Genomic DNA, 55,675 nt, shown 5'->3' on the forward strand with positions numbered 1-55,675 from the left:
TCAGTCTGCAGTGTACAGACACAGCCTGGCGCCGCATGTGCTGATCCGTTCTACCTTGCTGGGGGCTGACCAGACACCGCCGGCCTTATTTGCCAATGCAGTGTTTTATGACGATCAACTCAAATCTGATCAGGCGCTGGCGCAGTATGCCGCCGTGATTGCCCGCACCACCGATAGCCAACCCTTGCGCAAGCAGGCCTATTTCAACTCGGGCAATGTCTATTTGCGCACGGCAATCCGCTTGCTCGAACAACGTGGCCTGCCTGCCTGGGATGAGGCGGGGCCATTGGTCGCCCTGGCCAAAGAGAGTTACCAGAAAGCCTTGCGTATCGAGCCTGACTGGTCAGAGGTGAAGTACAACTACCATCTCGCCCTGAGGCTGGCGCCGACCACGCATGGCATGAATGGGCCGCAACAGTACGAAGATGAGCAGATTAAAGCGGAAGAGCAACCCAGTGGCTGGCCTGCGATGCCTGGCAATCCGAGAGGCATGCCCTGATGATGGCTTGGTTTAAACAACTCAGGGCTTTGCTCGTTGGCAGCCCTGAAAACGCGCAGGTGACGCCCGGGCTTGTCTGGCGAAAGCGATGTTTGTGGCTGATTGCGCTGTTGCTCACGCTCACGCTCTTTCATCCGCAACTGAGTTTACCCAACCGTGTGTATGACTGGTACTTTGTGGTGGATATCACACAAAGCATGAATGTGCCCGACTATCAGCTGAATGGGAAAAGCATCAGCCGCCTGGAGATGGCCAAGCAAAGCATACGCAAAACCCTGTCTGTGTTGCCCTGTGGCTCACGCGTGGCACTGGGCATGTTTACCGAGCGCAATACGGTTAATGTGGTGAAGCCGGTGGAGGTTTGCAGCCATTTTGCCGCGCTGGATCATACCGTGGCCAGCATGGATTGGCGCATGGCCTGGGCCGCAGATTCGTTTATCGCCCATGGCCTCTATCACGCGCTGGAACAAGCGCCGTTGTTGGGCAAACAGGTGCGCGTGCTGTTTTTTACCGATGGCCAGCAAGCGCCGCCGGCCAATCCGCAATACATGCCCAAATTTGCAGGCAAACCTGGTGAGGTACAAGGCTACCTGGTGGGCATGGGCAAACCCACACCGAGCAAGATCCCCAAACTGGACGAGAAAAATGCCGTAGCCGGCTATTGGGAGCAGGAAGAGGTTCAACGGTTTGGCAACTTTGGCATGGCCGAAACGCTGTCAGTGCTGGCCATGGAGCAGGGGCAGCATGACCGCAATTCCGGACATGGGCCAGGGAACGAACTGTTAAGTAATGCCCATTTATCTGCGCTGGATGAAAAAAACTTGCAGCGTCTGTCGGTAGAGACCGGTTTGCATTACGCCAGGCTGGAGCATGTGGCACAAAGTGGTGACTGGGCGACCGGCTTGGGCATGACGGCCTGGCGCTGGGCCAAGACGGATTTGCGGCCCTGGCTGGCAGTGCCTGCCTGCCTATTGTGGCTCATGTTTATGGGGCTGACGTTTGCCGATAGCCCCTGGCTGCTTGGCATGCGACAAATGTTTAAACGATTTTTCAAGAAGGAGTAGTGTTTTATGAAGTGGTCTTTATGCGGAATGATGATGTTGTTAAGTGTGCAAGCTTGGGCACACGGGCCTACGCCGCAAAAAACGGATGAATCCATTCAGGTTAACGCATCGGCTGACGCGGTATGGAAACGTGTCAGCAGCCCATGCAGTCTGGCGCAATGGCATCCGCAAGTCACGGCTTGCGAGCCAGTGAACGATACCCAGCAAAAACTGACGCTGAAAAATGGCAAGCAGTTGTTGCAGGAAATCGATGAAGTGTCTGCCGCGGATATGACAGTGTCTTATCGCTTATCTGGTGATATTGACCTGGAAGCGCTGCCTGTGAGCTCTTTGAACGGCAAAATCAAAGTCGCTGCCGATGGCAGCAATGCAAAAGTGAGCTGGACAGCGCGTTACTATCGCGCCTTTACCGGCAACGAGCCCCCTGCAGGCCAGGATGATGAATCCGCCAAAAATGCGGTGGACGCCTTTGTCAAAGCCGGTTTGCAAGGCTTGAAAGAAGGCCGCCAGAATGCTGCGGCAAACAGCCAGGGTTGGCGCCAAAAACTCTGCGCCAGTTTGCGCCCTTTGTTTAAACGCATGGGTTCCAGCCTGTGTGCTTGAGCTTAGCGCATTGATGATGCATCCCCCGGCAATCGCTTATGACTGTGAATAAACACTTATTCTTGGGTGGGGCGTCCTGTTTCACTGGATCTGTAGCGGCACAGCTTGCCTCGACCGCCTGGGCCTGGTTGGCAACTGCGGGTTTACTGGCCGCAGCCAGTCTGCCCGCAAGTGCGGAAGAGGGCACTGCCAGCAGTGAAGCGGCATGGGTGATGCTCGAAGAGACGGATGATTCTTTGTGCCTGGCGCATGGCGGCAAACTGATCACGCTGGCCCTGACTGACAGCGGCCAGCACGCTGCCCCGGCCGGACTGGAGGTGTGGGTGGACCGCTGGTTTATGCAGGTACAGACCGCAGACCATACCCGCCATCAACTCACTGCCGAACACCCCAGCCAGGAGTTGGGGTGCTCACAAAGCATCGCTGGCCCGCAACACTGGACACTCAGTACCATTAAACGCCTGCCCGAGCAGGCGCATCCTTAGGAATCACCTATGCAAACAACCAACCCTTCAGATCCGCAATCCAATCTGGCATCTACTCAAGCCGCTGCCGTGGTGCAGACACTGGCAAGCCAGGCGCAATTCAATGCGTGGGTGCAGGCGCATCCGCTCGCCGTGGTATTGTTCACGGCCGAATGGTGTGAGCCTTGCCAGCACTTTGCCCCCGTCCTGGCAGCGGTTGCCGCCCAGCATCCACAAGTCGCGTTTGCGGTAGCCGATGTTGATGTCGCCACCGATCTGGTCGCCAATTTCCAGGTGACACAAGTGCCTGCACTCATGACGGTGCGTGATCGCGTCATCATTGATATGGTCAGGGGCGCCATGCAGGCGCATGAGCTGCAGCACCACCTGCAAATGTGGCAAGCGCTGGATATGCGCGCCATCAACGCACATTTCTCGCAACAGAGCGCCTCTGCTATTGCATGAAAAATTCCTGACCCTTTGCGGGAACAGGTCTCAATCCTTACGGCTCACATCGCGCTATCGTAACGCTTGTATGAGGACGATTGATGTGAGCGCGTGCTGGCGCCTGCGCTTGAAAGCGTTGTCGGTTACGCTCAGTCTTTGTTTTACGCTGGGCGCATCCGCGGCAGAGTTCGCCTATATCACCAATCAGGGAGAGCACACGGTTTCGGTCGTAGACCTGCGCCAACTGCAGGTGATCAAAACCATCGTGGTCGGTCAATCGCCGGTCGGCGTCGCTATTCATCCTCAACAGAAAAAAGTGTACGTGAGCAATGTCGATGGCCGTTCAATCTCGGTGATAGACATCACGCGGCAGCAAGTGGTGCAGACCCTCGCGCTGCCGATTGCCCCGGTCGGACTGGCCGTGAATCAGGCCGGTAACCGTTTATATGTGGCTGACTGGTATCACCATAGTTTGCTGGTGGTTGAGCCCGTGCACGGGCAAGTGCTGGCGAGCATAGAGGTGGGGCAGGCACCAGGCGGCTTGCAGTTAAGTCGCGATGGCCAGACGCTCTACGTGGCGAATCGCGACAGTAATGATGTGAGCGTGGTGGACACGCGCGCGAACAAAGAACTGCGCAGAATTAAAGTGGGCGAGCACCCGTTTGGTTTCGGGCTGAGCCCCGATGGCAAGCAGCTGTATGTGGTGAATGTGTACTCAAACTCAGTGAGTGTGATAGACACGCATGACCAGCGCGTGGTGGCCACGCTTAGCGTGGGGCGGCACCCTTACTGTGTGACCACAGACCCGCAAGGGCAGCGCTTGTTCGTCACCAACACCGGCGAAGATAGCGTCAGCGTGATCGATCTGGCCAGCCAGCGGCCGCTAGCTAAAATTCGCGTCCCCGGCACGCCCGAAGGCATTGCTTTTGACCGCCAGCAACAGCAGCTGGTGGTCACCAGTTGGATGGACAACGTCGTGGCCATTATTGATGGGCAGCGGCTGGACTCGCCGCGACAGGTCAAGGTTGGGGCACAGCCGCGCGCCTTCGGTGGATTTGTGTTTGAGGCTGACGAATGAGTATAGCGTCGGGAGTTTATCCCGGTTAAATCGGGAAGCATGACGCTATTGCCAAGGATTTTAAGTGCTTAATATGCAATGGTCATTTAAATTTCAAATTTAATTGATTTGCATAAAGTATATCTCCATGTTCTGGCCAGTTGTTGCAGCAACTGGCCGACTTTTTTTAAGGATGCTCTATGCAATACGCTCGATTGTTGACCCTCACCGCAGGCCTGCTAGCCAGCCTCACTCTCAGCGCCCAACCGCTCGCTTATGTCCCCAACGAAAAAGACGGCACGGTCTCGGTGATTGATACCAGCACCGACGAAGTCATCAACACCCTGCCCAACAAAGGCAAGCTCGGCAAAAAGGTGCAGGCTGCCGCCATACACCCTAGTAACCAAAAACTCTACGTCGTCGTGCGTGATAAAAACGCCGTCTCGGTGGTAGACACCAAGCTCGGCAAACAAACTGCCCTGATCAAAGTCGGCGACGAACCAGAAGGCATTGATATTTCACCCGACGGCAAGTTGCTGGCCGCCTGCCTGGAAGAAGAAAACGCGGTCTCGCTGGTAGACCTGCAAACCAACAAGCTCAAACACACCATCAAAACCCAGGGCAAAAACCCCGAGCATTGCGTGTTTTCACCCGACCAGCAATGGCTGCTTGCCAGCAATGAAGAAAGCAACAATGTCGATGTGATTAACCTCAACACGCTCAAGTCAGAACACCTGATCGCATCCACCAAACACCCGCGCGGCGTCGGTTTTAGCCCCGATGGTAAATGGGCTTATGTCGCAAATGAAGCCGCCAGCCTGCTAGAGATTGTCTCCACCGCCGACTGGAAAGTGCAAGCCAATATCAAGGTCGGCCTGCGCTCCAACGGCGTTAAGGTCAATGCCGATGGCAGCCGCATTTACGTTAGCAACGGCGGCGATCACAACCTCAGCGTGATCGATACCGCCACCCGCGAAGTCATCGCCACCATCCCTGTCGGCCAACGCCCTTGGAATATGGCTCTCACGCCGGATGGTAAAAAACTCTATGTCGCCAACGGCCGTAGCAATAATGTCTCAGTGATTGATACCCAAACCAATGCCAAGCTTAAGGATATTGCAGTGGGGAATTTGCCTTGGGGCGTGGTGATTCATTAAGTTGGATAGGCGATTGTTGTAAGAGGGAAGTCTGTAGGGTGGGCAAAGAGTTGTCTACGCTATCTGACTAACGTTTGACATAAGGGGCGCGCTTTAGCGCGTTCCGCTTGATGGATGGGTTGGGCATTTTCACGGGAGCTCCACAATCGAAAGTGCATTAATGAGTGTGGTATTGGCATGAGTGAAGTTGGTCAACTGCCCCTGAATTCCATATGCCCACTTTGCGCCGTGAAAAAGGTTGTTCCGAAGCCGATAGACAACAATAAGAAGCGCGGCAACGCAATCAGCAGAGTCGGTGTTTTCGCCCTTTAGTACAGCGTGAACTAAATCTCGGCAATCGTTTGGTCGAAGATTTAGGCCGTGCAAATGGTCGGTTTCCACACCGTTTGCGTAGTACCGTTCTTTAAAGTACTGAAGGCTTTCAGAAAACGGTGCGGTAGCGAGGCGACCTTGCGCTAACCACTCATGAGTAAGTGCGAGAATTGCGTGGGAAGAACCACGTGTTGAGAGAGCACGTGCCTCAAAAAAGCTCCAAAGTAGCGCAAAGTGGGAAATAGCATCTCGCTCTTGCTGTGATAACACGTCAAAACCAGGAGCATTTTGCTCGAGCCAGAGGATTGGATTCATGACGCTCAACGTAGAGCTAACCGGCGCTGCGCGGCTCTATCGTGCAGAATCCAGCGACCGAAGGGAGCGAGGTTGAGCGGCATGTTATGCGTATTGCACGGCAATATAAAAGCCCGCCATAACTGCACCAGAAATAGTTAAGCCAGAGCCAAAATGGACAACGTATCGTGCGATTCGGAATTTTAAAATAGCTTTCCAAATATCGAACATACATTCGTAAGCCATATATTCATCAGAGGATTCAAGACCTGTCGCAGGATTTTTTTCGCCCTTGGGCCTTCTACCAAGCACAGTATGCGCAGAATTTCTGAATCGGAACAGCGGCCAATAATTTTTGAACAATGGCAAATCAAAGAAGTCTTCAAGTACTGTAGGCAAATCCACTTTTAGGACATGAGTTCCAACATCAAGAGGAACCTCTGGGTTGCTTAACGTCAAATGATGCGAGTTGCCATCAAGTAATTTTCTTCTTCCAGAACGTGGTAGGAACGGCCATCTTCTCCAAGGGGTATTTTGCTTAATTATGTCTTTATAAAGAATATCTACGTTTAGCCGTACCCGCTCTAATAAGTCATTTTGCCAAATCTGCCCTATTGCCCCCACAGCAGACCCAAAGGTGGCAAGAATTGCTCCTGATGATAGAAGTGTGACCAAATCTTTTGTTGCCACTGGAAGGGAAAGGATTTTGTACGCAATCAGGAGGCAGGCTACATATAGAAAGGAAACAATCCAATAATGAAGCCGGAGGTGGCTACAGTTGTTCATCTTCTGATCGAGGGGGGCTTCTGTCATTTATCAAGTTCGTCTGGTGAATTTTTCGGGGGCGCATAACGCTTAAGCGTCTCACACGAGCGCATTGTTAGGCGCGATAGCCAATGCTTGCCAATGCCTCAAATATTAAATTTGCCTCGTGTTCCATTCCCATACTTCGAAGCTCTTGGGCAAACTGAGGCCATGGAGGAAAGATGGCCATAAATGGATTTGAGTCTGGCCCGGTGTACATGCCACCGCCCGGACCAGAATAAAGGCCACCACCCGGGCCCGAATAGAGGCCACCCCCTGGACCCGTGTAGCAACCACCGCCCGGTCCGGTATAGGCGCCACCGCCTGGGCCAGTGTAAAGTCCGCCGCCCGGGCCAGTGTAAGCACCACCGCCGGGGCCGCTATACATGCCACCGCCGGGACCTGTATATGCTCCACCACCAGGGCCTGTATACATGCCGCCGCCCGGACCAGTGTATGCCCCACCGCCGGGACCGGTATACATATTACGAACCCACATTTTTGCACCGCTCATTGATATCTCCTTGTGAGTTTTATCGCCTAGCGTAAAGTAGGCATCCTAAATGACGCAAAACTTTGCGTCATTGATGTATTTTTTGAGTGGAAATTTGCAGGGTTTATTTAACATTTTCAAGCTGTTATTAAATGTTAGACCATCCTAAAATACAACCTTAACTGCGTCAACTTATATCAGCTCTACACAATAACTAATACCTTTTAATGGCATATGCATCAAAAGCCGAGTCTGCCGAGAACAATTCCAGTCCTTCTAGCGTTCCTTGAGTGATAGGTAATTGTTCAAATAGGCCGTTGTGGTAGCTGGCAGGTTTTGTGTGAGGCGTTACAATCGACCATGTGACCCCACGCCTTGATAATTTCTTGCTGTATGAATGAATAGGGAAAAATTCCCGAATGTTTTTGGTGAATACTCTTTAAAATCCCCCTAGCATGATGAAATCTCTCAGCCTTCAATTCAAACTCAATCTGATTATTACCCTGTTGTTGCTTGGGTTGCTGCTGACGTGGGCGGTGTCAGTGGTTAAAAACGCGCGTGAAGATGTGCTGGCGGAGGTGCAGTCGACGAGTAATCTGGTGATGCATTTGCTGGATGCTGAGATTGCCCATTACATGACGGACTTTGGCTGGTTGCAGCATACCCAGCAAGAAGGGGTGCAGATTTTCCGGCTGGATGAGTTGAAGAATATCCGCCATTTGAAGGTGGATTTTTACGATAACAATGGGCGGTTGCGCGAATCTAACCGCAGTACGCGCATGGCACATAGCGGGGAAGACCCCCCCAAATGGTTTGTGAAGTTGCTGGATATTTCGAGTGTGCTGAATGAGCCCAAGCGCAAAAATATTATTTTAAATGGCCGCTTTATTGGGGAGCTGGTGATTACGCCGGACCCTAGTTTTGAGTTGCGCGAGATTTGGGATGATACGTCTGGCTTGCTCGCGATTGTGAGTTTGTTTGGCTTGAGTGTGCTGCTGTTTGTGTATTGGACGGTGCGGGCGACGTTTAAGCCGGTTAAGCAGATTATTCATGGCTTGAACCAGATTGAGCGCGGTGAATACCAGAGCCGCTTGCCGGGCTTTGAGCAAGTGGAGTTGAGCGAGATTAGCGACAAGTTCAACAGTATGGCGAGCACGCTTGAACAAAGCATCCGCAATAACCACCGCTTGACCCAGCAGATTATTCATTTGCAGGAAGAAGAGCGAAAAAAACTTGCGCGCGATTTGCATGATGAGATCGGCCAGTATTTGACCGCGGTGCATGTGGATGCGAGTGCGCTGGTGGCGGCGAAAAAGCTGAGCTCAGCGCGGGAGAGTGCGCAGGCGATTGCGCAGATTACGCGGCAAATGATGGTGACGATACAGGATATTTTGTCGCGCTTACGTCCGCGTGTGCTGGATGAATTGGGGTTGAGCCTGGCGCTGGCGGAGTTGATCCATCACTGGCGCGATCGCAATCGCGGCATTATGGTGGTGAATCAGATATCTAACCATTTGTCGCAGCCGGATGAAGCGCTGTCGGTGACGGTGTACCGCATTTTGCAGGAGTGTTTGACTAATATCAGCAAGCACGCCGCTGCGACACGGGTGACGATTGAGGTGAAGGAGACGGACAACGGCCTTTACCTGATGGTGGAGGATGATGGACGTGGCTTTGATCCGCAGTTGCAAACGCGCGGTTACGGCTTGGCCGGGATGCAAGAGCGGGTAGAGGGCTTGATGGGGCGCATGCATATTCATACGGCGCCTGGTCAGGGGACGCGCATAGAAATCCATTTTCAGATGACAGAAGCATTTCAGGAAGCAGCGGTATGACAGTCAAGGTGGTGTTGGTAGATGATCACACAGTGGTGCGGTCAGGGTTAAGGCGTCTGCTTGAAAGCCACAAGTCGATAGAAATTATCGCCGAGGCGGATACGGGCGAACAAGCTTATCAGGTGTATGGTGAGGTCATGCCTGACGTGATGCTCATGGATATCTCCATGCCAGGCATGGGCGGGCTAGAAGCTGCCAAGCGTATTTTGCAGCGCTACCCGCAAGCCAGGATCGTCATTTTCTCTATGCATGAGGCCGTTTCGTTTGCCGCACAGGCGCTTAAAACCGGTGTGAAAGGCTATGTGACTAAAACCGGCGTGGCTGAGGACCTGGTACAAGCCGTGCTGGATGTGTCCAAAGGGCGCACGTTTTTAAGTCAGGATGTGGCGCAGAAAGTCGCGTTACAAACCCTGGTGGGCGACAGTAATCCGCTCCAACAGCTGACGTCACGAGAGTTTGAGGTGTTCCGGCTGCTGGCCGAGGGCAAACGGGCGGATGAGGTGGCAGACATGCTGAAAATCAGCCAGAAAACCGTGGCCAATTACTACACCCTGATCAAGCAGAAGCTCTCTGTGAACAGCCCGGTAGAAATGGTCAGGCTGGCCATGAAACATGGGCTGATTGATGCGAGCTAACAAGCGAGTAAGCTAAGCCTTTTATTTGTTAAGTCACTACTCTCAATCCACACACAGCAGGTCTTTCCAGTTGGTCGTATAACTCGGGCTCTTGCGCATTTGCTTCATTTGCCAGGGCTGTTGCCGGCCTTCGCTTGCCAGCCGCAAGGTAGCTCTGCCCATTTTGCGGTTAATTGCGTCCATGGCCTGCATCAGCCGCGCAGTGTTGTCGGCTTGCGGCCCTGAATGAAACAAATCCTGTTGTATTGCCTGCGCAGGCACCAATTCGCCCAAGGACACGCCGGCTTTGGCATAGTCGTGTCCGGGCTGGTAAATGCGCCTGAGCGCCCAGAGTGCCGCTTTGACCAGTTGCCGGGTATCGTGCGTGGCCACCGGTAGTGGCACGGTGAGTGCATTGCTGTAAAAGCGGCTGTCCTCGCGGAAGGGGCTGGTGCGGATATACACATAGACACTGCCAGCAAACAGCTGTTTTTTGCGTAACTTTTCGGCAGCACGGGTCGTGTACAACGTCAGCGCTTCAGACAGGCATTCGATTTCTCTGACCGGCTGGCCAAAGCTGCGTGTGCTCAAAATTTGTTGCTGAGGCCCGCGCACTTCTTCGAGTTCCAGGCACACGGTGCCATTCAGTTCACGGATGGTTTTTTCCATCACCACGCTAAAGCGCCTGCGCATGGTTTCGGCATCACTGTATTTGAGGTCATAGGCGGTGTGAATCGCTAGCGGACGTGCATGCAGCGTGGCGGCCAGGCGGCGGCCGATTCCCCAGACTTCATCCACCTGTATTTCGGCGAGACGGGCATCTACCGTGGTTGGCGGCAGGGCGTTGAAATTGCACACGCCTTGCATGGCAGGGGTATGCTTGGCGCAGTGATTGGCGAGTTTAGCCAGCGTTTTGCTGGCGCCTATGCCGACACACACCGGTAAACCGGTGCCGCGCAAGATGGTTTGTCGCAAGGTTTGTGCATACTCGGTCAAATCGCGCCGCGTAAACCCGGTCAGCTCCAGAAAGCATTCGTCGATGGAGTAAATTTCCTGTGCCGGACTGAACTGACGCAAGATGGACATGACGCGGTTGCTCATGTCTGCATACAAGGCATAGTTAGAGGAGAAGGCAATGACGCCAGCGCGTTCTGCCTGCTTGCGAATCTGGAACCAGGGTGCACCCATGGCGATGCCCAGCGCTTTGGCTTCGGCGCTGCGCGAGACCACGCAACCATCGTTATTGCTCAATACCACCACGGGCCGTTGGCGCAATGCCGGTTTAAACACGCGCTCACAGCTCACGTAAAAATTATTCACATCAATCAGTGCAATGGTGCGTGCATGCATGCTTGTGCCGTCTGTCGCGTTCATTGGCATGAGGTGTGTTTCATGAAATTCCCTAATCCTTGTTCATGATCGGCAATAGCAGGATTTTGGCTCACCGGGTCGATAATACTTTCACACGGGCAAGACATGGGGTCGGCCCGGGACAACAACAAGGAGATCAATCATGTGGACTAAACCAGCTGCAACTGAAATGCGTTTCGGTTTTGAAGTAACCATGTACGTCATGAACAAATAATTGTTCTGACTGACGGACAAGAGACCCGGTCGCCTAGTACCGGGTTTTTTGTGCGCGACGCATGACTCTCTTGCCTGTTTGCAACGCGCTGTTTTTGATGTTGCCTCAATGTCTCACCCATCAGCATGGCGGCCGTCAGCATAGAAGACGTCTGCCTGATACGACATTCAGCTGGATGCGCTGGCATACGCATGCAGACCAGACACCTAGCCGCGACTCCCCTTGTTAGCAAGCCTGACCGTGGCTTTGCACGTCGCGTTTGATTAATAGGCGTAGGCTGCGCGCATGGAGAACATGCCCGGTGTCGCCTGCAGGCGCGGTTTGGCGGCGGTTCTTGGTTTGAGGAAGGCATGAATCGCTGCCGCCAAACGGGCGGGTTCATCGTATGGCAGCCCGTGCCCTGCATCCTGAATGACCTTGTATTGCAGATCAGGATTGATGCGGTGCAAGGCGCGCGCCGTTTCCGCAGAGACCACGCCTTCGCTGCCAAGCAGCATTAAGGTGGGCACATAAATATTGCGGATCAGTTCATCAAACTCTGGATTCGGTGGAATCAGCACATCAAACGCTTGCAGGCTGGTTTGCAGTCTGGCTTCTATCAGGTGCTCGATAATGGCCGAGGCGCGAAAACGGTGTTTCGCCTTGTCTGCTTTAAATAACGCTTCCTTGCTGGAACTCAGCATCTGTTGATGTTGCTCAACCAGCTGGCGGTGATAGACCTCATGCGGCCACTCTGCACTCAGAAAGGTCGGGTCTGCCAAAATCACGCCATTGATCGCCAGGCCGAGTCTGCTGGCGACCATGGCCGCAGTCATGCCTCCCATGGAGTGGCCGAGCAGGTAAGGCGATTTGATGCCCAGTGTGCGGATCAGCTCAATCACATCATTGGCGTGGTCTTGATAGGTGTAGCCATGCAGGGGCGCGCTAGATTGGCCATGGCCGCGCGCATCCGGCATGATGATGTCATAGTGTTGCTCCAGCGCGCGGGCGATGGGTGACCAGCATACGCTGTTGCCGGCCAGGCCGTGCAAGGCAATGATGGTCGGTTTGTTGCCGCCAGTGCGCAGGTAGTGAATGTTGATACCGTTTGCTCTGCAAACGCCATCAGTCCAGTGAGAAGCAGGGGTATTTTGACGTGCCATGATTAAAACTTTCTAAAAGAACCAGTCACCACGCCCCAGATTTCAAACTGCATGTGTTGCGAGATCAGGATAGGGGCGTATCTTCCTGATGAATTAGCGGGTAATAACTTGGGCATGCCATCTTTTTGTTTGGCCAGGGTTTTGACCGTAAATTCGCCATCAATCATTGCTAGCACAATATCGCCCACAGCGGGCACCTTGTCTTTTTCAATCACGGCTTTATCGCCAGGCATGAGGCCCACCTCAATCATGGATTCGCCTTGTATCGTGACAAAGAAGGTTTTGTCGGCCTTGTTGATCAGATAGGCATTCGGGTCCATGCGTGCATCGACATGGTCGTCAGCAGGGGACGGTAATCCGGCGGGCACTTTGGACTCAAACAGCGGCAAACTGACCTGGTCAAGCTCAGCTGATAACTGTGTAAATTCTTCAATGCGATCAAGATGGTCTTTCAATTGTGCCAACCGCTGTTTTTTCGCGTAGGCCTCCAGAAAGTCGCTGATGACCGGCTTTTGGCTGTTAGGCACGCGCATGACCGAGGTTTCTTCCCGGTAGGTGCCTGTGCCTGACTTGCGCCCGGCGCCCGCTCTTTTGCCGCCGTGTGTATTGTCTTCATCGTTCATGGAAATTATTGTAACAGCAATCAAGTGTTATTGTAACAATAATCAAGATTTTTTTAAGCGTGATGAAAAAACGAGTGCACCCTGGCTAGGAGGCACAGCAAACAGCTGTCGGTGGGCGCTGTCTGCCCAGATGTTTGACTGATCAGGAATGGGTTTTTTGACGGATCTGCAGGTACTTATCTGAAGCGCCTGAATGAGCCAATGACAACGCCCCAGATTTCAAACTGCATGCCGTCTTCGATCAGAATCGGGCGGTACTTGCCTGAGGCATTGGCAGGTAACAGTTGTGGTTTGCCATTTTTTTGTCTGGACAGGGTTTTGATGGTGAATTCGCCATCAATCATGGCCAGCACAATATCGCCCATCACCGCCTGTTTGTTTTTATCCACCACGGCTTTATCGCCAGGCATGAGGCCCACCTCAATCATGGATTCGCCTTGTATGGTGACAAAAAACGTTGTATCTGCCTGATCGATCAGGTATTCGTTGGGGTCCAGCCGTTGTTCGATATGATCATCCGCAGGCGAGGGGAAGCCTGCCGCCACTTTGGACTGAAATAAAGGTAAGGCAATGCCTGACGTATCGCGCGCCGGTTGCGCAAAAGATTGCGGGTTATCCAGGCTATCCGCTGATGGTTGCCGCTGTTTGCGGCCATAGCTGGCCAGCAATTGGCGAATGGCGGCCTGTTGGCTGGCAGGCACCCGCATGCCCGCTGTCGCTTCCTGGTATAAGCCAGAGCCAGGTTTGCGCCCGGCACCTGGGCGCTTGCCCCCTGCTTTTTGATCAACCATCTCGTTCATTTGATTATTGTAACAAAAATTGGTGCGTGGGCAGTTAAACAAAACAGGAGGGATGCAAAAGAAAAAATAATCTCAGAAGGTATACTGTGCGGCCTGATCATTCAAAAAACTGCTATGGACTGGTTAACCGTTTTTTTTGAACAATATGCTGTGTTTTGCCTGATGGGCGTGATTGTCGGTGTCTTGTCTGGCTTGCTCGGGATTGGTGGCGGCATTGTGCTGGTGCCCATGCTGCATGCCATTTTGGTCGCCAAAGGCTTTGCAGCCGACACGGCGTTTCATATGGCGCTGGCGACGTCGATGGCCTGCATCGTGTTCACCTCGCTGTCCAGCATTTTGGCGCATCATAAAAACCAGAATATTGTCTGGCCCTACGTGTGGGCCATGGTGCCGATGGCGTTTGTGGGGTCGTTGCTGGCGACACTGGTGGCGATTCATCTGGATGCCAGGTATTTGACGCTGTTTTTTGCCACCTTTACTTTTTTTGCGGCGGTGCAATTATTTCTGGATCGCAAACCGACCCAGCATAAAGTGCCAGGCAAGGTTGAGATTGGCCTGGTGTCATTGCTGATAGGCGGTGTGTCTGCGCTGGTGTCGATTGGCGGCGGAACCTTGACGGTGCCTTATTTAGCCATGCGCAATGTGTCGGTGAAGCAGGCGATTGGGACCTCGGCGGTATTGGGCTGTCCGATTGCTCTGGCCAGCACGGCCAGTTATTTGCAAGATGCCTGGCGGCAAACCGCACATGCGCCAGAAACGTTTGGCCTGCTGTATTTACCCGCGGTGATACTGTTGACGCCTTTTAGCATGCTCTTTGCACCAATGGGTGTCGCCCTAACGAGACGACTTCCGGTCAAGGCCTTGAAGCGCATTTTCGCCGTTTTTCTGATCTGTGTGAGTCTTAATCTGGTGTGGTCACAACTGTTCTGAAATATCTTTTGCCTCGCGAGATCCACCATTCAGTTTGCAGCCGTCCATGGTTATCCGTACCGTTTTGGCCGCTATAATGTTAGTAAGCAGGCTAGCCAGCGCTCAATATTCAATCATCATTATCAGGGAGAATACATGCAGGTCGATGAACTGGAGTATGTTGGTTTTTGGGCGCGTGTCGGGGCTTCGCTCATTGATACGATCTTGTTTGGTGTGATTATCTGGCCAATCCTGACCGCCTTTTATGGCGAGTCCTATTGGTCCAGTCAAAAGATGCTGCAAGGCCCGATGGATTTCATCATGTCGTGGCTGTTTCCTGCCGTGGCGGTGATCATTTTCTGGCTGACAAAGCAGGCGACACCGGGAAAAATGGCTATTTCAGCAAAAGTAGTCGATGCAAGAACTGGACAGCGTTTAACCACAGGGCAATCCATCGGCCGTTATCTGTCCTATTTTCTTGCGGGTCTTCCGCTGGGACTGGGGATCCTGTGGGTGGCTTTCGACCGTCGAAAGCAAGGATGGCATGACAAACTTGCGGGAACCGTTGTGGTACGTCAGAAGAACAGGCATCCGGAACCGGTCACCTTTGAGCGCTAGCATATTGTTTTTCGTGTGAAAGACCGTGGATATCTGCGAACTTACCCGCCATAAAAAAACCGCCGGAGTCCGGCGGTTTTTTGTTCAGCTCACTTGTGATTAAGACAAGCGCTGATTATTTGTTCATGACGTACATTGTTACTTCAAAGCCAAAACGCATTTCAGTTGCAGCTGGTTTAGTCCACATAATCGTCTCCTTAAGTGTTTGTTTAAATGCATCATGATTGATGTATTTGTATGACTCTCACTATACGCGGGTGTTTCAATCCATGCCTGAAGCGAATCCGTAAAAACGGCTCATGATTTTACGTAGTTTTTATAATCAGGTCGCTCACTCGGCGTAGAATAAGGCTGTCTGGTCTATGCAGGATTCGAGGTCTATATGATGCAGCGATTGCCACGCTGGGTAGAGTGGGGCGGATTTTTAATGGCATTGAACGCCGGCTTTATTAATGCGGTGGGGGTGTTGGGCTTCAGGCATCAGGCGGTGTCGCATCTCACCGGGATTTCGACTTTTTTCTCCATTGAAATCATGCAGGGCGACGGGTTGCAGGCCTTGCACCTGCTCTGCGTGATGCTGTTTTTTTTGCTGGGCGCCATGCTCAGTGGTGTCATCATCGGGCATGAGGCACTCAAGCTCGGGCATCAGTATCATTGGGCGTTATGGCTGGAGGCCGGCTTGTTGGCCGCTGCTATCCTGCTATTGAATACGGGCTGGCACAGCGGACAGTGGCTGGCCTCGGCGGCTTGCGGCTTGCAAAATGCCATGACCAGCACCTATAGTGGCGCCGTGGTGCGCACCACGCATGTCTCGGGCCTGTTTACCGATATCGGCATTGCACTCGGCTTGCGCTTGCGCGGCCAGGCCGTGGATAAGCGCCGGCTCACACTGTATTTGTTGCTGATAGGCGGGTTTGTTTGTGGCGGGGTATTGGGCGCCTGCAGCTTTATGCGCTGGCATTTTAATGCCTTGTGGTTGCCGGTGGGCCATGTGGCCGCGTTGTCGCTGCTGTATTTTAGTCTGCGTCATCGCGCAGCCTGAATCATGCGGAGAAATCCCGCCGCACACAAAACTGCCATCAATTTGTAATACAATCAAGCTTAGATTTTTTTACATTTCACGAAGCCCATATCATGTCGATTCAAACTGTCGCTACACAAGCTTTTTCTGATCAAAAACCCGGCACCTCTGGCTTGCGCAAAAAAGTGCGTGTGTTTCAACAGCCACACTACCTGCAAAACTTTGTGCAAAGTATTTTTGATACGCTGGAGATTCCTGCCAATGCGACCTTGACGCTGGGCGGGGATGGCCGCTACTTCAATAAAGAAGCGATCCAGATCATTATCAAAATGGCGGCGGCCAACGGCTTTGGTAAAGTGCTGGTCGGCCAACACGGTATTCTGTCTACACCGGCGGCTTCTCACCTGATCCGCAAATACCAGACTTTTGGCGGCATTATTCTTTCTGCCAGTCATAATCCAGGCGGACCGGATGACGATTTTGGCATCAAATACAACACCAGCAACGGCGGTCCGGCACCGGAAAAAATCACTGATGCCATTTTTGCCAATAGCAAACAAATCAGCCAATACAAACTGGCCGACTTACCAGAGGTGGATCTCTCCAGCATCGGTGTCACCACCCTGGATGGCTTCGTGGTTGAAGTGATAGACGCAGTCAGTGACTATGCTGACCTGATGGAAAGCATGTTTGATTTTGCTGCCATCAAGCGCTGGCTGGCCGCGGGGCATCGGCTGACATTTGATGCCATGCATGCCGTGACCGGGCCGTATGCCAAGGAGATTTTGGGCAATCGCCTGGGCGCTTCTGCCGACAGTCTCATGAATTGCGAAGTCTCCGAAAACTTTGGGGGCGGCCATCCAGACCCTAACCTGACCTATGCAGAAGAGCTGGTCAAAGTGGCGTATGGCGCGCAGGCCCCGGATTTTGCAGCGGCTTCTGATGGCGATGGTGATCGCAACATGATTCTGGGCAATCACTTTTTTGTCACGCCGTCTGACAGTCTGGCCCTGATTGCCGCCAATGCCAAGTTGATTCCTGCTTATGCCAAAGGCTTGTCTGGCGTCGCCCGTTCGATGCCAACCAGTGGTGCCGTAGACCGCGTGGCCGCCAAGTTGGGCATCGCTTGTTACGAAACGCCCACCGGCTGGAAGTTTTTTGGCAACCTCATGGATGCTGGCCGTGTGACCTTGTGTGGTGAAGAAAGCTTTGGTACCGGCAGTGACCATGTCCGCGAAAAAGATGGCTTGTGGGCGGTGTTGTGCTGGTTGAATCTGCTGGCCGCCACGGGTGAGAGCGTTGAGTCACTGGTGCGCAAACATTGGCAAACCTATGGCCGCAATGTGTATTCTCGCCATGACTACGAAGGCGTGCCCACCGAGCAGGCCAATGCTGTGATGGCACATATCAAGGCACAGTTTGCCAGCTTGCCTGGTCAGGTATTTGGCAGCTACACCGTGAACACCGTGGATGACTTCAGTTATACCGACCCCGTCGATGGCTCTGTCAGCACTGGCCAGGGCTTGCGCATTCTGTTTGCCTGCGGCTCACGGGTGGTGATCCGTTTATCAGGCACCGGCACTGAAGGCGCCACCATCCGCGTTTATCTGGAGGCCTTTACGCAAGACCCGGCTCAGCAACAGCTTGATGCCCAGGAAGCATTGGCAGAACTGATTACGGTCTCGCATCAGATTTCGCAGTTGCCACAGCTGACTGGTAGACAGCAACCTACGGTGATTACTTAAGCAAAGGCTGCACAGGGAACCGTGGCGTGATCATGATCAAAAAAAGTATTCTTTGTCCTCTGGTATTGTCTGCAGGCCTGCTGGCTTGCGGGGTGAATCCGGTCACCAAAGAGCGGGAGTTTCAGTTTGTCTCGCAAGACAAGGAAATCCAGATTGGCCAGCAAAACTATAGCCCGGCGCGTCAATCGCAAGGCGGCGACTACACGCTGGACCCTGAGCTGACACGCTATGTGCAGCAAGTCGGCCAGCGGTTAGCCGCGGTCTCTGACCGCCCGGATTTGCCCTATGAGTTTGTGGTGCTCAATGACTCAGTGCCCAATGCCTGGGCCATGCCGGGTGGCAAAATTGCGTTTAACCGGGGCCTGTTATACGAATTGCACAGCGAAGCTGAACTGGCGGCTGTGTTGGGCCATGAAATTGTGCACGCGGCGGCCAGGCATGGTGCCAAAGGCATGGAGCGTGGCATCTTTATGCAAGGGGCCATGCTGGCGGTGGGCCTGGCCACGCGTGACTCCAATTATGCCAATCTGGTGGTCGGTGGCGCGCAATTGGGAGGGCAATTGATCACGAGCAAATATGGCCGTGAGGCTGAGTCCGAGGCAGATCACTATGGCATGAAGTATATGAAGCTGGCCGGTTATGACCCTGCTGCTGCGGTGACGCTGCAAGAGACCTTTGTCCGGCTCAGTCAGGGCAAACGGCAGGATTTTCTGTCCGGCTTGTTTGCCAGCCACCCGCCTTCGCAAGAGCGTGTCGATCTCAACGAAAAAACCTTGGCCGAGCTGGGCACTGGCGGTGAGATGGGTAAAGAGATTTATGCACAAAAAGTCGCCAAACTGATGGCGACGCGCGAGGCTTATAAAGCCTACGATGAAGGCAAAGAGGCCTTGCAAAAAGGCGATACCGAAAAAGCAAAAACTTTGGCGAAAAAAGCCATCAGCATCGAGCCGCGCGAAGCGCGTTTCGAGGAGCTGCTGGGGGATATTGCCCTCACCAAGAAAAATACTACCGAAGCGCTGGCGTTTTACGACAAAGCCATCCAGATGCAACCGGACTACTTCAAGCCCTATGTACAGAGTGGCATTGCTCTGTTTAATGCAGGCAAAAAAGAGCAGGCGGAATCCTTTTTGAAAAAAGCCAATGCCTTGTTACCAACGGCACCAGGCTATGCCTTGCTCGGACAGATTGCTGAAGGGCGTGGCGAAACCGCCCTGGCGTTGCAGCATTACCAACTGGCCGCAAGTTCAGATTCCGAAATCGGCAAAGAGGCTGCGGCAAGAGCCATGCGACTCGATTTGCCACGCAATCCGGGCCGTTATTTGCCAGCTGGTCCGCTGGCTGATGATACCGGCATGGTTTACGCTGCCGTGCAAAATAACAGCAATGTGCCGGTGGGGCGCGTGCAAGTGCGTATGCTGCAATACGACAGCCGTGGCCGCATGGTTAACCAGACGCGTTCGATGTTAATTACGGGCGGCATTGCACCGGGTCGGCGCGGTTCAGTGGCCACCGGTGTCCGCATCATCGACCAGGCCGATTTACAGTTTTTCCGGGTCGTGGTTGAAGGCGCCGAACTCGCCAATTAATCACGCGATTATTCAATCATTTGGTTTCATCCTATGGCCACTACCGATTCCTGTGTCTCCGTCTCTCCCTACTTTGAAATCCAGCCTGGCCAGGCTTCTGCCTTTCGGGTGATTTGCGAAAAATATGTGAGCTGGTCATCCCGTGAGCCTGGTTGCCTGTATTACGGCTTTAGCTTTCACGGTGACCTGGCCCATTGCCGCGAAGGGTTCACCAATGCAGAAGCGCTGTTGGCGCACATCGAAAACCTGCGGACGATTTTGCACGAGATGGGTGAAGTGTCTAAGCTGGTGCGGATTGAAGTGCATGGGACAGAAGCCGAATTGGCCAAGCTGAGGGAGCCGTTGGCAGGGATGCATCCGCAGTGGTTTGTGCTCGAATTCGGCTACAGAAAATAGCTTGAAATTTAATAGCAGCCTTATTCTGCGTTCTGAATGGTCATGGTGCCTTGGTATAAGCGCACATCCATTCTGCCTAAAAAGCTCATGCCGAGCAGGGCATCGCCTTCCAGTCCAGGCGAAATCGTCGCGGCGACATCATGGGCGACGACGCCACCCAGTTGCACGGTTTTAAGCCTGACCAAATAAGCGACCGCCGTGCCGTTAGCGGTGTGGGTGCTAATCGCGTCATGGCTGACCAGACCCAAACGGTCTGCCACATTTTGTGAGATGGCGACGCCGGTGGCTCCGGTATCCACCAGAACGCGTACCCGTTCGCCATTAATGAGGGCTTCGGCACTGTAATGGCCGTCGGTGCCGCGCTTGAGCGTCACCACTTTTTGCTGGCCGAGTTGTTCCAGGGTGTTGGGGTGTTGTACGCGGTCTACCAGAAACCAGATCAGTGCAGCTAGCCCCAGCCAGAGCAGGGTGTAAAGCAGGCTGCGCCCGCGGAGATGGTTTTTTTGAGTGGCATGTCGCATGCTCATTCAATGGAGGCTCAAAAAGGGATTTTCAAGTCTGGGTGAGCGCTGAGTAGCAGTTGTTTGAATGTCTGTTGAATGCGGGTTAAGGCCGCATTGTCATCGGCCTCAAAGCGCAAGGTCAACACGGGTGTGGTGTTTGAGGCGCGAATCAAACCAAAGCCATCGGCATACTCAACGCGCAAGCCATCGATGGTGATCACTTCTACTGCACCCGGAAATTGCGCGGCTTGTTGCAGTTGCGCAATCAAGGCATGCGGCTCGCCTTCTTGCATGGCGATTTGCAGTTCTGGCGTATTGAGGCTGTCTGGCAGGGCTTCTAGCACGGCGTTGGCATCAGGGCTGCGGCTCACCAGTTCGAGCAGGCGTGCCGCGCTATACAGGCCATCATCAAAGCCAAACCAGCGCGGGGTACCAGCGACACAGTCATTAAAAAACAAATGACCCGAGAGCTCACCGCCAATGGCAGCACCTGTTTCCTTGATTTTGGCTTTCATCAGCGAGTGGCCGGTTTTCCAGATCACCGGTTTGCCCCCATGTTGGCGTATCCAGGGCGCGAGATGGCGGCTGGATTTGACATCAAACACCACTTGGCTGCCTGGTTGCTGGCTGAGTATATCCTCTACAAACAACATGAGCTGGCGGTCGCTACGGATGATTTGCCCGGATCGGGTGACCACGCCCAGACGGTCGCCATCGCCATCAAAAGCAATCCCGATTTCGGCGGTGCCGCTTTGTAAAGCACGGATGACGTCTTGCAAATTTTTGGCTTCCACCGGGTCTGGGTGGTGGTTGGGGAGGTGACCATCGACCTCACAAAACAGCGGCTCGACCTCGCAGCCTAATGCCTGGAAGATGGCGGGCGCGTAGGCGCCGGCGACACCGTTGCCGCAGTCGATGACCACTCGCATGGGGCGTGCGAGCTGGATATCCGACACAATGGCTGCCTGATAGGCGGGATAAATATCGTAGCTGGTTTGATTGCCAGCTTGGTCGGGCTGGTAAAACTGCTGCTGCATGATGCTGTGCTTGAGGGCCTGGATGGCTTCGCTACTGAGCGTCTCGCCCGCAATCACCATTTTAAGCCCATTGTATTGCGGTGGGTTATGGCTGCCGGTGATCATGACGCCACTGCGCGTTTGGGCAAGGTAATGCGTTGCAAAATACAGCATGGGCGTAGTGACCATGCCCAGATTCAGCACATTGACACCCGTTTGCATCAGCCCTGCACTCAAGGCGGTGGCCAGTGCCGGGCTGGATAAACGGCCATCATAGCCCACGCAGACACTATGCTCGCCGTGCACCTGAGCCAGCGAGCCAAGTGCCAGGCCAATCTGCTGCACAATCTCTTCTGTTAATGTGTCGCCGACAATGCCACGGATGTCGTAGGCTTTGAAAATCGACGCTGGCAGCAATGGAATCATTTATTCGGCTTCTTCTATCCAGGCCAGTTGAATCGCCTCCAGGATTTTTTCGCCGCAGCGGGAGGGCTCATCATCAAAGTCCTCCAAATCCATCACCCATTGCATGAGGTCGGTAAAGCGGATGGTTTTGGGGTCAATCTCGGGGAATTGATCATACAGCTCTTCAGCAATGCGCTGGCTGTCAGTCCATTTCATGGTGGTGGGCTCCTGTCGATGTGAGTGAGATGGGCTCATTATAACTGACAGTAGGTGCCGGATTTGCCAGAATCCACCTACAGCGCTGTCAGACGTGGGGCACTGGTCAGCCTGAGCTGCACGCGGCATCATAACGGGTTATGAGTGATATTGATAAAACACCCCGCGCTCCCCTGTTTGCACGCTGGCTGGGGGGCATGCTACTTGTGCTTGTCTTTGTAGTCATGGTCTGCGAAATGCTGGGCTGGCCTTTTTTGCGCCAACCCCTGCAAACCGCGTTGCAAAATCAGTTACAACGGGCCGTGATCATAGACCGTCCTTTCCATTTGCAATTGCTGGGTGGCATCCGGTTGCAAGTAGGCGGATTGAGAATTGCCGCGCCCGCAGGCTTTGACGCGCCTTATTTTGTTGAAGCGCATGGCTTGTCGCTGGCGTTGCGCTACCGTGACCTGTGGTCACTCAAAGCACGCGATCCTTATCGCATTGCATCGATTCGCGCGGACCGTTTAAATGCTTACATGATCCGCCATGCCAACCAAGAGGCCAGTTGGGATTTTGAGCTGGATGACGGCAGTCCGCCCCGTCCGTTTCCCATCATTGAGCAACTGGCCGTTAATGAGGGGCAAGCCAAGATTGCCGATGCCGTTACGGATGCGCAACTGAACGTCAAGTTTTATACCGAAGAGGGCGCCCATCTTAAAACGCCGGAATCGCAAATCAAAGTGGATGGTCAGTTCCGTCGTTTGCCCTTGCAGGCCGCATTGGTGACGCAAGGCTTTTTACCAATTGCCACTCAGGGGCAGGACTCACCGCCAGTTAACTCACAAGGATGGTTAACGTATGGTGCCGTGCATGCCACGTTCCGTGGTGCCGTATATGATGTCTTGGGTGTCCAGCGGGTCAAGGGGCAGGTAGAGGTAAAAGGTTCATCACTGGCCGATGTCGGGGACTTGCTGAGCCTGACATTCCCTAGGACGCCGCGTTTCAAAATCAAGGCAACCGTTGAAAAAAACGCGATGCAGTGGGCTGTGAATGTCGCCTCTGCACACATTGGCAACAGTCAGCTGGCTGGCCAGTTTGTGTATGATCTTGCCCCAGAAACACCGATGTTGACTGGCAAACTGCAAGGCTCGTTATTGATGTTGGCGGATTTGGCGCCTGCCTTTGGCGCTGCAGCGACTTCATCGACAATCAACCCGCATCCAGGCAAGTTATTTCCAAATACCTCGCTGGATTTTACGACCTATGGCCGCATGAATGCGGATATCGATGTGCATATTGATGCGGTCGATTTAGGATCGGCCTTCAGGCAGCGCATTGCACCGCTTAAATTGCGCTTGCGTCTGCAAAAACACAAGTTAAGTCTGGCAGAGCTGGAGGCCAGTACGGCTCAAGGCTCGCTCTCAGGCGCGCTATCGATTGATGCGCATGATGCACAGAATGCCGACTTGTCGCCACCCGCTGCCCCGGATTGGGAGATTGCGCTGGCGGTGCATGATATCCGTTTGGAACAATGGCTAAAAGTCTCGCCACAGACGGATAAAAAATCGACCAGTGACACAGCCAAGGAAACCAGCCAACAGCCGGCGCCAGCTTATGTGAGCGGTAAATTGAATGGGCGTGCCAAGCTGCAGGGGCATGGCCGCTCAACCGCCGAATTATTGCGCTCGCTGGATGGTCAGCTCGCCCTGATGGTGCGTCAGGGGGAAATGTCTCACTTGTTGATTGAGGCGGCTGGATTAGACATTGCCCAAGCGGTTGGTGTCATGATCAAGGGCGATCAGCCCTTGCCCATGCATTGCGCCGCGATGGGCTGGCGGGCCAAAGAGGGTGTTTTGACACCAGAGGCAGCCGTGATTGATACGCCTGTGACGACCGTCACGGTCAATGGTGCCGTCGATTTGGGTCAGGAGCAGCTCAACCTTAAACTCCAGGCCAGTCCTAAAAACTTTTCGCCGTTAACCGTGCGCTCACCTATTCTGGTGACAGGGCCTTTTGTGGACCCCCAGGTTTCGATCAGCCCGGGGCCGATTGCCGCACGGGTCGCTGGCGGCATATTACTGGCATTGATCAATCCGTTTGCCGCCATCCTGCCATTTCTCGATCCGGGCGATCAAAGTGCAACTACGGATGTAGGCTGCCAGCAAACCTTGCAACAATTAAAAATGCGTCAACATTGAGTCAAGACAAGACAGCATCCCCTGAAAAAAAAGAACCCAACCGAAGTTGGGTTTAGGGAGCGATTTTGGAGATATACGCTTACGGATCTTACTAAGCATAAGCTGTGCCAGATTTAAAAAGATAATTTAAATCAATTGCTTAAGTATTTAATTCTGTTTTTTAGTGCATGTTGTTTCAATCAGGCTGGTGATGTTTGCACTGTATTGGTGCACTTTGTGTCTGGATTACACCACGACTTAAAGTGATAGGCGCTCAATGAGCGCATCGCTAAAGATGGATGCTGCGGTCGCCTCATGCTAAAATCGCGCTTTAATTTTGTGATACGGAAACTTGATCGTCATGTTTAGCTTTTCAAGAAACTTAAGCGTTGCAGACCCGGCCTTGGCCCAAATGATTTCTTCCGAAGTGGAGCGTCAGCATCAGCATATCGAGTTGATTGCTTCAGAAAACTACACCAGTCCAGCGGTGATGGAAGCCCAAGGCTCGCAATTGACGAACAAGTATGCTGAAGGGTATCCAGGCAAACGCTTTTACGGTGGCTGTGAGTTTGTTGACCAGGTTGAACAGCTGGCGATTGACCGACTGAAAGCCTTGTATGGTGCAGAATATGCTAACGTGCAGCCACATTCTGGCTCACAGGCGAATCAGGCCGTGTATTTCTCCATCCTGAAACCAGGCGATACCGTGATGGGCATGAATCTGGGTCACGGCGGGCACCTCACACATGGTTCTCCGGCTAACCTGTCCGGCAAGTTGTTTAATATCGTGCCTTACGGTTTAAACGATAAAGAAGAGATAGACTACGATGAGATGGAGCGTATTGCGGTGGAGTGCAAACCAAAGTTGTTGATTGGGGGTGCTTCTGCGTATGCCTTGCGTTTTGACTGGGCGCGTATGGCTGAAATCGCCAAAAAAGTCGGTGCTTATTTCATGGTCGATATGGCGCACTATTCTGGCCTGATCGCGGCGGGTGTATATCCTAACCCGGTACCGCATGCTGACTTTGTGACTTCAACCACGCACAAGACCTTACGTGGTCCACGTGGCGGTATCATCATGGCTAAGGCCGAGTTTGAAAAATCACTAAACTCCAACGTGTTCCCAAGCTTGCAAGGCGGCCCGTTGATGCATGTCATCGCCGGTAAGGCGACGGCTTTCCTCGAAGCGGCACAGCCAGACTTCAAAGCGTATCAGGAACAGGTATTGAAGAACGCCAGCATCATGGCCAGCACGTTGGCTGCGCGTGGTTTGCGTATTATCTCCGGCCGTACCGAGTCTCATGTGTTCCTGGTAGACCTGCGTCCTAAAGGCTTGACCGGTAAGGCAGCAGACGCTTATCTGGGCCAAGCGCACATTACGGTCAACAAGAATGCGATTCCTAACGACCCCGAGAGCCCGTTTGTGACTTCCGGTATTCGTATCGGTTCGCCTGCGATCACAACGCGTGGCTTTAAAGAAGCCGAAGCCGAGCAAGTGGCTAACCTGATTGCCGATGTGCTGGATAATCCGGAAAGCGCTGAAGTGATTGCGGCCACCAAGGCGAAGGTGCATGCCTTGACCGATCAATTCCCGGTGTACGGTAAATAATTTTTCCGGCTATCCACAGCCATGAAATGTCCGTTTTGCGGTGCTGATGATACGCAAGTGGTGGATTCCCGCCTCAATGAGGAAGGGAACTCCATCCGCAGGCGCCGTCGCTGTCAAGTGTGTGACAAGCGCTTTACCACCTACGAAACGGCAGAACTGCATCTGCCACAGGTGGTGAAGCAAAACGGGACGCGCGAAGAGTTCAAGCGCGAAAAATTGCGCCTCTCTTTTACACGCGCTCTGCACAAACGTCCGGTGCCTACTGAATATGTCGATAAAGCACTGGACCGCATTGTTCAAAAAGTGCTCGGTTTGGGCGCGCGCGAAGTGCCTGCGCGGTTGCTGGGTGAAACCGTCATGCAAGAGTTAAAACAAATGGATCAGGTGGCGTACATCCGCTTTGCTTCGGTGTATCGAAGCTTTTCAGATGTGGATGACTTTCATAACGCCATCCGCGATCTGGATAACTGACAACAACCATTGCCGGACGCACCCTCTGTGCGCTGGTGTATGTGTTCCGTGTACCTTGCTTCACTCTGTGCACGGTCTATCAATGTTGCATGTGAAGGCGGGGGCGTATGAAACTGATCAAGCTGTCTGCAGTGGTATTAGCGGTATTCACCGTGATTCTCACCATCGTGTTTTTTACCTGGTGGGCATTTAAAGATGAGGCGGTGTTTGGTCGTGACAAGTTTGACCAGACCCGCTGGATGGAATTGGCCAACACTGTGCAAAAGGAGTGTAGACGCGGTGACATGGCATATGATCTCAAAAATCACATCCTGATTCGAGGCGCCAAAAAAGAGGCAGTCATGGCCTTGCTTGGGCGGCCTAGCCTTGAGGACGCCAATGCACTTGAGTATGATCTGGGTAAGTGCATGCATGTCTATCATGCCTTACGCATATACTTTGACCAGGACGGACGTCTCACCCATAGTCAAATCTCCTCCCATTAGCTTAACTCTCATTGTGTGTACGCCCTTTATCCAGGGCGCGGTCTTGTCATTCACTGGCCGTTCAAAGGTGTCCGCCATACAAAACCACCGCAAGGCGGGCTTTTTTTGTATGATGCTAGTCTATGTTACACAGTACTCAAGATATTCAATGGATGACCCATGCCTTGCGCCTGGCGGTGCATGGACTGTATTCGACCACGCCTAATCCGCGTGTCGGGTGTGTCATCGTCAAACAAGGCCAAGTGCTTGGAGAAGGCGCTCACCTCAAGGCGGGGGAGCCCCATGCTGAAGTACACGCCTTGCGCGCCGCTGGCGAGCAGGCAAGAGGTGCAACTGCATATGTGACTCTGGAGCCCTGCAGTCATTTTGGCCGGACGCCCCCCTGCGCCGATGCACTGGTGAATGCCGGTGTGAGCCGGGTCGTGGTTGCCATGCAGGATCCGAATCCTTTGGTTGCTGGCAACGGCATTGCACGTTTGCAGGCACAGGGTATTGCTGTCACGGTTGGGGTTTGCGAAGCGCAGGCCAAGGCGCTGAATCCCGGGTTTATTCTGCGCATGACGCAACAACGCCCTTATATCCGTCTCAAGGTCGCTGCCAGTCTGGATGGCCGCACAGCGTTGGCGAATGGCGTCAGTCAATGGATCACGTCGCCGGAGGCACGGAAAGATGTCCATCACTGGCGTGCGCAAAGTTGTGCAGTGATCACGGGTATCTCTACCATTCTGCAGGATAATGCCTCGCTCACCGTACGTGAGGTGAAGACGCCACGCCAACCGCTACGCGTCATTCTCGATAGCCAGTTACGCATCCCGATAGACGCCAAGGTGTTGCAGGATGGCCATGCGCTGGTGGCGTATGCGCACGGGGAGGCCGCCAAGCTGGAGATATTGCAAGTGATGGGGGTACGTACCCTGCATGCACCGAATGTGCAGGGGCAGGTGGATATTGCTGCCGTCATGCAGGCACTAACGGCCTGGCCTTGTAATGAGGTATTGGTCGAGGCGGGGGCAACGCTGAATGGGGCCTTTTTGCAAAGCGGGTTTGTGGATGAGTTATTGCTGTATTACGCACCCAAGCTAATGGGAGACGCGGCACGCGGCATGTTTGCCCTGCCAGCATGGACGCAGATGGCAGACATACATACGCTGGACATCATGGATCTGCGACAGGTCGGGCAGGATATCCGTCTTCAGGCCAGGCTTAAGCCCTGATTCTTATGCTGATCGACACCCACTGTCATCTGGATGCCCGTGAGTTTGATGCCGACCGTGAGCCGGTCTGGCAGGCGGCCCTGGCGCAGGGCGTTCGAGCGGTGGTCATCCCGGCCGTGACGCAGGCGAGCTTTGAACCGATTATGGCCTGGTGCGCACGGCATCCGCAAGCCGGATTCGCTCTTGGCTGGCATCCCATGTATGTGTCTGAGGCACCTGAGGATGCGCTGGCGCAGCTCGAGCAAACCGTCGCCAGGGTGCTGGAGGGCCCTCAGGCGCATCAATTGCTGGCGATTGGAGAGATCGGTCTCGACTTCTACCTGACGCGCGAACATGAGGCCAGACAGCTAGAGCTATATGAAGGACAGTTGCGCATTGCCAGGCAGTTTCATTTGCCTGTGATTTTGCATGTGCGAGGTGCGATAGACACCATCCTCAAATATTTGCGCAAGCATGCGTTAACGGGGGGCATTGCACATGCTTACAACGGCAGCAAGCAACAAGCGGAGATATTTGCCAGTTTGGGATTCAAATTAGGGTTTGGTGGTGCCATGACCTGGCCGCGCGCATTGAAACTGCGTCAGCTTGCTGCAGAGTTGCCTGTGGAAACACTGGTTCTGGAGACCGATGCGCCGGATATTCCGCCGGTTTGGCTGGGGCATCAAGGAAGAAATGCGCCGGATCAATTAAAAAAGATCGCAGAAGAGATGGCCCTGATGCGTGGCTTGGAAGCTTCGCAACTCATTGAAATGACTGGTAAAAATTCTGTAGAAGTTTTGCCAAAAATAGCCCATTTATGCACATGACTTAAAGTGACACTTTAAGAATGTGTCGAAAGTGACTATATTATAGTGGTGCTTTGTAAGTAATTGATTTTATTGAATAAAAAAATAGATTAAAAAATGAACTTTTGGAAAAAGTCCTTATAAATTGGTAAGTTACGGAATTAAGACACAGCAATCCACAAAGTTATCCACAGATTTTGTGGATAGCAAAATACAGTGTTTGTCCTACAAGAAAAGCAAGTGGTTTTACAAACTTTACAATTACTAATCGGTGCTTGGCCAGGCCTCTCATATGCGCATTCAATCCCAACATTTCCGTAGCATTTGGCAACAAGCCAACGCTGTTTATATCATTGACCAGACGCAGTTGCCGTTTGATTTTGTGACGGTGGAATTAACGTCTTTGGCGCAAATATGTCATGCCATCCGCCACATGCAGGTCCGTGGTGCACCCCTCATTGGAGCTGCGGCAGCCTATGGTGTGGCGTTAGGTATTCAGCAGGATGCCAGCGATGAACACTTGCAGGCGGTGGTAAAGCAGCTGATCGCCACGCGACCGACTGCCGTCAATCTGGCCTGGGCGGCACAGCGCATGCAACAGACGTTAATGCCGCTGGCTGTGGCGCAACGCGCAGCTGCCGCTTGGCTGGCGGCACAAGCGATTGCTGATGAGGATGTGGCGCAGAATCTGGCGATTGGCCAGCACGGTAAAGCCTTGATCGCTGAAAAGGCCACGGTGGATGCCAATCAGGCTGTGAATATTTTGACCCATTGCAATGCCGGGTGGTTGGCCACGGTGGATGGCGGGACGGCCTTGGCGCCGATTTACGCCGCGCATGATGCAGGTCTGAAAGTACATGTCTGGGTAGATGAAACGCGGCCACGCAACCAGGGTGCCAGCCTGACCGCCTGGGAGCTGGCGCAACACGGGGTTCCGCATACGGTGATTGCCGATAATGCTGGCGGCCATCTGATGCAGCATGGTCAGGTAGATCTGGTCATCGTCGGTGCAGATCGTGTCACCAGTCAAGGGGATGTCTGCAACAAGATAGGCACCTATTTAAAAGCGCTGGCAGCATTGGATCAGCAAATCCCATTTTATGCTGCGGTGCCGACGCCGACCATAGACTGGCAGATCGCACGCGGCGCAGAGATCGAGATTGAAATGCGTGATGCGGATGAGGTGGCTTATATGCAAGGACAGACTGCAACGGGAGACATAGAGACGGTCCGGGTAATTCCGCATGAAAGCCCGGCATTGAATCCGGCGTTTGATGTGACACCAGCCAGGCTGGTGACAGGAGTGATTACCGAACATGGGGTGTTTGCCCCAGACCAGTTGCATGCGCTGAAAACGCATATTCTGGGCAATTAACATGAGCAAACGCTCGCCTGCGCAACAGTTGTTATACACGGCCCAGCAAATGGCCCTGACCGGCCTGAATAAAGGCACCTCTGGCAACGCCAGTGTCCGGCTAGAAACGGGTTTTCTGGTGACGCCTTCTGGCGTGCAGGCAGAACAGCTGCATGCACACAGCATGGTGCATATGGATTGGCAAGGCCGGGCTGAAGCCGGGAAAACCCCCTCCAGCGAATGGCGTTTTCATCTGGATATTTTACAGGCGCGGCCTGAAGTCAATGCGGTTGTGCATTGCCACAGCATGTTTGCGACCACGGTAGCCTGCATGGGGCACGACGTGCCGCCGTTTCATTACATGATTGCCAGCGTGGGTGGAGATAATATCCGTTGCGCGCCCTACGCCTTATTTGGCACCCAGGCGCTGTCTGAGGTTGCGCTCGCTGCATTGCATGAGCGCAAGGCCTGTTTGCTGGCACATCATGGCATGATTGCGCTGGGCAAGGATTTATCCCACGCACTGGCCGTGGCGGTAGAAGTGGAAAACCTGTGTGAGCAGTACTGGCGACTATTACAAGTCGGGCAGCTCCGCTTGCTGACGCCTGCGCAAATGCTTGAAGTCCATGCCCAATTTAAAGGCTATGGGCAATGGCGTGATCCGGTTTAATTACACCGGATGTATTTAGAGTTTTGGAAATAGCGCCAGGGTGGTGATACGCAATAGAGCGCCAGGGTCACAAATGTAGGTGTTCTGTTTCATCTCGCTAGCGGATGGAGGTACTGCGAGGATGGCTTCTGCGGGAGCAAAGCATTTGAGCAGAACGCCACCGGATTCTACGGCGTTCAGTCCTTTGGCATAGCTGGTGGCCAGCGCCTCCGAGGGCGTCCAGCAAAAGCCAATCTGGTCTTGATCAAATAAAAACCAGCTTTCGCCACGATACAGGGTCAGTCCCTGCAGCGGTTGATGCCGCGTGTCGGCCAAGCATTTTTTCAGCACGCGCAGTACCAATGCGTCATTTTTAATCAAGGCGCGCAAATCGCCGCCATATTGTCGCCACAATGCGGCAATGCTTGATTGGTCAAAGCCGGATTCATCCTGAATTCGAGCGATGTATTCGAAGGTTTGCCGCCATAAAGCAGCATCCACGGTATTCACATACTGACCATGACAAAACTGCCTGGCCAGCGACTGTACGGAGACACTTTGCATACGTATTGAATCAGGTGTCTTCATCGCTTGCCCCGCTGGGTTAACGCACCCATACGCCGTCAATCAGTTTTTCCTGCGGCTGGAATTGCTGCTTGTAAGCCATTTTCTGGCTGTCTGCAATCCAGTAGCCCAGGTACAAATAGTCCAGGCCGAGTTGCTTGGCCCACGCGATTTGCCAGAGGATGCTATAGGTGCCATAACTCGCTTTGTCATGCGTATCATAAAACGTGTACACCGCAGACAGACCATCCATGACAATATCAATCACGCTGACCATCTTGAGCTGCTGCTGTGCATCTCTGAACTCGACCATTACGCTATCTACATTGCTTTGACACAAAAACTGCTGGTATTGCGTCGCTTCGTCTTCTTGCGGCATGGCTGACTCCAGACTGCTGGGATGACGCTGTTGCTGGTAGGTCAGGTACAGGGCGAAGTGTTCTGCATCATAACTGGCTTCACGGATGATGGCCTGTAACGGTGCATGTTTCTTAAATGCCCGTTGCTGGCTACGCGTGGCTTCAAACGCATGTACCGGCAAACGGACCGAAATGCAGGCATTGCAATGTTCGCAATGCGGCCGGTAAGCAAACTTGCCACTGCGGCGAAAGCCCTGCTGTATCAGTCCGCTATAGACGCGGCCATCTACCAGTGTCTGCGGCGTGGCAATCAGGCTTTGCGCCAGCTTTTTAGGCAGATAGCCACAGGTGTAAGCGGTGGTCACATAAAACTGTAATTTTTGCAGAGGTGCGTCGTTAGGTAGGGTCATATTGCACTAAATGCGTTAATTCTTCGATAAACCGGTCTCTGGGAATTTCATAAGCACCAAAACTGGCAAGTAACGGTGTATGCATCTGACAATCAATCATACCGACTTGTTGCGTGATTAACCATTGCACCAGATGCGCAAATGCCACCTTGGACGCATTGCTGACATGGTGAAACATGCTTTCACCATAAAACATGCGGCCAATCTTGACCCCATAACAACCGCCAACCAATTGCCCATCTTGCCAGGCTTCCATACTATGCGCGTAGCCCATGGCATGCAACTCGCTGTATGCCGCAATCATTTCATTGGTGATCCATGAGCCGGATTGACCTGGGCGCGGGGTGGCAGCACACGCCTGTATCACGGCGGTAAATTGCGTATTCATGCGTAACTCAAACGGCTGTTGCTGGATGACCTTGCGCAAAGAGCGGGTGATTTTCAGCGCTGGTGGAAACAGCACCATGCGTGGGTCCGGACTCCACCAGAGGATAGGCTCGCCCGGACTAAACCATGGAAAAATCCCTTGTTTGTAGGCGCTCAACAGGCGTCGTGGCGTCAGGCTACCGCCGATGGCGATCAGGCCGTTGGGCTCTGTCAACGCCTGCTGCAAGTTCGGGAATGGGGTCTCTGCTGCGAGAATGCGCACCGGCCCGCCCGGGAGAGGATAGTAATTGTCATGCATAAACAGTCATTGCGGTGGTGTAGGGACTCAAGTTAATCGCATTACGGTTTAGTCGGCTCTCCGTGATTGCCCGATACTGATGAGTCTGGTGATCACATAGCTATCCTTTAACGCACATGAGTAAAGTCAGCCTGATATTCAATACGTCATTACGCACGCTTTATTCGGGCCTGATACAGGCCCTTACCCGCACGCGTTTGCATTCGGTACTAGAACTTAAACGGATTGTGCTTGCTCGTCCATTCTATAACCTTATGGCCGGGGATGCCACGCGAGATGCCAAACCCTTGGGCATAGTCGCAGCCCAGTTCGGCCAGAATCTGCGCCTGCTCGGCTTTTTCGACGCCTTCAGCCACCACCTTGCGGCCGAAGTCGCGGCAGAGCGTAATCACGCCACGGATCACCGCCATGTCTTCCTGGTCACTTAACATGTTATGGATAAAGGACTGATCAATTTTAATGATGTTGACTGGCAGGCGGCGCAAGTAAATCAGCGAGGAGTAGCCTGAGCCAAAATCATCAATCGAGAATGCAACGCCCAGCGCCTGGCATTGCTGGATGACGCGGTTGACGCGGGCAAAATCGCTGATGGCAGCACTTTCGGTGATCTCGATATGCAGCTGTTGCGGCTTGATCATGGCATACTTTTTAAACAAGTCAGCCAATCGTTCCGGAAACTGTTTATGCATTAAATGCTGGGCGGCGATGTTGACGGAGACTTGTGTGTCCAAGCCCTGGCTTTGCCACTCGCTCAATTGGCGCAAGCTTTCTTCTATCACCCAGTTACCAATATCCACAATCAGATTGGTATGTTCGACCGCGGTCAGGAAGTCGTTAGGGTAGAGCAGTCCGCGCACCGGATGCTGCCAGCGCAGCAAAGCCTCAAAACAGAAAATTTCACCAGACTGCATACAGACTTGCGGTTGGTAAACCAGGCGAATATGGTTGTTTTGGATGCCATGCAGCAAGTCCTTGAGCAACGCTTGCTGTTGCTGGGATTGCTGCGCAGACGCCAGGTCAAACAAATGGCATTGATGCCCACCATGCGTTTTGGCATGGTACATGGCATGGTCAGCATGCCGTAGCAAGGTGTCTGGCGGATTGCGGTCTATCGGGTATAGCGTATAGCCAATGCTGGCTGAAATGGAAAACTTGAATTTATCTACCTTGAACGGTTTTTCAATCGCCGTCAGCAACTTTTTGAGCAGTCGTGCATATTCGTTGGCCGTCCGTAGTCCGCACAACAACATGGCAAATTCATCGCCTCCGAGCCTGGCCAGGGTATCTTGCGGTTTGAGCAGGCCATTCAGTCGGGCTGCCAGTTGCATGAGCAAACGGTCACCGTATTCGTGGCCGTATTGGTCATTGACGATTTTGAAGTCATCCAGGTCAATATAACAAATGGCCACCAGCGTCGACTGGCTTTCCGCTTCGTGTAGCGCTTGTTGCAATCGGCTCGAAAACAATACGCGGTTAGGCAGTTGCGTCAGCACATCATGATAAGCCAGATGCTCAAGCATGTTTTGTTGCTCTTTGGCGCGCGTAATGTCTGAAAAGAGGCCGACATAATGCTGAAATTCGCCCGCCTGGTTGAGCACTGGCGACAATTCGAGTTCTACCAGATACTCATGACCTTGTTGATGACGGTTCCAGACCTCGCCCTGCCACTCCTGAAAGCCATGCTGGCTGTCATACAAGGACTGGAACAGATCTGGTTGCTGATAGGCGATGCCCAGTTGTTGCGGAGTTTTACCCATGACTTCAGGTTGTGCATAGCCTGTAATCACGCTGAAGGAGGGGTTGCACTGAATGATATGTCCCTGGGTGTCGGTAATGAAAATTGCATCATGGGCATGGTCAAACACGCTGGAAGAGACCTTTAGCCGGCTGGCATTGGCCTGCAGCTGGCTCACCATTTCACGCAGGCGTCTGCGCATTTTAAGCATGTTGGCGATCAGGCTGTCTGGGGCTGCCGTGGTTTGGTCTTCGGCAAAGTCGCCGCTTTCAATCCGCATCAATAAATGCTTGGCTGTCTCGGGATCACCGCCCAAGGGGTTCAACACAAATCGCTGCAAGCCGCTGACAATGGCAATCAGCACGACCAATGTCAGGATAAAGGTAATGATCATCAAAGGCGACAGCGCGCCCAGTGCAGACCAGTAAGCCTCACTAGTCGGGTACACAATATTGATCTGAAAATCCCATTCTGGCACCTGCCGCGTGACCTTGGTCCAGCGGTGCTGGCTATCTTTGAGGGCGGTTTCTGCCTCCAGGCGTGTCAGTCCATTGGTCAGAAAGCGGATATTGCCGTGTCCGTCGGTGATGGCTACAAAGCCTTTTTTCAAAAATCCCCATTGCCGGATCGCCTGGTCAATGGCGTTGAAATCAAGCTTGTAACCGACGTACCAGGCCCCAATCAGGTTGCCGTGATTATCCTGCATGGGTTCATAGCGGGAGAGATACGATTCCCCAAGGATATCTACCACGCCAAAATAAGCCTGATTTTTTTGCAGTGCGACAATCGCCTTGCCAAACGGATCCAGCTCTGTGCCAAAGGCATTGGTGCCATCCGCTTTTTTGACATTGGTAGAAATCCGCAGAAACTGCCCGCCACGTTTGACAAAAATGGTGGCGGTACCGCTACCTATGCGTGTCACTGAATCGACCAGTAGTGTGCTGCCGGTTTGAGGGGTATCCCCAAATTGCAAGTTTGGGACGTCCATTCCCAGTATCTGGGTCGTGCCGTTAATATTGGGCGGGCCTTCAAGCGAGCCATATTGTTTGAGCAAGGCCATACTTGAGAATACATGTTCGCTGACCAGGGTTTTCGCCGTGATCAACAGGTTGGACAGTTTTTGTGTTTCTTCCTGAGCCTGGGTTTCGATATTGTTTAAATGCGCGTTGAAAATAAATGCGAAAGAAACTAGACCGATCAGCAACCCCAAGCTGGTCAGTGGTAAAAGGATTTTTTTAAAAAGAGTGTAGTGCTTCATTGTAAGTTTATGTAATTATTTTATAAGTAATTTCCCCGTCCTGCATTTTTGTTTATACATGGCTTTACAACTGACTGCAATCATTTATAAGACCGGCCCCCTGTGCGAGCCCAATTTTAAATAAATGTCGTCTTATTTATTACACAAATATTTGGGAATGGTTTGTGGTGATGAATGATTGTGATTGATTTAGCCAGGTAAGGTGGCACTCACCTGAATGTTGTGAAAAAAATCTTTCAAATCAATCAATTAATGCGTAAAATGCGCAACTCTCAAGCATTAGCTGGTTACCCGCGTGGAAATCTATACTTCCCTCACTGCCAAACCCATTCAAAGTTACCGTCCTTATTGGGCGAAACGCTTTGGCACCGCCCCCGTGCTGCCCATGAGTCGCGCCGAAATGGATGCATTGGGCTGGGATAGCTGCGATATTATTCTGGTCAGCGGCGATGCCTACATTGACCATCCCAGTTTTGGCGTCGCCCTGATTGGCCGCTTGCTTGAGGCACAAGGTTTTCGCGTGGGCATTATTGCGCAACCAGACTGGCAGTCGGCAGAACCGTTCAAAGTGCTGGGTAAACCCAATCTGTATTTTGGCGTCACGGCCGGAAATATGGATAGCATGGTCAACCGCTATACCGCGGACCGCAAGATACGCTCGGATGATGCCTATACGCCGAATGCCGAGGCCAACAAGCGCCCTGATCGCGCGGTACTGGTTTACTCTCAACGCTGTAAAGAAGCCTATGCAGATGTGCCGCTGGTGATTGGCAGTATTGAAGCCAGCCTGCGCCGCATAGCGCACTATGATTACTGGTCAGATAAAGTCCGTCGTTCTATCCTGATGGATGCCAAGGCTGACTTGCTGGTGTTCGGAAACGCCGAGCGTGCCATTGTAGAACTGTCGCACCGTATTGCCCGTGGAGAAGCGATCCATGAGATTGAGGATATTCGCGGCACCGCGTTTATCCGCAAGCAAGTGCCAGATGAATTTGTGGAGGTGCCCTCTACCCGTCTCGACCGGCCAGGGGTGGTGGATAAGCACGAAGACCCCTATGCGATGAAAATGGGCAAAGCTGATGCCAGTTGCGCAACGGATGATCAGGCGAAAGACGCCAATGCCGCGGCGATCAGCTTGCCTTTACCGCTGAAAGCCGCCAAAGTGCCGCGCGAACGTCAGGTGATCCGCATGCCATCTTATGAAGCGGTGGTGAGTGATCCTGTCATGTATGCGCATGCTTCACGCGTGTTGCATCTGGAGTCTAACCCGGGCAATGCACGGGCACTGGTACAAAAGCATGGCAACCGGGAGGTCTGGCTCAATCCGCCGCCGATTCCACTCACGACCAAAGAGATGGATTATGTGTATGACTTGCCTTATGCCCGCAAGCCCCATCCGGCCTATGGCGATGCCAAAATCCCGGCCTGGGAAATGATCCGCTTCTCGGTCAACATCATGCGTGGCTGCTTTGGCGGCTGTACTTTTTGTTCGATTACCGAGCATGAAGGCCGCATTATCCAAAGCCGTTCAGAAGACTCGATTTTGCGTGAAATTGAAGAAATCCGCGACAAGGTGGATGGCTTCACGGGCGTGATCTCGGATTTGGGGGGGCCGACCGCCAACATGTATCGCCTCTCTTGCAAGTCTGAGGAAATCGAAAAGAATTGCCGCAAGTTGTCCTGTGTCTATCCGGGCGTATGTGAAAACCTCAATACCGATCACTCTGCGCTGATTCAGTTGTATCGCAAGGCGCGCAACCTGCGCGGTGTCAAAAAGATTTTAATCGGCTCTGGCTTACGCTATGACTTGGCCGTGAAGTCGCCCGAGTATGTGAAAGAGCTGGTGCAGCATCATGTGGGCGGCTATCTCAAGATTGCGCCTGAGCATTCTGAAGAGAATGTGCTGAGCAAAATGATGAAGCCGGGCATGGGTGCCTATGATGAGTTCAAGCGCATGTTTGAGCGCTTCAGTGCCGAGGCAGGCAAAAAGCAGTATTTGATCCCGTATTTTATTGCCTCGCATCCAGGCACCACCGATGAAGACATGCTTAATCTGGCCTTATGGCTCAAGCGTAATGATTTTAGATTGGATCAGGTGCAAACCTTTACGCCGACGCCGATGGCGATGGCCACAGCCATGTATCACAGCGGTAAAAATCCGCTGCGTAAAGTGACGGCGGATTCTGAAACCGTGCCCGTCCCTAAAGCAGGCAATATCCGCAAATTGCATAAAGCGTTTATCCGCTACCACGATCCACAAAACTGGCCGATGTTGCGCGAGGCATTGAAGAAAATGGGGCGGGCGGATTTGATCGGCAATGGTAAAAAGCACCTGGTGCCCGCATACCAGCCTGCCGTGTTGCCACAAATCGTGCAATCGGACGGCAGCCGCTTCCAGGCCAAGCCATTAGCTAAAGGCTTTAACCAGACCAAAAGCTTTGCCAGCCCGAAAAAGCACGCGCCGCGCAGCAAAAAACATTGATGGATTAGCGTGCCGCTTGCGTCGGCGCTATGCCGGCATTGAGCAGCGTAGGCGGGCGATAATCGGCTTGTGCCAGCCATTTTTCTGCTACCGAACTATCCAGCGTTACGTTAACCGCCGTCACCGGCAGGGCTTGCAGCGCATTGGCTACGTCGGGGGAGGGCGTGACTGGGCTGCCACGATAAGGCCGGTAAAATCTACCATCGCCTTTGCTAAACAAGCCCTTGAACAAAGCATACAGGCCATAAGCAAACGCTTTGTATGCATCTGTGGGGCTGGATAAGCAGGCATTAGAGGCCACTGAAAACGGTTTCAGTTTAAGGCCTGCGGCACGGGCTTTGTCCAGCATCCATCCCAGTGCAATGGTGGCCAGCGGGTCATGGCCATAACCGCCGCCGACATTGGCGTGCGCGCCGATAAACCAGCGCTGCTCCACCGCAATGTTCTCAGGTTTTTGCTGGCCGCCCGCATTGGTCCACATCGCTACTTTATAAGCTTCACGGTGTTCGTCTATTGCCATCGCATGGTAGGCATAAGAAACGATTTTTGACAGCTCGGTATCATGCCAGGCATAAAATCCCTGCTCTGAAATCATGGTGCCGGGGATGCCGAGCGCGCCGACGGTATCCCAAACTCCCAGAAAATGGACACAGACTTCCTGGCTGTAGGTCTGCCTGAACGCCAGGCAGTGGGGGCTCTCCGGTGCAGCGGATTTGTCGCGGTAGAGCGCTTCAGCGCGTGCGAGCAAATCTGGTGTGCTGGTGTTGAGTAACCCGCATTTTCGGATCAAGCCGACCAGGCTTCTGGCCGTATACGCGCCACGGCTAAAGCCAAACACCCAAATTTCATCGCCTGCCTGATAGCGCCTGACTAGCCAGTCATAGCCTTTAAGCAGGTTTTTGCTCAAGCCATACCCAAATAACCCCCCGCGCAACTTTTCGCCGGTGCCGGTCCCCACGCCAGGTTCATAGAAAAAACGCTGTTCGATGTCGCCATCCTTGGCTTCGATTAAGGTCGAGAGTTGGTAGACGTTGGTCAGGTCTTGCGGGTCGTTCCAGGTGCCATCAAATAAAACAATCAAACGTTTGTTGCTTTTCATCTGGCTGTCTCCGGGGTTGAGGGGGAAGTGTCGCTGTATCCTTGAGTGCTCGATCATGGAGCTACCTGCCTATGGTAGCCCTCGGCGTGGGGGCTGGCAATGACGGCCTGATGCCTTGCAATCATGGCAGCGGATATTTATTTGTGAGACGATGTCACAATGCCGGTTGCTGAGGGTTTGCAACTGTTTAGCTAATCACAAAAAGTGAGGAATTTGATGCGAAGTGTCCGTTTGTTCGCCCTGTGTTTATTGATGGTAACCCCACTGCTGCAAGCGGCTGAGAAAGGCCTGTTCTGGCAGCTGGAGGCGCCCAATGGCCAGGTCAGTTACCTGTTTGGCACTATGCATACCGACGATAACCGGGTCACCAACTTTTCAGCGCCGGTGATTCAGGCGCTGAAAAATGTGAATATGTTTATGCTGGAGGTAGCAGAGGCGCCGCCAGTGAGTCTTTTGCAAATGCCAGAAGGCAATTTGAAACAGTTACTCTCTGAAGCAGAATTGCAGCAGGTCGCTGCGCTGGCAGACATGCACGTGATCCCGATGGATGCGGTGGTCAAAATGAAACCCTGGTTGCTGGCGGTCATGTTTGATTTGCCCAAGCCACAAACGCCGTTTGCGCAAGATCTGTTGCTTAAGGCTAAAGCAGAGGAGTTCGACAAACGTATTGTGGGATTAGAAAGTGCGCAAGCGCATTTTGGGGTCATGGATAGTTTGTCCATGGATGAGCAGTTGCTCATGTTGCGTGCGGTGCTCAAACGCAGCCAAAAGCAAAAGGAGCAAGACTTTGAACGGTTGATGAAGGCTTATCTGGCGGGGGATGCCGAGCAGGTCGCGAATATGGATGATGCCATGACGCGTGGCATTTTGCCGGCCGCCTTGTGGCAACGTATGCGTGTCAAGTTGCTGGACGAACGCAATGTGGTGATGGCCGAGCGTAGTCTGGAGCAGGCGCGACAAGGCAGTGTGTTTATTGCCGTTGGCGCGGCGCATTTGGCCGGTAAAAATGGCTTGTTACAGGCCTTCAGGCAGGCGGGCTTTAAAGTCACCGCCATCAAAAAATAGCGGTTGATGGGTGGTTGGAAAGCGTCTTCAGCTGTTGGTCTAGCGCGCCTGCGCAGAGGCGACTTCCTGTGCAATCTGGTTAATGTGGGCGACAAAATCAGCATCCTCGCCAACCAGCAGTCGTGGCAGGTGCTGGCGGAAATCCTCACGCTGGCACCATTCACGCATGTAATCCTCCCACGACATCCAGCGGCGCAAGCGTTTGCCACGCATGTCGGGATCGTAAGCCAGCAAATAGGCGCGCTCAAACAGTGAAATAAGGATTTCAAACAACACCAGTTTGCGCTCCTCCTGTTCGGCGCTGAGCGCCAGGGATTCGCGGTTGGAGCGCAATTGCAGGTCAGGGTGAGCCATCACCAGCTTGAGAAAATCCGTGTAGTTATCTGCCAGTAACTGGTAGACCTCTTCATCTTCATTTTCGCGCTCTTTGCGCTGTTCAAGCACAAACGTGACAATGGCCAGCGGCAAGCCGACCACGGTGACCACATAGCTCAGTAATTCCCAGGTTTCTAAAGACATCAAAGCACCGCAGTGTTTCAGGCCGGGTCCGGCCAGGGTTAAGAAAGGTAGTTAGTTGATCTGGCTGGCACGCTGTTGAATGATGTCTATGCACTCATCAAACTGCAAGGACTTGTCAAAAAAATACTCTACGCCCATATTTTGCGCCAGATTACGATAGTAACTGTTGCCATGATTCGTCAACATGACAATGTCAGGCGTTTTGTAAGGGTAGCTCTGCTGGCGGGTATGCCTGACCACATCAAAGCCCGTGCCTTTGGCCAGCTCAATGTCGAGCACGACCATGTCGTACTCATGGGCATTGAGCAGGTTGATCGCTTCATCACTGGTGGTGGCGACATCCTGGATATCAAGCTGCTGACAGTCTTGCAGCATTTCCACAATGACATCACGGATCAACGCAGAATCTTCAACTAACAATAATCTATACATAACAATCTCACCAATGACTCCCTGGGTGATCTAATTTAAGCAAGTTGAATGCTGACATGACAAAAGGGCGCCTTGTTAGTGATTTTTCTTTAGTTAAGTAGCCCATATTTAATGGCATAGTATGTCAGGTCAGCATTTGATTTCATGGCCATTTTTTCCAGAATGCGACTGCGATAAGTGCTCACGGTCTTGATACTGATGAAGAGCTCCTCTGCAATGGCCGTTGGGGTCTGCCCCGCAGCCAGCTTGACGAATACTTGAAACTCGCGGTCGGACAGGGTTTCATGTAACTGCTTTTCCGAAGGATGACTCAGTTCATTGGTCATCAGCTCTGCCAGTTCGGCCGAAATATAGCGTTTGCCGCTGGCAATGGTACGGATGGCCTGAATGATTTCATCTGAATCCGCATTTTTCGATAAATAGCCCTTGCAGCCGTTACGCATCAGGTTCAATGCATACTGGTCTTCAGAATAGCCGCTCAGCACCAGCACCGGCAAGGTCGGGGCGACGTGCTTAAGCTCATGCAGCGTATCGACCCCATTTTTATCCGGCATGGATATATCCAGTACCATGGCATCAAACTCGTTTTTGCGTACCAGCTGGATGGCTTCTGAGCCTGAGCTTGCTTCTCCGGTGACCTGCAGGTCAGACTCAAGCTCAATCAGGTTACGTAAACCATCACGAACAATACTGTGATCATCTACCAAAAGAATTCTTTTCATGTGGTTCTCTTATTGTTTTGGGGTGTCAGAAGCCGGTTTTTCAGTATGAGCTGCTTCGCCACCCTCATCTTCAGGTGTTGCCGGTGGCGGTGGCGCAATCTCGTTGCGGAATACCTGCCAGTCATGACTGATCATTGACAGCGAATCTGCAAACAAGGGTTTTTTATACCACTGTGCACGCACTGCCAAAAACACAATCAGTCCGATGGCGGCAGGAACCAGCATCACCAGCCCCAGAATCAAGGTGCGATGTGGATTCTCCCACAAGATGGAAAACAGCCACATCAACCCGAGCAAGCCGGTAAAAATAAACATGCTGAAGACCACCAGCAGGCCGACAATGCTGGTAGCCATGCGTTGGGTTTCCTCCAGAAAATCCTGCTTCATGTGTTGCGCTCTGTCTTCGGTATAGTCAGCCACATGATGGCGCAAATTGATGAAATTATCCTTCAATGCCGAGACTTTACGGTCTAGAAACAGTACAGCCACAAATTTCAGGAGGTTTAACCACATAGATTTCCTTAATTATTCGCGACGCTTGGCGCCCAACAGGTATCCTATCAGCAAACCGACGCCAGCGGCTACCAGTACCGTACCCAGTGGATGCTCTTGCACCGTGTCAGCGGTTTTGTCCTTGATGGTGTGATAGGTATCGCTGACTTCACGCTGTACCTGATCCTTCACACGGCCTGCTTTCGCTGACAGGTTAGAAGCCAATGCCGCTGCATTTTCTTCGCTGGTCAAACGGTCGATATTTGCTTTCAGGGTGTGAATCAAGGCCTTGGCCTTGTCTTGTGTCGTGTCAGCCGTGTCATTGACTGCGTCCAGCAAATCATTGGCGGTGGATTTGACTTGCGCTGCAATTTCTTCAATGGCTTGGTCAGATTTTTTAGCTAAATCATCCGTTGTATTTTCAACATGGTCTTTGGAAAAATTAAACATTTTGTAACTCCTTTAAAAAGTCATACAGCATGGTTGAAATCGATCTTGATGTTATATGAGCATTAAGATGCGTTTTCAATATGGTGCCATCTTAACTGCCCGGCCTGCGAGAATCTATCGGCTCACTACCGATTACACGGTCAGAATTCTCTGACAATACTTATTTGGCTTGATCACGCATGTTTACATTGCCCATCCTCATCAAGCCCGTTATGATGATAATGTATTGTTCACAATGCACATTAAAATACGCTGGATTGACCCTTCTTTCAATCTTTATCCTTGTAAACCGCATGCAAAAAATCAGAACCCAATTGATGGCCTTGCTGGACAGGCTGGAAGTCATCAGTGATACCTTTGGCGGTAATACGGTGGCTTTACTGACGGTGAGTTTATTGCTCGCTGCGGCCATGCTGGTGGTGAACGATCGCTTGATCGTCAATACGCGTGAAAAAACAGACCTGCTGACCAAACTGGACCAGCTCCTGATGGAGGAGTGGAAAACACAAGCCAGTCTTTCGGTGGCTGAAAGCGCGCAGCGCGGCTACTTGCTCACCCGTTCTGAAAACTATTTCGCGCCTTATGACGAGGCGACGCAGGAGATCAGCGAACATCTGCAAAACATCAATACGCTGTTGAACCATACCAATCTGGTCAAGCACATCACGATACAAAACATCATGAACCAGCTGGTCAACAGCATTGCCAAAAAGTCTGCCGAAATGAGTGTGACCATTGATTTTGCCAAGAAGCACCAGTTCGACAAGGCGTTGGCCGTGGTCAAGCTGGACTCTGGCATTAAAGAAAGTGCGAACGTGCAAATGCTCTCGCGCCAGTTTGAGAAGGAAATCACCGATTACCGTCACGAACTGGCCGAGGCGAGAAATAATATGCGGCGCATGATGCGCTGGTTTGTTATGGCGTGCCCGTTGATCTTTGTGTCACTGGTGGTACTGGTGATTCGCCGTTTATTGCGTGAGCTGGCAGAAAAAGCCAATTTGCACGAACGCTTGACGGATGAGAACGCTGAATACGAGCGCAATATCCAGACCCTAACCGTCAGCCTGCAACGCCAGGCGCTGCAGGCACAGACTAACATTGAGCGTGAGCGCTATCAGCTCTCGCGCGAATTGCATGATGAGCTGGGCTCGTTGTTGACAGCCATTAAAATGGATATTTCCTGGGCGATCAAATACTTAAAAGACAGCTCGCCGCAAATCACCGACAAGCTGAAAAAGACCAACCAATACCTGGACCGCAGTATCAACTTCAAACGCGAGATTGTGCAAAACCTGCATCCCTCCATGATCAAGAGTTTTGGTCTGATCGCCTCGTTGCAAAACCTGGTTGATGAGGCCGCTGCCCGTAACCATTGGCAAATGGATATCATCATGCCCGAGCAAGAGCTCATGATGAACGAGACCTTGAGTTTGATTATTTATCGCCTGGTGCAAGAGAGCCTGAATAACTGCAGCAAGTATGCACAGGCCAGTGGCGTTTCGGTGCATCTGATGCACGACGACCAGCATATCAAGCTTGAAATTGCCGATAATGGCATCGGCTTTGATATGAATAGTCTGACCAGTAGTAACACCGGCATTAGCGGCATGCGCAACCGGGTAGAGTCTATTGGCGGCCATTATGAAGTCACCAGTACGCCTGGCCAGGGCACCAGTACGCGGGTGATGTTACCTTTCCTCGCTGCCGAACCTGCAAACAACTAAGCCTCCTCATACAGCGTTTTACACGCTGTAGTCATATTCTGACAAGGGATTCAGTCGGTGGACGACTGACCCCTGTGCTCCCAGCCGGTAACATGGCTACACATCGCATCAACTACTTTGCGATGTGCGTAAATAAGGAGACGCAAATGTCAATGTCAAAATATAAACAAGCAATCATCTTTGGCAGCCTGTTGGCAACAACAATCACTGTGAATGCCTTTGCGTTCGATTTGGACGAAGTGCAAAACGGCGTACAGCCCTATCAGGAAGAGTTTAAGGCCTTGGACAAGAATAGCAACAGCACCTTGACCTGGGCAGAAATACAGCAAGACAAAAACGTAAAGAAAAAAGATTTCAAAGCGTTTGACCACGACAATGATGGCACTTTGAGCTATGAAGAATTTGCAGAGCTTAAGACACAGACCAGCCAGAAAGCCATTAAAGGCGCCATGTCTGACAGCTGGATCACCACCAAAGTCAAAGCCAAACTGCTCGAGGAAGAATCCTTGAAGTCACTCAAGATCAGCGTGGAAACTCATAAAGGCGAAGTATTGCTGAGTGGATTTGTGGGAGATGCCTCTCTCAAAGCCAAGGCTGAAGAGTTGGTGACTGGCGTAGAGGGCGTTAAATCTGTGAAAAACGCTATTGTGGTGAAAGGTTAACTCACACCCCCTCGCAAGCTACATATCCTCTCCCAATGATGTAGCTTGCTTTTTTTGTTTGGCGGGTTGTCCTACAAGTAGTTGTTAGATTCATCCTCTTTGCAGCTTGGACAACTCGCCCTCTTAATCACGTGTACAAATGAAAGGAAACATCATGAAAGTGAATCGTTATCTGACTATGAGTGCTTTAGTAACTTTAATGGGCCTTGCCAGCACCCATGCGCTGGCACAAGGCGAACCGATGTATAAATTTTTGCCTAGCGAAACGGTGGTCGACAATGTGAAAACCCTGTTGCAGAGCCATGGCGTAGATGCTTCAGCAATTGAAGTGAATTCTGACACCCATGGTGTGGTTCAACTGAGCGGTCAGGTTTCTTCCAAAGAGCAGGTTGAAACGGTGACTAATCTGGCCAAACAGGCTGAAGGCGTGTATGCCGTTCTGGGCGAGTTGCGCTATACCACTGGTGAAGTGGTGCCAGCCCCTGCGCCAGCAGGCATGGATACAGTGATGGATACTCCACCCGCACCTGGCAGCGCTGTTGAGCAGATGGATGCCCAATGAACTGATGGACAAGGCCATGCGGTGGTATCAGAGATGTCCCGGCAGGAGTTATTGATGCTGGGGCATCACATGTCTACCGGATTCGTACTCGGCCTGGTTGGCTTGTCGGATGAACAGTAACTGATCGGTGGCAAAACCCAATTCTTTGGCTTTGGCCATCAAATGTTGTTTGATCGGGTAGGGGAGTTGTGGTGTGCGGGAGAGTATCCATAAGTAATCTCTGCCACTGCTAACCAAGGCATAGTTGTAATAAGGCTTATCGATTTCGAGGATGGTGTAATCACCATAAAAAGGGCCGAAGAATGACACCTTGAGTTTGCCGGTACGGCTGCCGTCAGGATTGGCCGGATCGACAAATTTGGCCTTGCCGGTAGCGACACTCCAGTCGTTTTTCTGGGGATCGAAGCCACGGTTCACTACCTTGAGGGTGCCATCCGCTTCGATGGTGTAATTGGCCGTGACTTGCTCCAAGCCTTTTTCAAATCGGTTGTCCAGTCTGGCAATTTCATACCAGGTTCCGGTGTATTGGTTAGGGTCAAAGCTGCGGACAATCGATTGCTCGGCCTGGCTGGGCATCGGCGCTGAGCAGCTGATGAGACAAGTTGACACGATGCAAATGCAAATGAGGCTGAGACGGCTAGTTAACATAACAATATAGTCAATAAACAATATATGGTTTTTCAAAGACCATTTAAAATAGCATAAATTCAAACAAGGGATACAACATGAAAAAATTGATTTGGGGTGTGTTGTTCATATGCGCAACACCAGTCATGGCAGATAATCTGGAAACAGGTCTTGGCGGCGGCCTGGGCGCTGCAGCCGGGACTGCAGTTGGTAGCGTGTTAGGCGGCTCTACCGGTGAGGTCATCGGCGGCGCTGTCGGCGGTGGTCTGGGTGGTGCGGCGACTACAGGCCGTGCGGGACGGACCGGTGCCATTTTGGGTGGGGCTGCGGGCGGTGCCACCGGGGCAATGGTTGGGCGTAAAGTGAGCGGTACTACCACAGGCGCTGTGGTCGGCGCTGGTGTTGGCGGTGCAGGGGGTGCAGTAGTCGGTAAAGTGATAGACGAGCCGGATCCCTATGCAGGGCGTGGCTATGGCAAACGACACAAAGGTCCGCGCCATCACCACAAGCACAGACACCATGATCACGATTAAGACTGCTGATTAAGCGCGCATGTCGTACAAGTGTCTATTTGATCCTCTTCCCTTTTTCATTGAATGGAGCATGACATGAAAACATGGATGATTGCTGTCAGTTTGCTGATTGCCAGCAACCCCAGTTGGGCGCAAAGCTGTAATAGCAAAAATGTCGGTGCCAGTGGCGTTGGTGGCTTGGCTGGTTCAGCCATTGGTGCCGTGATGCTGGGGCCCGCGGGCGAAGTGCTCGGGGGCGCCGTAGGTGGTGCCGTGGGGAGTGTGGTCGCCAATGGCGGCAAAACTCAGCCGGCGACGATGTTGGGGGGTGCCGTTGGCGGGGCCGGCGGTGCAATCCTGGGGCGTGGTTTGGGTGGTGGCAGGTTGCTCGCGGTGATTGGTGCCGGTTTAGGCAGTGCAGGCGGCGCTTGCGTGGCCCAGCAAAGCGGGGCCACAAAAACACATCACGTCTCACACACGAAAAAACAGACTGCGAATAACGCCACTGTCAAAGCACAAAAATTGCTCGGCAGTTAAATCCAGGCTTGGGGCGGCTTGAGTTTCAAGTTGCCCGGCTTTCACACACAGAATTTAAAATTGCCAGTTTGCTAATGCCAGTGCTTGCTGGCAGTTTAATGCGCCGCCAGCTTGAGGCCGATAATGCCTGCCATAATCATGCACAAGCTGAAGATGCGCAATGGTGATACCGGTTCATTAAATAGCCAGATGCCGCCGATCACAGTACCGACAGCTCCAATGCCAACCCAGACGGCATAAGCCGTGCCGACAGGCAGCTGCTTGACGCAGACGCCCAACAGCCAGACACTGATGACCATGGTCACGATGGTCCAGAACGAGGGCCAAAACTTGGTGAATCCCTCGGTATACTTCAAACCGATGGCCCAGGCAGTTTCAAACAATCCCGCAATTATCAGTACTAACCAGATCATGAAGGTCCTTTGTTGATCGTTCAGGATTGAACGGCAATTAAATCCTCGTCGGTGAGCCAGCGCCATTCCCCCACTGCCAGGGTCTCTGGTAGCGCCAGTTGACCAATTTTGATACGTTTCAAGGCTTCTACGCGGTTGCCGATGGCGGCGATCATGCGCTTGACCTGATGGTATTTGCCTTCTGCCAGCGTGAGGTGTATCACGGTCTCTGTGATCTGTGTGGCGGCCAAGGCAGCAATCGTTTCGTCTTCATCAATCAGTTGCACGCCTGCCAACAGGTGCTGCATATCGGCAGTGCTCAAAGCGTGTTTGCAAGTCACCTCGTATACCTTGGGTACATGGTGTTTGGGCGAACTGACTTTGTGTATAAACTGGCCATCGTCTGACAGTAAAATCAGGCCGGTGGTATCTTCATCCAGCCGTCCGATACACTGAACGCCGCGTTCAACCAGTGGGCTGGGCAGCAGCGTATAGATGGTCGGGTGAAATTGGGTTTTATGCGTACATTCATAATGCGCCGGTTTGTGCATCATCAGGTAACTATGCTCGCGGTATTGCCAGGGCTCACCTTCCACCGTGAAGTGCAGGCTGTTGTCGAGCGCAAACTTGGCGTCCGGGTCATCACAGGGTTCACCATTGACGGTCACTGCATCGTTAACAATTAAAATGCGGCACATTTTGCGTGTGCCAAAGCCCTGCCGGTGCAAGATACGTTCTAAATCAAGTGTTTTTGCCATGCAGGAATTATACGTGAATGGCGCGCAGCTTTGGGCTGGGCGCGTGTTTGTGGATGGATTCCAGGCAAAAATCAGCCAGCCGCGCAATTCACGTATAATTCGGCCATGGCTTTTAAACATATTACCTCCCGCGATAACCCTGTCTTCAAGCAATTGCGCAAGCTGGCCGACCAGTCGCGTGAGCGCAAAAAAACGGCGTCTACCCTGTTGGAGGGCGTGCATTTGATTGAAGCCTACCATCAGGTCTATGGTGAGCCCAGGCTGCTGATTATCCCTGAAGGGCATAGTAATGACGAGGCGACGGCCTTAATACAGCAGTTGACGGATGTGGATACGATGCTGCTGCCTACGTTGATGTTTGCCGAGTTGGCGCCAGTCGCATCCAGTAGTGGGGTGATGGCCTTGGTGGATATTCCTGCTGCGACGCTGCCCGCGCACTGTGATTTTGCACTGGTGATAGAAGATATCCAGGATCCGGGTAATTTGGGCAGCATCTTGCGGACGGCCGCGGCCGCAGGCGTGCAGGCCGCCTATCTGACTAAAGGTTGTACCGATGCCTGGTCGCCCAAAGCGCTCAGAGGCGGGCAGGGGGCACAGTTTATTTTACCGCTGATGGAAAGCGTGGATGCGCTGGAGGTGATTGCGGGCTTTTCCGGCAAAACCCTTGCTTTGACCATGCAGGGCGCCAGCTTGTATCAGCAAGCGCTGCAAGAGCCCGTCTTGTTTGTGGTGGGCAACGAAGGGGCTGGGATTTCTGCTGCGCTGCAAGCCGCGGTTGAGACCTGTGTCACCATTCCTATGGCACATCAGGGCACACTGGCCCTGGAGTCTTTGAATGCGGCCGCAGCCACCGCGATTGCGTTATTTGAATGCCAGCGCCAACGCGGGCTGGGCACATAGCCGAAGATTAGTGTTTGATGCCAGGCGAGTTGTCTGCCTCAAACAAGGCGAGCGCTTCTTCTTCATCAACCACATAGTGTTTGTGGCAAAAGTCACATTGAATCTCAATGCTGCCTTGCTCCTGCAAAATGCTTTGCACTTCTTCCAGCCCCAGCATTTGCAGCATATTGCTGACATTGGCTTGCGAGCAGCTACAAAACGCCTGTACTTCGCGCCCGCTAAATAACCGTACATCTTCTTCTACAAACAACCGCTGCAAGAGGGTGACCGCTTCCAGATCCAACAACTCCGGGGCCGTGACGGTGCCCGCCAGATGTTGCACACGGTTCCAGCAGTCCAGATCACTTTCTTGCTGCTGTGGCAATTTTTGCAACAGCAGGCCAGCCGCGCGGTTTCCCTCCGCGGTCAGCCACAGGCGGGTGTCAATCTGTTGAGAGCGCAACATGTAGTTTTCAAGCATGCTGGCTATGCTGTCGCCTTCTAGCGGCACAATGCCCTGATAAGGCTCGCCCGTTTCAGGCATCAAGGTAATCACCAGCTGGCCTTGTGCGAGCCAGTCTGTTAAATGTGGGCCATTGAGTTCGCCGCTGACCTTGGCTGTCGCGCGGATATTTAAAGCAGAAGTGCATTCAACCACCAATAACTGCAAGGCGCCTTTGCTTTGCAATTGCAAAATCAGTTTGCCTTGCATTTTGAGGGTAGAGGTCAGCAACACACTGGCCGCTGCAAATTCACCAATCACGCTTTTGAGCGCATCAGGCAGGCTCTGATGCTCAAGCGCAGTGAACAGGCTTTGATTGAGCTGAACAAAATTACCGCGCACGGCGGACTGTTCAAAAATAAAAGGGTGTAGTTGGTCTGGGCGTTGTGCATTTTTCATGTGCGCTATTTTAACATTGAAGCTTGGCGTCGCTGGCACACGCAATAAAAAAGCCCGCACAGTGGCGGGCTAAAATTACATGCATGCTAGATCAGAAATGATAGTTCAAGGTCGCACGGGCGTTTAAAGGCGCACCGGGCGTAATGTTATTGTTGTTGTGCGCAAACAGGGCATAGTCTTTGTTAGTCAGGTTCTCGATATTGATTTGCGCATCCCACTGCGGGCTCAACTTGGCAAAAATCGCCGCATCAAAACGCGTGTAGCCAGGCAGTAGGGTGCTTTGGCTCGCCGTTGGGGTGGCCGCATACATTTCCGAGCGGCTGACCATGCCCAACGCGACGGCCCACATGTCATTAATCTGGTATTTATTCCACAATGAGAAGGTGCGGGTAGGTGTCATTGCCAGATTGCTGCCAGCCAGGATCGCACTGTTGCCTGCGCCTTGCTGTTTGGTGATTTCGCCTTCTTGCAACGTGAATGCGCCCATGACCTGCCATTGGTCAGTCACCTTGCCGCTCAGGCCAACTTCCAGACCTTTGGTTTCCTGGCCATCAACCAGAATGTTTTGTAACGTATTCAGCGGGTTCGCAATCTGTACATTTTCGCGCTCTAATTTGAATATGGCAGCGGTCAATGCCAGTGATGTCGAGATGTCCCACTTTGCACCAATTTCGGTATTGATAAATTTCTCAGGTTTAAACGTGGCGTTGGTCACATCCAGACTAATAAGTTGGTCCCCTGCGCGTGGCACATAGGAGGTGCTGTAGTTGGCATACAACGAGCTATTTTCCGTTGGCTTGAAAATCAAGCCTGCACGCGGCGAGAGCAAACTATCTGAAACATTGATTGTTTGATTGTTGATCAAATTGACATAGTTGGTATCAAGATGGTCATGACGCAAGCCAACGACTGCTTGCCATTGTGGATTGAATACAATCTGATCTTGCAGGTAAAAAGCTGCTACCGTGAAGTCACTTTTCTGGTTTCTAGCCAGTGTATTCATGGCAATTGTGGCATAAGGGGCGTTGGCAGAGACGCCAGTGACACTCGCGCCGGTCAGACGTTTATTCTCCGTATCCTGTGCGTTTAGTTCAGCACCAGCGAGCAGATTATGTTCGATGTTACCCACTTTAGCTTTATAGGTAATATCTGTTTGGTTGATCAGGTTTTCACGTTTCGTATCATCCCGGTACGCGGAAAGTGTCAATGTCCCTGTGGTTGAGACGGGGCTATCTGCATAAATGTTTTGATAAAACTTATCATAGAAGGCCAGACGTGTGCTGTTTTTGACTTGTACACCGTTATCAAACGCATGGCTGATAATCGCATTGAATGCGGTCGTTTCAGTCTGGGTTGGGCTGAGTCTCGCATTACCAAAAAACTGATCGTAATCGCCTATTCGGTAAGGGCGACGGTTAATGTCTGCATTATTGACTGTCAATGTCCCCGTGCGTGTCGCTTGCGCGGGCACGCCCCGATCCGCAGTGCGTTCGTCTTTAAAGTATTCGGCACTTAAAACAATCTCGGTTTTATCACCCGGCTTGATCGTAAAGGTCGGTGTCATGCCGTAGCGTTTTAATTCCACGCCATCACGGTAAGAGTTGGAGTTTTCATACACCGCATTGAGTCTGAATGCTAATTCTTCTGACAACCCTTGACCATAATCAGCGGTGATCCGGCGGTGATCGAAACTGCCGTAGCTCACGCTCAGGTCTCTGACGGGATCCCAGCCGGCTTTTTTGCTGACGCGGTTCACGACACCGCCTGCGCCGCCGCGGCCAAAAATCATGCCGTTAGGGCCTTTAAGCACCTCGATACGGTCAGTGTTATATAAGTCGCGGTAAGTCTGAATGTCATCGCGCAGGCCGTCTACAAACAAGTCACCCGTAGTCTGGTTGCCACGTAATACAAGCTGGTCACGGTTACCTTCACCTTGTGCCGCTTGCACACCAGGCACATAGCGTACAGCATCAGCGATGCTTTGCATGGACTGGTCTTGCATAAAGTCGCGCGTAATCACGGTAATGGCTTGCGGTACGTTGACCAGCTCGGTATCGGTTCTGGTCGCGGAGGTGGAGCGCTTTGCGTTGTAACCCTTGACCGGTTTGGTGTCACTCTGTTTCTCTGCCTTGACCTCGACCTCTTGTAACTCGACGGTTTCGCTCTCACTGGCGCCTAACGCGGTCATGGATAACAGTGCGCTACTAAAAAACAGCCCGATCGAGAGCAGCGTTGGACGAGGTCTGAACGGATTTTCTTGGGTATTTTTAATCGTCATAAAATTAATATCCTCTCAATGATTGTCGCGAATATTAACTTAGTTGATAATGGTTATCAATAAATTTTGTAAGTTTTGTCAGCAAATCACGGGATAAGCGTGAGTACTAGTCGCTAGCAAGCTGGCCGAGTTGCCAATGGGCCATTGCCCATTGCCACAGCGCAGGCAAGTTTGAAAAATTGGGAACCGGTTGCGGTAAATAGGGTAGAAAGTTGAAGGCGGCAACGAGCGTGGCCAGGATATTGTCGAGCGGCAAAGCGGTTGCCAGGGTTTGTTTGCTGAGTTTTTGCCCTTGGTCGTTCAATACCAGCGGGATATGGGCATAAGCTGGGGTGGCATAGCCCAAGCACTGTTGCAGATAGATCTGCCGCGTGGTGGACTGCAGCAGGTCAGCACCGCGCACCACATGGGTCACGCCTTGCAAAGCATCATCAACGACCACGGCTAACTGGTAGCTGAACAGACCATCGGCACGCTTGATCACAAAGTCACCGATGTCTCTGGCCATGGCATGTTGCTGCCAGCCGACAACTCTATCGGCAAAGCCGATATTGATGGCAGGCGTTTTCAAGCGCCAGGCAGCTGGTGTGTCTGGTTTAATGGGATGTTGCAGGCAAGTGCCAGGATAAATGGCACCTTCAATGCCCAGTTGTGTTGAGCTGTCGGCAATCTCCTTGCGCGAGCAGGTGCAAGGGTAAGCCAGGCCCCGGGAGCGTAACTGCGCCAGGGCCTGCTCATAATGCTCAGTGCGTTCACTTTGGTAGACGATTGCCTCATCCCAAACAAAGCCATAATGCTGCAGGGTGCGAATCATGTCTGTACTGGCGCCGGCGACGCGGCGGGAGGTGTCTACATCTTCTATGCGCAGCAGCCAGCGGCCGCCCTGGCTTTTAGCATCACAGTAACTGGCGACGGCGGCGACCAGTGAGCCAAAATGCAAGGGGCCGGTAGGCGAAGGGGCAAAGCGGCCAACCACCATGGCTTTTTACTGGGTGACGTAAGGCGGAATATGCCAGGCTACCAATTGGCCGCCCCGCAATTGCAGATGACAGGCCATGCGCTCAATGCCCTGGCTAGAGACGTCAAAGGTATACGTGCGTTGTAACTGCATGCGTCCATTGCCGTCCCTGGCAAAACCGACGCGGGCGCAAGCCACGGTTTCATCCAGAAACTGCAGATGGCAGCGCTCAGCCAACTGGCGGCCAATCTTGAGCGCGATCTCACGTTTCGAAATCGTATCCATCCAATACCATGCGCCCGCCATCAAAATGGCTAATAAGGCCCATTCAGCCATCGTTGTTCTCCTTTAAGACGATTATCTTTTTCAGTGTATGATGACCAATAATCCGTTTCATATTCATTTCATTCTTATTTAGTGTTGTTAACGATGAATTCAAGCCGCGAAGCAGATGCGATTCAAGCTTATTATAATTTATTGCACAGCAAGGGCGCTGATGCTGCCATCATGGCACAGCGCGACGCGGTGCTGGCTGAGTTAACGCCGCTATTAAAAGACCAGGAGTGCAGCAGCACGGTCTACCGGCAAGCGGTGGACGATTGTCTGGCCGACAAGGAAGCCCAGCGCTGGCCAGAAATCCTGACCATTATCCGCGAGTTTTATCCTTTTTGGCGCGGCGATGTGAAAGCCGTCATGCAATATGCCGATACTGTCGGCTTTGAATTACATCCTATCGGTTGGCAGCCGGCGGTGATTGATTTGCAGTCCGTTTGGCCGGCGTTGCAGTCCGAGAAGTTTGAAACAGCAGAATTATGGCCGCTTAACGGCTACGTCAAAGCGCTCAAATCCATGGAGCACAAGCAGGAGATGGATATTGAACTGCGTACGCGCATGGCAAAGCTCATGTTGTTGCGCTTGCGTGAAGCACCACTCACAGAAAAAAACGCCTACCGCATCACCGCTGACGCAACCCTGCCGCTATTTAATCTCAAAAATACCCGTCACCTGTTTTTAAACGCGGTGCGTGAATTTTACTATTTCTGGTCTGCGCATCCTGATGCGGTCGAAATGCTCAAGCAATTGCAGCCGGTCGAGATCATATAAGTCTGTCCCTCATCAGTATTGGCATACGACGATACGGTTATCCACCGCTTTATCCGCGTTTTGTTGACGCAAACTCTCGATGAGTTCGCATGGCATGCCTCATTCATCAGCATTTGAGCATCTTTAAGTAGTTTTGTTTAAATATGCCCTAATTTTGCACCAATAATGTGCAATGCACTTTTGATTGAGTTATTTCGGGGCGTTTTTGCTAGTGCCTAATCTCCACTCCTTTTAAAATCAATCACTTAAAAATGGCCTGATATTTGCTTGAAACCTGCGCATTTTAAAAAGGCGTGTCTTTCAGACAAAACGCCAATCAATAATTATTGAATTCGGAGAGCGAAATGGAATCATTAGTGACAGCTAATGACGTCCTGTTTGTATTGCTGGGGGCCATCATGGTCTTGGCAATGCATGCCGGTTTTGCCTTTTTGGAGGTCGGCACAGTACGTCAAAAAAATCAGGTGAATGCCCTGGTTAAAATTATGGTGGATTTTTGTGTGTCTACCATTGCCTATTTTTTTATTGGCTATGGCATTGCTTACGGCATCCACTTTTTCAATGGTGCCGAAACA

At 52.5% G+C, this 55,675-nt stretch carries 62 protein-coding genes (2 of these 62 only partly in view); 34 read left to right on the plus strand and 28 right to left on the minus strand.

From position 1 onward, the window contains the following. The 7 genes from ACT53G_RS00230 to ACT53G_RS00260 form a co-directional block, all read left to right on the plus strand. On the plus strand, positions 1–499 hold the 3' portion of the coding sequence (locus ACT53G_RS00230; protein ID WP_476168372.1) for a hypothetical protein. It extends 119 nt beyond the left edge of the window; 499 of the gene's 618 nt are visible here — the last part of the coding sequence; its start codon lies off the left edge, out of view; its stop codon occupies positions 497–499. Beyond that, positions 499–1,563 carry a vWA domain-containing protein gene (locus ACT53G_RS00235; RefSeq protein ID WP_476168373.1) on the plus strand — a complete coding sequence of 355 codons (1,065 nt, stop codon included), beginning with the start codon at positions 499–501 and terminating at the stop codon, positions 1,561–1,563. Before ACT53G_RS00230 ends, ACT53G_RS00235 begins: the two co-directional genes overlap by 1 nt. 6 nt (positions 1,564–1,569) lie before the next feature. Beyond that, complete coding sequence (locus ACT53G_RS00240) at positions 1,570–2,166, plus strand: SRPBCC family protein (RefSeq protein WP_313983315.1); 597 nt, start codon at positions 1,570–1,572, stop codon at positions 2,164–2,166. 38 nt (positions 2,167–2,204) lie between these two features. Further along, on the plus strand, positions 2,205–2,651 hold the full coding sequence (locus ACT53G_RS00245) for a hypothetical protein (RefSeq protein ID WP_476168374.1): 447 nt from the start codon (positions 2,205–2,207) through the stop codon (positions 2,649–2,651). A 9-nt stretch (positions 2,652–2,660) separates the two neighbouring features. Then, positions 2,661–3,095, plus strand: coding sequence for a thioredoxin family protein (locus ACT53G_RS00250; RefSeq protein WP_476168375.1), 435 nt, complete (start codon positions 2,661–2,663; stop codon positions 3,093–3,095). An 85-nt stretch (positions 3,096–3,180) separates the two neighbouring features. Further along, a complete protein-coding gene (locus tag ACT53G_RS00255) occupies positions 3,181–4,155 on the plus strand; it encodes a YncE family protein (RefSeq protein WP_476168376.1) in 975 nt (324 codons plus the stop codon). Between the two features lie 179 nt (positions 4,156–4,334). Beyond that, positions 4,335–5,291, plus strand: a complete 957-nt coding sequence (locus tag ACT53G_RS00260; protein WP_476168377.1) for a beta-propeller fold lactonase family protein — start codon at positions 4,335–4,337, stop codon at positions 5,289–5,291. Between the two features lie 129 nt (positions 5,292–5,420). On the opposite strand, the gene ACT53G_RS00265 is transcribed toward ACT53G_RS00260, so the two are convergent. The 3 genes from ACT53G_RS00265 to ACT53G_RS00275 form a co-directional block, all read right to left on the minus strand. After that, positions 5,421–5,918 (minus strand): hypothetical protein, encoded by a 498-nt coding sequence (locus ACT53G_RS00265; protein WP_476168378.1) that lies wholly within the window; start codon positions 5,916–5,918, stop codon positions 5,421–5,423. An 84-nt stretch (positions 5,919–6,002) separates the two neighbouring features. Continuing rightward, positions 6,003–6,710, minus strand: coding sequence for a hypothetical protein (locus ACT53G_RS00270; protein ID WP_476168379.1), 708 nt, complete (start codon positions 6,708–6,710; stop codon positions 6,003–6,005). 67 nt (positions 6,711–6,777) lie between these two features. Beyond that, complete coding sequence (locus tag ACT53G_RS00275; protein WP_476168380.1) at positions 6,778–7,215, minus strand: hypothetical protein; 438 nt, start codon at positions 7,213–7,215, stop codon at positions 6,778–6,780. Positions 7,216–7,649: 434 nt separating this feature from the next. Here ACT53G_RS00275 and ACT53G_RS00280 point away from each other — a divergent pair, with 434 nt between their 5' ends. Together ACT53G_RS00280 and ACT53G_RS00285 are read left to right on the plus strand one after the other, a co-directional pair. Continuing rightward, positions 7,650–9,029, plus strand: a complete 1,380-nt coding sequence (locus ACT53G_RS00280; RefSeq protein WP_476168381.1) for an ATP-binding protein — start codon at positions 7,650–7,652, stop codon at positions 9,027–9,029. Next, on the plus strand, positions 9,026–9,664 hold the full coding sequence (locus ACT53G_RS00285) for a response regulator (protein ID WP_194747364.1): 639 nt from the start codon (positions 9,026–9,028) through the stop codon (positions 9,662–9,664). Before ACT53G_RS00280 ends, ACT53G_RS00285 begins: the two co-directional genes overlap by 4 nt. Positions 9,665–9,706: 42 nt before the next feature. Here the strand turns inward: ACT53G_RS00285 and ACT53G_RS00290 are convergent, their stop codons facing one another. Then, positions 9,707–10,993, minus strand: a complete 1,287-nt coding sequence (locus tag ACT53G_RS00290; protein WP_476168382.1) for a Y-family DNA polymerase — start codon at positions 10,991–10,993, stop codon at positions 9,707–9,709. Positions 10,994–11,156: 163 nt separating this feature from the next. Between ACT53G_RS00290 and pqqA (ACT53G_RS00295) the strand changes: the two genes are divergently transcribed. Next, positions 11,157–11,228, plus strand: coding sequence for a pyrroloquinoline quinone precursor peptide PqqA (gene pqqA, locus ACT53G_RS00295; RefSeq protein ID WP_081624291.1), 72 nt, complete (start codon positions 11,157–11,159; stop codon positions 11,226–11,228). A gap of 263 nt (positions 11,229–11,491) precedes the next feature. Here the strand turns inward: pqqA (ACT53G_RS00295) and ACT53G_RS00300 are convergent, their stop codons facing one another. The 3 genes from ACT53G_RS00300 to ACT53G_RS00310 all read right to left on the minus strand — a co-directional run bounded on the left by ACT53G_RS00300 (position 11,492) and on the right by ACT53G_RS00310 (position 13,793). Beyond that, on the minus strand, positions 11,492–12,370 hold the full coding sequence (locus ACT53G_RS00300; RefSeq protein WP_476168383.1) for an alpha/beta fold hydrolase: 879 nt from the start codon (positions 12,368–12,370) through the stop codon (positions 11,492–11,494). 2 nt (positions 12,371–12,372) lie between these two features. Further along, a complete protein-coding gene (locus ACT53G_RS00305) occupies positions 12,373–12,993 on the minus strand; it encodes a LexA family protein (RefSeq protein ID WP_194747360.1) in 621 nt (206 codons plus the stop codon). Positions 12,994–13,169: 176 nt separating this feature from the next. Then, on the minus strand, positions 13,170–13,793 hold the full coding sequence (locus ACT53G_RS00310; protein WP_476168384.1) for a LexA family protein: 624 nt from the start codon (positions 13,791–13,793) through the stop codon (positions 13,170–13,172). A 114-nt stretch (positions 13,794–13,907) separates the two neighbouring features. Between ACT53G_RS00310 and ACT53G_RS00315 the strand changes: the two genes are divergently transcribed. Both ACT53G_RS00315 and ACT53G_RS00320 read left to right on the plus strand, forming a co-directional pair. Beyond that, positions 13,908–14,723, plus strand: coding sequence for a sulfite exporter TauE/SafE family protein (locus ACT53G_RS00315; RefSeq protein WP_476168385.1), 816 nt, complete (start codon positions 13,908–13,910; stop codon positions 14,721–14,723). A gap of 135 nt (positions 14,724–14,858) precedes the next feature. Then, complete coding sequence (locus ACT53G_RS00320; protein WP_476168386.1) at positions 14,859–15,320, plus strand: RDD family protein; 462 nt, start codon at positions 14,859–14,861, stop codon at positions 15,318–15,320. A gap of 115 nt (positions 15,321–15,435) precedes the next feature. Here the strand turns inward: ACT53G_RS00320 and pqqA (ACT53G_RS00325) are convergent, their stop codons facing one another. Beyond that, positions 15,436–15,507 (minus strand): pyrroloquinoline quinone precursor peptide PqqA, encoded by a 72-nt coding sequence (pqqA, locus tag ACT53G_RS00325; RefSeq protein WP_081624291.1) that lies wholly within the window; start codon positions 15,505–15,507, stop codon positions 15,436–15,438. A gap of 195 nt (positions 15,508–15,702) precedes the next feature. On the opposite strand from pqqA (ACT53G_RS00325), the gene ACT53G_RS00330 reads away from it, so the two are divergent. The 4 genes from ACT53G_RS00330 to ACT53G_RS00345 all read left to right on the plus strand — a co-directional run bounded on the left by ACT53G_RS00330 (position 15,703) and on the right by ACT53G_RS00345 (position 20,068). Then, entirely contained in the window at positions 15,703–16,362 is a 660-nt protein-coding gene (locus tag ACT53G_RS00330) for a YoaK family protein (protein WP_313983349.1), read from the plus strand. Positions 16,363–16,454: 92 nt separating this feature from the next. Then, positions 16,455–18,086 (plus strand): alpha-D-glucose phosphate-specific phosphoglucomutase, encoded by a 1,632-nt coding sequence (locus ACT53G_RS00335; RefSeq protein ID WP_476168387.1) that lies wholly within the window; start codon positions 16,455–16,457, stop codon positions 18,084–18,086. Positions 18,087–18,118: 32 nt separating this feature from the next. Beyond that, the gene (locus ACT53G_RS00340; RefSeq protein WP_313983355.1) at positions 18,119–19,672 is read left to right on the plus strand and encodes a M48 family metalloprotease; all 1,554 of its coding nucleotides are present in this window, start codon (positions 18,119–18,121) and stop codon (positions 19,670–19,672) included. Between the two features lie 33 nt (positions 19,673–19,705). Next, complete coding sequence (locus ACT53G_RS00345; RefSeq protein WP_476168388.1) at positions 19,706–20,068, plus strand: putative quinol monooxygenase; 363 nt, start codon at positions 19,706–19,708, stop codon at positions 20,066–20,068. Positions 20,069–20,088: 20 nt separating this feature from the next. Here the strand turns inward: ACT53G_RS00345 and ACT53G_RS00350 are convergent, their stop codons facing one another. The 3 genes from ACT53G_RS00350 to iscX are packed head-to-tail and all read right to left on the minus strand — an operon-like array spanning position 20,089 to position 22,208. Then, positions 20,089–20,595: a retropepsin-like aspartic protease family protein gene (locus tag ACT53G_RS00350; protein ID WP_194747354.1), complete on the minus strand. Its 507-nt coding sequence runs from the start codon at positions 20,593–20,595 to the stop codon at positions 20,089–20,091. 11 nt (positions 20,596–20,606) lie between these two features. Continuing rightward, the gene (locus ACT53G_RS00355; RefSeq protein ID WP_476168389.1) at positions 20,607–22,013 is read right to left on the minus strand and encodes a phosphomannomutase/phosphoglucomutase; all 1,407 of its coding nucleotides are present in this window, start codon (positions 22,011–22,013) and stop codon (positions 20,607–20,609) included. Beyond that, a complete protein-coding gene (gene iscX, locus ACT53G_RS00360; protein ID WP_194747352.1) occupies positions 22,014–22,208 on the minus strand; it encodes a Fe-S cluster assembly protein IscX in 195 nt (64 codons plus the stop codon). 140 nt (positions 22,209–22,348) lie between these two features. Here iscX and ACT53G_RS00365 point away from each other — a divergent pair, with 140 nt between their 5' ends. The 8 genes from ACT53G_RS00365 (at position 22,349) to ACT53G_RS00400 (ending at position 30,955) form a co-directional block, all read left to right on the plus strand. After that, entirely contained in the window at positions 22,349–24,388 is a 2,040-nt protein-coding gene (locus tag ACT53G_RS00365) for an AsmA family protein (protein WP_476168390.1), read from the plus strand. 340 nt (positions 24,389–24,728) lie between these two features. Next, a complete protein-coding gene (gene glyA / locus ACT53G_RS00370; protein ID WP_194747350.1) occupies positions 24,729–25,976 on the plus strand; it encodes a serine hydroxymethyltransferase in 1,248 nt (415 codons plus the stop codon). A 21-nt stretch (positions 25,977–25,997) separates the two neighbouring features. Next, positions 25,998–26,447 (plus strand): transcriptional regulator NrdR, encoded by a 450-nt coding sequence (gene nrdR / locus ACT53G_RS00375; RefSeq protein ID WP_194747349.1) that lies wholly within the window; start codon positions 25,998–26,000, stop codon positions 26,445–26,447. A gap of 107 nt (positions 26,448–26,554) precedes the next feature. Next, a complete protein-coding gene (locus ACT53G_RS00380; protein WP_338656859.1) occupies positions 26,555–26,932 on the plus strand; it encodes a hypothetical protein in 378 nt (125 codons plus the stop codon). Between the two features lie 122 nt (positions 26,933–27,054). After that, on the plus strand, positions 27,055–28,146 hold the full coding sequence (gene ribD, locus ACT53G_RS00385; RefSeq protein ID WP_338656861.1) for a bifunctional diaminohydroxyphosphoribosylaminopyrimidine deaminase/5-amino-6-(5-phosphoribosylamino)uracil reductase RibD: 1,092 nt from the start codon (positions 27,055–27,057) through the stop codon (positions 28,144–28,146). Positions 28,147–28,151: 5 nt separating this feature from the next. Continuing rightward, positions 28,152–28,952: a TatD family hydrolase gene (locus tag ACT53G_RS00390; RefSeq protein WP_476168391.1), complete on the plus strand. Its 801-nt coding sequence runs from the start codon at positions 28,152–28,154 to the stop codon at positions 28,950–28,952. A 271-nt stretch (positions 28,953–29,223) separates the two neighbouring features. Next, positions 29,224–30,306 carry an S-methyl-5-thioribose-1-phosphate isomerase gene (gene mtnA, locus ACT53G_RS00395; RefSeq protein WP_476168392.1) on the plus strand — a complete coding sequence of 361 codons (1,083 nt, stop codon included), beginning with the start codon at positions 29,224–29,226 and terminating at the stop codon, positions 30,304–30,306. Between the two features lies 1 nt (position 30,307). Then, the gene (locus tag ACT53G_RS00400; RefSeq protein ID WP_476168393.1) at positions 30,308–30,955 is read left to right on the plus strand and encodes a class II aldolase/adducin family protein; all 648 of its coding nucleotides are present in this window, start codon (positions 30,308–30,310) and stop codon (positions 30,953–30,955) included. A 15-nt stretch (positions 30,956–30,970) separates the two neighbouring features. Here the strand turns inward: ACT53G_RS00400 and ACT53G_RS00405 are convergent, their stop codons facing one another. From ACT53G_RS00405 to ACT53G_RS00420, 4 genes are all read right to left on the minus strand, one after another. After that, positions 30,971–31,498: a hypothetical protein gene (locus ACT53G_RS00405; protein WP_476168394.1), complete on the minus strand. Its 528-nt coding sequence runs from the start codon at positions 31,496–31,498 to the stop codon at positions 30,971–30,973. A gap of 40 nt (positions 31,499–31,538) precedes the next feature. Next, positions 31,539–32,267: an arginyltransferase gene (locus ACT53G_RS00410; RefSeq protein ID WP_476168395.1), complete on the minus strand. Its 729-nt coding sequence runs from the start codon at positions 32,265–32,267 to the stop codon at positions 31,539–31,541. Then, entirely contained in the window at positions 32,254–32,952 is a 699-nt protein-coding gene (gene aat, locus ACT53G_RS00415) for a leucyl/phenylalanyl-tRNA--protein transferase (protein WP_476168396.1), read from the minus strand. The genes ACT53G_RS00410 and aat overlap by 14 nt, the downstream gene beginning before the upstream one ends. Before the next feature lie 209 nt (positions 32,953–33,161). Beyond that, on the minus strand, positions 33,162–35,945 hold the full coding sequence (locus tag ACT53G_RS00420) for a bifunctional diguanylate cyclase/phosphodiesterase (RefSeq protein ID WP_194747340.1): 2,784 nt from the start codon (positions 35,943–35,945) through the stop codon (positions 33,162–33,164). 295 nt (positions 35,946–36,240) lie between these two features. Here ACT53G_RS00420 and ACT53G_RS00425 point away from each other — a divergent pair, with 295 nt between their 5' ends. Next, the gene (locus tag ACT53G_RS00425) at positions 36,241–38,427 is read left to right on the plus strand and encodes a YgiQ family radical SAM protein (RefSeq protein WP_476168397.1); all 2,187 of its coding nucleotides are present in this window, start codon (positions 36,241–36,243) and stop codon (positions 38,425–38,427) included. Positions 38,428–38,431: 4 nt separating this feature from the next. Here the strand turns inward: ACT53G_RS00425 and ACT53G_RS00430 are convergent, their stop codons facing one another. Further along, positions 38,432–39,583: a DUF2235 domain-containing protein gene (locus ACT53G_RS00430; protein ID WP_476168398.1), complete on the minus strand. Its 1,152-nt coding sequence runs from the start codon at positions 39,581–39,583 to the stop codon at positions 38,432–38,434. A gap of 159 nt (positions 39,584–39,742) precedes the next feature. Here ACT53G_RS00430 and ACT53G_RS00435 point away from each other — a divergent pair, with 159 nt between their 5' ends. Beyond that, positions 39,743–40,591: a TraB/GumN family protein gene (locus ACT53G_RS00435; RefSeq protein WP_476168399.1), complete on the plus strand. Its 849-nt coding sequence runs from the start codon at positions 39,743–39,745 to the stop codon at positions 40,589–40,591. Positions 40,592–40,630: 39 nt separating this feature from the next. Here the strand turns inward: ACT53G_RS00435 and ACT53G_RS00440 are convergent, their stop codons facing one another. The 5 genes from ACT53G_RS00440 to ACT53G_RS00460 form a co-directional block, all read right to left on the minus strand. After that, entirely contained in the window at positions 40,631–41,110 is a 480-nt protein-coding gene (locus ACT53G_RS00440; protein WP_379077149.1) for a hypothetical protein, read from the minus strand. A gap of 51 nt (positions 41,111–41,161) precedes the next feature. Beyond that, on the minus strand, positions 41,162–41,542 hold the full coding sequence (locus ACT53G_RS00445) for a response regulator (protein ID WP_194747336.1): 381 nt from the start codon (positions 41,540–41,542) through the stop codon (positions 41,162–41,164). An 89-nt stretch (positions 41,543–41,631) separates the two neighbouring features. Beyond that, positions 41,632–42,264 carry a response regulator gene (locus tag ACT53G_RS00450; protein ID WP_194747335.1) on the minus strand — a complete coding sequence of 211 codons (633 nt, stop codon included), beginning with the start codon at positions 42,262–42,264 and terminating at the stop codon, positions 41,632–41,634. Between the two features lie 9 nt (positions 42,265–42,273). Beyond that, complete coding sequence (locus tag ACT53G_RS00455; protein WP_313983403.1) at positions 42,274–42,777, minus strand: phage holin family protein; 504 nt, start codon at positions 42,775–42,777, stop codon at positions 42,274–42,276. A 12-nt stretch (positions 42,778–42,789) separates the two neighbouring features. Beyond that, on the minus strand, positions 42,790–43,206 hold the full coding sequence (locus ACT53G_RS00460) for an ElaB/YgaM/YqjD family protein (RefSeq protein WP_194747333.1): 417 nt from the start codon (positions 43,204–43,206) through the stop codon (positions 42,790–42,792). A gap of 293 nt (positions 43,207–43,499) precedes the next feature. On the opposite strand from ACT53G_RS00460, the gene ACT53G_RS00465 reads away from it, so the two are divergent. The 3 genes from ACT53G_RS00465 to ACT53G_RS00475 all read left to right on the plus strand — a co-directional run bounded on the left by ACT53G_RS00465 (position 43,500) and on the right by ACT53G_RS00475 (position 46,154). After that, a complete protein-coding gene (locus ACT53G_RS00465; protein WP_313983406.1) occupies positions 43,500–44,930 on the plus strand; it encodes a sensor histidine kinase in 1,431 nt (476 codons plus the stop codon). 146 nt (positions 44,931–45,076) lie between these two features. After that, entirely contained in the window at positions 45,077–45,592 is a 516-nt protein-coding gene (locus tag ACT53G_RS00470; protein WP_313983409.1) for a BON domain-containing protein, read from the plus strand. A 154-nt stretch (positions 45,593–45,746) separates the two neighbouring features. Continuing rightward, complete coding sequence (locus tag ACT53G_RS00475; protein ID WP_476168400.1) at positions 45,747–46,154, plus strand: BON domain-containing protein; 408 nt, start codon at positions 45,747–45,749, stop codon at positions 46,152–46,154. A gap of 48 nt (positions 46,155–46,202) precedes the next feature. On the opposite strand, the gene ACT53G_RS00480 is transcribed toward ACT53G_RS00475, so the two are convergent. Next, positions 46,203–46,730, minus strand: coding sequence for a lipocalin family protein (locus tag ACT53G_RS00480; protein ID WP_194747559.1), 528 nt, complete (start codon positions 46,728–46,730; stop codon positions 46,203–46,205). Positions 46,731–46,879: 149 nt separating this feature from the next. On the opposite strand from ACT53G_RS00480, the gene ACT53G_RS00485 reads away from it, so the two are divergent. Both ACT53G_RS00485 and ACT53G_RS00490 read left to right on the plus strand, forming a co-directional pair. Then, positions 46,880–47,314 carry a glycine zipper domain-containing protein gene (locus ACT53G_RS00485; RefSeq protein WP_275357100.1) on the plus strand — a complete coding sequence of 145 codons (435 nt, stop codon included), beginning with the start codon at positions 46,880–46,882 and terminating at the stop codon, positions 47,312–47,314. 75 nt (positions 47,315–47,389) lie between these two features. After that, on the plus strand, positions 47,390–47,830 hold the full coding sequence (locus ACT53G_RS00490) for a bacteriocin (RefSeq protein ID WP_476168401.1): 441 nt from the start codon (positions 47,390–47,392) through the stop codon (positions 47,828–47,830). A gap of 95 nt (positions 47,831–47,925) precedes the next feature. Here ACT53G_RS00490 and sugE read toward each other — a convergent pair whose 3' ends face one another. Then, positions 47,926–48,243, minus strand: coding sequence for a quaternary ammonium compound efflux SMR transporter SugE (gene sugE, locus ACT53G_RS00495; RefSeq protein WP_194747328.1), 318 nt, complete (start codon positions 48,241–48,243; stop codon positions 47,926–47,928). Between the two features lie 20 nt (positions 48,244–48,263). After that, complete coding sequence (locus ACT53G_RS00500; protein ID WP_313983424.1) at positions 48,264–48,980, minus strand: pseudouridine synthase; 717 nt, start codon at positions 48,978–48,980, stop codon at positions 48,264–48,266. Between the two features lie 105 nt (positions 48,981–49,085). Between ACT53G_RS00500 and ACT53G_RS00505 the strand changes: the two genes are divergently transcribed. Then, on the plus strand, positions 49,086–49,880 hold the full coding sequence (locus tag ACT53G_RS00505) for a TrmH family RNA methyltransferase (protein ID WP_476168402.1): 795 nt from the start codon (positions 49,086–49,088) through the stop codon (positions 49,878–49,880). A 7-nt stretch (positions 49,881–49,887) separates the two neighbouring features. Here ACT53G_RS00505 and hslO read toward each other — a convergent pair whose 3' ends face one another. The 4 genes from hslO to ACT53G_RS00525 all read right to left on the minus strand — a co-directional run bounded on the left by hslO (position 49,888) and on the right by ACT53G_RS00525 (position 54,332). Next, positions 49,888–50,760, minus strand: a complete 873-nt coding sequence (gene hslO, locus ACT53G_RS00510) for an Hsp33 family molecular chaperone HslO (protein ID WP_476168403.1) — start codon at positions 50,758–50,760, stop codon at positions 49,888–49,890. 91 nt (positions 50,761–50,851) lie between these two features. Further along, on the minus strand, positions 50,852–53,038 hold the full coding sequence (locus tag ACT53G_RS00515; protein WP_476168404.1) for a TonB-dependent receptor: 2,187 nt from the start codon (positions 53,036–53,038) through the stop codon (positions 50,852–50,854). A gap of 106 nt (positions 53,039–53,144) precedes the next feature. Next, positions 53,145–54,017 carry a tRNA glutamyl-Q(34) synthetase GluQRS gene (gene gluQRS, locus ACT53G_RS00520; RefSeq protein WP_476168405.1) on the minus strand — a complete coding sequence of 291 codons (873 nt, stop codon included), beginning with the start codon at positions 54,015–54,017 and terminating at the stop codon, positions 53,145–53,147. A gap of 6 nt (positions 54,018–54,023) precedes the next feature. Then, positions 54,024–54,332, minus strand: a complete 309-nt coding sequence (locus ACT53G_RS00525) for a DUF3301 domain-containing protein (protein WP_194747322.1) — start codon at positions 54,330–54,332, stop codon at positions 54,024–54,026. Positions 54,333–54,503: 171 nt separating this feature from the next. Between ACT53G_RS00525 and ACT53G_RS00530 the strand changes: the two genes are divergently transcribed. Then, positions 54,504–55,100, plus strand: a complete 597-nt coding sequence (locus tag ACT53G_RS00530) for a hypothetical protein (protein WP_275357093.1) — start codon at positions 54,504–54,506, stop codon at positions 55,098–55,100. A 344-nt stretch (positions 55,101–55,444) separates the two neighbouring features. Beyond that, positions 55,445–55,675, plus strand: the start of a protein-coding gene (locus ACT53G_RS00535) for an ammonium transporter (RefSeq protein ID WP_379077169.1). 960 nt of this gene lie beyond the right edge of the window; only the first 231 of its 1,191 coding nucleotides appear in the window; it begins with the start codon at positions 55,445–55,447; its stop codon lies beyond the right edge, outside the window.

It is taken from the genome of Methylophilus sp. DMC18, assembly GCF_056314005.1.

Coding starts and splice junctions, on each gene's coding strand:
- ACT53G_RS00235 (WP_476168373.1), top strand. CDS start 499: ATGATGGCTTGGTTTAAACAACTCAGGGCTTTGCTCGTTGGCAGCCCT.
- ACT53G_RS00240 (WP_313983315.1), top strand. CDS start 1,570: ATGAAGTGGTCTTTATGCGGAATGATGATGTTGTTAAGTGTGCAAGCT.
- ACT53G_RS00245 (WP_476168374.1), top strand. CDS start 2,205: ATGACTGTGAATAAACACTTATTCTTGGGTGGGGCGTCCTGTTTCACT.
- ACT53G_RS00250 (WP_476168375.1), top strand. CDS start 2,661: ATGCAAACAACCAACCCTTCAGATCCGCAATCCAATCTGGCATCTACT.
- ACT53G_RS00260 (WP_476168377.1), top strand. CDS start 4,335: ATGCAATACGCTCGATTGTTGACCCTCACCGCAGGCCTGCTAGCCAGC.
- ACT53G_RS00265 (WP_476168378.1), bottom strand. CDS start 5,918: ATGAATCCAATCCTCTGGCTCGAGCAAAATGCTCCTGGTTTTGACGTG.
- ACT53G_RS00270 (WP_476168379.1), bottom strand. CDS start 6,710: ATGACAGAAGCCCCCCTCGATCAGAAGATGAACAACTGTAGCCACCTC.
- ACT53G_RS00275 (WP_476168380.1), bottom strand. CDS start 7,215: ATGAGCGGTGCAAAAATGTGGGTTCGTAATATGTATACCGGTCCCGGC.
- ACT53G_RS00280 (WP_476168381.1), top strand. CDS start 7,650: ATGATGAAATCTCTCAGCCTTCAATTCAAACTCAATCTGATTATTACC.
- ACT53G_RS00285 (WP_194747364.1), top strand. CDS start 9,026: ATGACAGTCAAGGTGGTGTTGGTAGATGATCACACAGTGGTGCGGTCA.
- ACT53G_RS00290 (WP_476168382.1), bottom strand. CDS start 10,993: ATGCATGCACGCACCATTGCACTGATTGATGTGAATAATTTTTACGTG.
- ACT53G_RS00300 (WP_476168383.1), bottom strand. CDS start 12,370: ATGGCACGTCAAAATACCCCTGCTTCTCACTGGACTGATGGCGTTTGC.
- ACT53G_RS00305 (WP_194747360.1), bottom strand. CDS start 12,993: ATGAACGATGAAGACAATACACACGGCGGCAAAAGAGCGGGCGCCGGG.
- ACT53G_RS00310 (WP_476168384.1), bottom strand. CDS start 13,793: ATGAACGAGATGGTTGATCAAAAAGCAGGGGGCAAGCGCCCAGGTGCC.
- ACT53G_RS00315 (WP_476168385.1), top strand. CDS start 13,908: ATGGACTGGTTAACCGTTTTTTTTGAACAATATGCTGTGTTTTGCCTG.
- ACT53G_RS00320 (WP_476168386.1), top strand. CDS start 14,859: ATGCAGGTCGATGAACTGGAGTATGTTGGTTTTTGGGCGCGTGTCGGG.
- ACT53G_RS00330 (WP_313983349.1), top strand. CDS start 15,703: ATGATGCAGCGATTGCCACGCTGGGTAGAGTGGGGCGGATTTTTAATG.
- ACT53G_RS00335 (WP_476168387.1), top strand. CDS start 16,455: ATGTCGATTCAAACTGTCGCTACACAAGCTTTTTCTGATCAAAAACCC.
- ACT53G_RS00340 (WP_313983355.1), top strand. CDS start 18,119: ATGATCAAAAAAAGTATTCTTTGTCCTCTGGTATTGTCTGCAGGCCTG.
- ACT53G_RS00345 (WP_476168388.1), top strand. CDS start 19,706: ATGGCCACTACCGATTCCTGTGTCTCCGTCTCTCCCTACTTTGAAATC.
- ACT53G_RS00350 (WP_194747354.1), bottom strand. CDS start 20,595: ATGAGCATGCGACATGCCACTCAAAAAAACCATCTCCGCGGGCGCAGC.
- ACT53G_RS00355 (WP_476168389.1), bottom strand. CDS start 22,013: ATGATTCCATTGCTGCCAGCGTCGATTTTCAAAGCCTACGACATCCGT.
- iscX (WP_194747352.1), bottom strand. CDS start 22,208: ATGAAATGGACTGACAGCCAGCGCATTGCTGAAGAGCTGTATGATCAA.
- ACT53G_RS00365 (WP_476168390.1), top strand. CDS start 22,349: ATGAGTGATATTGATAAAACACCCCGCGCTCCCCTGTTTGCACGCTGG.
- glyA (WP_194747350.1), top strand. CDS start 24,729: ATGTTTAGCTTTTCAAGAAACTTAAGCGTTGCAGACCCGGCCTTGGCC.
- nrdR (WP_194747349.1), top strand. CDS start 25,998: ATGAAATGTCCGTTTTGCGGTGCTGATGATACGCAAGTGGTGGATTCC.
- ACT53G_RS00380 (WP_338656859.1), top strand. CDS start 26,555: ATGAAACTGATCAAGCTGTCTGCAGTGGTATTAGCGGTATTCACCGTG.
- ribD (WP_338656861.1), top strand. CDS start 27,055: ATGTTACACAGTACTCAAGATATTCAATGGATGACCCATGCCTTGCGC.
- ACT53G_RS00390 (WP_476168391.1), top strand. CDS start 28,152: ATGCTGATCGACACCCACTGTCATCTGGATGCCCGTGAGTTTGATGCC.
- mtnA (WP_476168392.1), top strand. CDS start 29,224: ATGCGCATTCAATCCCAACATTTCCGTAGCATTTGGCAACAAGCCAAC.
- ACT53G_RS00400 (WP_476168393.1), top strand. CDS start 30,308: ATGAGCAAACGCTCGCCTGCGCAACAGTTGTTATACACGGCCCAGCAA.
- ACT53G_RS00405 (WP_476168394.1), bottom strand. CDS start 31,498: ATGCAAAGTGTCTCCGTACAGTCGCTGGCCAGGCAGTTTTGTCATGGT.
- ACT53G_RS00410 (WP_476168395.1), bottom strand. CDS start 32,267: ATGACCCTACCTAACGACGCACCTCTGCAAAAATTACAGTTTTATGTG.
- aat (WP_476168396.1), bottom strand. CDS start 32,952: ATGCATGACAATTACTATCCTCTCCCGGGCGGGCCGGTGCGCATTCTC.
- ACT53G_RS00420 (WP_194747340.1), bottom strand. CDS start 35,945: ATGAAGCACTACACTCTTTTTAAAAAAATCCTTTTACCACTGACCAGC.
- ACT53G_RS00430 (WP_476168398.1), bottom strand. CDS start 39,583: ATGATCGAGCACTCAAGGATACAGCGACACTTCCCCCTCAACCCCGGA.
- ACT53G_RS00435 (WP_476168399.1), top strand. CDS start 39,743: ATGCGAAGTGTCCGTTTGTTCGCCCTGTGTTTATTGATGGTAACCCCA.
- ACT53G_RS00440 (WP_379077149.1), bottom strand. CDS start 41,110: ATGTCTTTAGAAACCTGGGAATTACTGAGCTATGTGGTCACCGTGGTC.
- ACT53G_RS00445 (WP_194747336.1), bottom strand. CDS start 41,542: ATGTATAGATTATTGTTAGTTGAAGATTCTGCGTTGATCCGTGATGTC.
- ACT53G_RS00450 (WP_194747335.1), bottom strand. CDS start 42,264: ATGAAAAGAATTCTTTTGGTAGATGATCACAGTATTGTTCGTGATGGT.
- ACT53G_RS00455 (WP_313983403.1), bottom strand. CDS start 42,777: ATGTGGTTAAACCTCCTGAAATTTGTGGCTGTACTGTTTCTAGACCGT.
- ACT53G_RS00460 (WP_194747333.1), bottom strand. CDS start 43,206: ATGTTTAATTTTTCCAAAGACCATGTTGAAAATACAACGGATGATTTA.
- ACT53G_RS00465 (WP_313983406.1), top strand. CDS start 43,500: ATGCAAAAAATCAGAACCCAATTGATGGCCTTGCTGGACAGGCTGGAA.
- ACT53G_RS00470 (WP_313983409.1), top strand. CDS start 45,077: ATGTCAATGTCAAAATATAAACAAGCAATCATCTTTGGCAGCCTGTTG.
- ACT53G_RS00475 (WP_476168400.1), top strand. CDS start 45,747: ATGAAAGTGAATCGTTATCTGACTATGAGTGCTTTAGTAACTTTAATG.
- ACT53G_RS00480 (WP_194747559.1), bottom strand. CDS start 46,730: ATGCCCAGCCAGGCCGAGCAATCGATTGTCCGCAGCTTTGACCCTAAC.
- ACT53G_RS00485 (WP_275357100.1), top strand. CDS start 46,880: ATGAAAAAATTGATTTGGGGTGTGTTGTTCATATGCGCAACACCAGTC.
- ACT53G_RS00490 (WP_476168401.1), top strand. CDS start 47,390: ATGAAAACATGGATGATTGCTGTCAGTTTGCTGATTGCCAGCAACCCC.
- sugE (WP_194747328.1), bottom strand. CDS start 48,243: ATGATCTGGTTAGTACTGATAATTGCGGGATTGTTTGAAACTGCCTGG.
- ACT53G_RS00500 (WP_313983424.1), bottom strand. CDS start 48,980: ATGGCAAAAACACTTGATTTAGAACGTATCTTGCACCGGCAGGGCTTT.
- ACT53G_RS00505 (WP_476168402.1), top strand. CDS start 49,086: ATGGCTTTTAAACATATTACCTCCCGCGATAACCCTGTCTTCAAGCAA.
- hslO (WP_476168403.1), bottom strand. CDS start 50,760: ATGAAAAATGCACAACGCCCAGACCAACTACACCCTTTTATTTTTGAA.
- ACT53G_RS00515 (WP_476168404.1), bottom strand. CDS start 53,038: ATGACGATTAAAAATACCCAAGAAAATCCGTTCAGACCTCGTCCAACG.
- gluQRS (WP_476168405.1), bottom strand. CDS start 54,017: ATGGTGGTTGGCCGCTTTGCCCCTTCGCCTACCGGCCCCTTGCATTTT.
- ACT53G_RS00525 (WP_194747322.1), bottom strand. CDS start 54,332: ATGGCTGAATGGGCCTTATTAGCCATTTTGATGGCGGGCGCATGGTAT.
- ACT53G_RS00530 (WP_275357093.1), top strand. CDS start 54,504: ATGGCACAGCGCGACGCGGTGCTGGCTGAGTTAACGCCGCTATTAAAA.